This window comes from Ruegeria sp. A5 (assembly GCF_056543005.1).
Genome location: NZ_JBQGAV010000002.1, coordinates 227860 through 282829, shown reverse-complemented (window position 1 = coordinate 282829; position 54970 = coordinate 227860). Strand labels below are relative to the sequence as shown.

The 54970-nt window shown below is 58.9% G+C and carries 60 protein-coding genes and 1 tRNA gene (2 of these 61 running past the window's edge); 29 read left to right on the top strand and 32 right to left on the bottom strand.

Annotated features, from left to right (window positions below):
* The 4 genes from ACR0AY_RS07180 to ACR0AY_RS07165 all read right to left on the bottom strand — a co-directional run.
* Window positions 1-1301 carry the 5' portion of an autotransporter outer membrane beta-barrel domain-containing protein gene (locus ACR0AY_RS07180; RefSeq protein WP_170511253.1) on the bottom strand. The gene continues 64 nt to the left of window position 1, outside the view, so 1301 of the gene's 1365 nt are visible here — the first part of the coding sequence; its start codon is at window positions 1299-1301; the stop codon falls past the left edge of the window.
* Window positions 1302-1704: 403 nt separating this feature from the next.
* On the bottom strand, window positions 1705-2484 hold the full coding sequence (locus tag ACR0AY_RS07175) for a gamma-glutamyl-gamma-aminobutyrate hydrolase family protein (protein ID WP_170397133.1): 780 nt from the start codon (window positions 2482-2484) through the stop codon (window positions 1705-1707).
* A 134-nt stretch (window positions 2485-2618) separates the two neighbouring features.
* Window positions 2619-3044, bottom strand: a complete 426-nt coding sequence (locus tag ACR0AY_RS07170; protein WP_170424166.1) for a heme-binding protein — start codon at window positions 3042-3044, stop codon at window positions 2619-2621.
* Window positions 3045-3125: 81 nt separating this feature from the next.
* Complete coding sequence (locus tag ACR0AY_RS07165) at window positions 3126-5261, bottom strand: malate synthase G (RefSeq protein WP_170511255.1); 2136 nt, start codon at window positions 5259-5261, stop codon at window positions 3126-3128.
* A gap of 204 nt (window positions 5262-5465) precedes the next feature.
* Between ACR0AY_RS07165 and pepN the strand changes: the two genes are divergently transcribed.
* The 6 genes from pepN to ACR0AY_RS07135 all read left to right on the top strand — a co-directional run bounded on the left by pepN (window position 5466) and on the right by ACR0AY_RS07135 (window position 13355).
* Window positions 5466-8018, top strand: coding sequence for an aminopeptidase N (gene pepN, locus ACR0AY_RS07160; RefSeq protein WP_170511257.1), 2553 nt, complete (start codon window positions 5466-5468; stop codon window positions 8016-8018).
* Window positions 8015-8443: a hypothetical protein gene (locus tag ACR0AY_RS07155; protein WP_170397141.1), complete on the top strand. Its 429-nt coding sequence runs from the start codon at window positions 8015-8017 to the stop codon at window positions 8441-8443. Before pepN ends, ACR0AY_RS07155 begins: the two co-directional genes overlap by 4 nt.
* Before the next feature lie 126 nt (window positions 8444-8569).
* Window positions 8570-9829, top strand: a complete 1260-nt coding sequence (locus ACR0AY_RS07150) for a hypothetical protein (protein WP_170511259.1) — start codon at window positions 8570-8572, stop codon at window positions 9827-9829.
* Between the two features lie 77 nt (window positions 9830-9906).
* The gene (gene gatB / locus ACR0AY_RS07145) at window positions 9907-11418 is read left to right on the top strand and encodes an Asp-tRNA(Asn)/Glu-tRNA(Gln) amidotransferase subunit GatB (RefSeq protein WP_170511261.1); all 1512 of its coding nucleotides are present in this window, start codon (window positions 9907-9909) and stop codon (window positions 11416-11418) included.
* A 153-nt stretch (window positions 11419-11571) separates the two neighbouring features.
* Window positions 11572-12810: a peptidase T gene (pepT, locus tag ACR0AY_RS07140; RefSeq protein WP_170511263.1), complete on the top strand. Its 1239-nt coding sequence runs from the start codon at window positions 11572-11574 to the stop codon at window positions 12808-12810.
* Window positions 12811-12908: 98 nt separating this feature from the next.
* Complete coding sequence (locus tag ACR0AY_RS07135) at window positions 12909-13355, top strand: DUF4177 domain-containing protein (protein WP_170424178.1); 447 nt, start codon at window positions 12909-12911, stop codon at window positions 13353-13355.
* A 272-nt stretch (window positions 13356-13627) separates the two neighbouring features.
* On the opposite strand, the gene ACR0AY_RS07130 is transcribed toward ACR0AY_RS07135, so the two are convergent.
* On the bottom strand, window positions 13628-13870 hold the full coding sequence (locus ACR0AY_RS07130; RefSeq protein WP_170397150.1) for a glycine zipper 2TM domain-containing protein: 243 nt from the start codon (window positions 13868-13870) through the stop codon (window positions 13628-13630).
* A 364-nt stretch (window positions 13871-14234) separates the two neighbouring features.
* Window positions 14235-14310: transfer RNA gene (locus tag ACR0AY_RS07125), tRNA-Thr, on the bottom strand.
* A 179-nt stretch (window positions 14311-14489) separates the two neighbouring features.
* Here ACR0AY_RS07125 and ACR0AY_RS07120 point away from each other — a divergent pair.
* A complete protein-coding gene (locus ACR0AY_RS07120; protein ID WP_170424180.1) occupies window positions 14490-15365 on the top strand; it encodes a hypothetical protein in 876 nt (291 codons plus the stop codon).
* Window positions 15366-15375: 10 nt separating this feature from the next.
* On the opposite strand, the gene ACR0AY_RS07115 is transcribed toward ACR0AY_RS07120, so the two are convergent.
* On the bottom strand, window positions 15376-15642 hold the full coding sequence (locus ACR0AY_RS07115) for a DUF2312 domain-containing protein (RefSeq protein ID WP_170397751.1): 267 nt from the start codon (window positions 15640-15642) through the stop codon (window positions 15376-15378).
* Window positions 15643-15789: 147 nt separating this feature from the next.
* On the opposite strand from ACR0AY_RS07115, the gene ACR0AY_RS07110 reads away from it, so the two are divergent.
* On the top strand, window positions 15790-16008 hold the full coding sequence (locus ACR0AY_RS07110) for a hypothetical protein (protein ID WP_480453902.1): 219 nt from the start codon (window positions 15790-15792) through the stop codon (window positions 16006-16008).
* Window positions 16009-16017: 9 nt separating this feature from the next.
* Here ACR0AY_RS07110 and ACR0AY_RS07105 read toward each other — a convergent pair whose 3' ends face one another.
* On the bottom strand, window positions 16018-16233 hold the full coding sequence (locus tag ACR0AY_RS07105; RefSeq protein ID WP_170397156.1) for a hypothetical protein: 216 nt from the start codon (window positions 16231-16233) through the stop codon (window positions 16018-16020).
* Between the two features lie 242 nt (window positions 16234-16475).
* Between ACR0AY_RS07105 and ACR0AY_RS07100 the strand changes: the two genes are divergently transcribed.
* Genes ACR0AY_RS07100 through ACR0AY_RS07085 form a run of 4 tightly spaced genes read left to right on the top strand, consistent with a single transcriptional unit; the run spans window position 16476 to window position 18656 of the window.
* Window positions 16476-17339 carry an MBL fold metallo-hydrolase gene (locus tag ACR0AY_RS07100; protein WP_170397158.1) on the top strand — a complete coding sequence of 288 codons (864 nt, stop codon included), beginning with the start codon at window positions 16476-16478 and terminating at the stop codon, window positions 17337-17339.
* 19 nt (window positions 17340-17358) lie between these two features.
* Window positions 17359-17787, top strand: coding sequence for a YeeE/YedE family protein (locus ACR0AY_RS07095; RefSeq protein ID WP_170397160.1), 429 nt, complete (start codon window positions 17359-17361; stop codon window positions 17785-17787).
* A complete protein-coding gene (locus tag ACR0AY_RS07090) occupies window positions 17787-18218 on the top strand; it encodes a DUF6691 family protein (protein ID WP_170424184.1) in 432 nt (143 codons plus the stop codon). Before ACR0AY_RS07095 ends, ACR0AY_RS07090 begins: the two co-directional genes overlap by 1 nt.
* A gap of 9 nt (window positions 18219-18227) precedes the next feature.
* Window positions 18228-18656: a TIGR01244 family sulfur transferase gene (locus ACR0AY_RS07085; protein WP_170511291.1), complete on the top strand. Its 429-nt coding sequence runs from the start codon at window positions 18228-18230 to the stop codon at window positions 18654-18656.
* A 5-nt stretch (window positions 18657-18661) separates the two neighbouring features.
* Here ACR0AY_RS07085 and ACR0AY_RS07080 read toward each other — a convergent pair whose 3' ends face one another.
* The 5 genes from ACR0AY_RS07080 to ACR0AY_RS07060 form a co-directional block, all read right to left on the bottom strand.
* Window positions 18662-19756, bottom strand: coding sequence for a flagellar motor switch protein FliM (locus ACR0AY_RS07080; protein WP_170511293.1), 1095 nt, complete (start codon window positions 19754-19756; stop codon window positions 18662-18664).
* Window positions 19757-19833: 77 nt separating this feature from the next.
* Window positions 19834-22515 (bottom strand): ATP-binding protein, encoded by a 2682-nt coding sequence (locus ACR0AY_RS07075; protein WP_170397168.1) that lies wholly within the window; start codon window positions 22513-22515, stop codon window positions 19834-19836.
* Window positions 22503-22823 carry a hypothetical protein gene (locus tag ACR0AY_RS07070; RefSeq protein WP_170397170.1) on the bottom strand — a complete coding sequence of 107 codons (321 nt, stop codon included), beginning with the start codon at window positions 22821-22823 and terminating at the stop codon, window positions 22503-22505. The genes ACR0AY_RS07075 and ACR0AY_RS07070 overlap by 13 nt, the downstream gene beginning before the upstream one ends.
* The gene (locus ACR0AY_RS07065; protein ID WP_170511295.1) at window positions 22820-23200 is read right to left on the bottom strand and encodes a response regulator; all 381 of its coding nucleotides are present in this window, start codon (window positions 23198-23200) and stop codon (window positions 22820-22822) included. The genes ACR0AY_RS07070 and ACR0AY_RS07065 overlap by 4 nt, the downstream gene beginning before the upstream one ends.
* A gap of 78 nt (window positions 23201-23278) precedes the next feature.
* Window positions 23279-24574, bottom strand: coding sequence for a helix-turn-helix transcriptional regulator (locus tag ACR0AY_RS07060; RefSeq protein ID WP_170397174.1), 1296 nt, complete (start codon window positions 24572-24574; stop codon window positions 23279-23281).
* A 176-nt stretch (window positions 24575-24750) separates the two neighbouring features.
* Between ACR0AY_RS07060 and ACR0AY_RS07055 the strand changes: the two genes are divergently transcribed.
* The 4 genes from ACR0AY_RS07055 (at window position 24751) to aat (ending at window position 27971) form a co-directional block, all read left to right on the top strand.
* Window positions 24751-25287: a helix-turn-helix domain-containing protein gene (locus ACR0AY_RS07055; protein WP_170397176.1), complete on the top strand. Its 537-nt coding sequence runs from the start codon at window positions 24751-24753 to the stop codon at window positions 25285-25287.
* Between the two features lie 149 nt (window positions 25288-25436).
* Window positions 25437-25931 (top strand): acetyl-CoA carboxylase biotin carboxyl carrier protein, encoded by a 495-nt coding sequence (gene accB / locus ACR0AY_RS07050; protein WP_170397178.1) that lies wholly within the window; start codon window positions 25437-25439, stop codon window positions 25929-25931.
* Window positions 25932-25940: 9 nt separating this feature from the next.
* Window positions 25941-27287, top strand: coding sequence for an acetyl-CoA carboxylase biotin carboxylase subunit (gene accC, locus ACR0AY_RS07045; protein ID WP_170397180.1), 1347 nt, complete (start codon window positions 25941-25943; stop codon window positions 27285-27287).
* 51 nt (window positions 27288-27338) lie between these two features.
* Window positions 27339-27971, top strand: a complete 633-nt coding sequence (aat, locus tag ACR0AY_RS07040) for a leucyl/phenylalanyl-tRNA--protein transferase (protein ID WP_170511297.1) — start codon at window positions 27339-27341, stop codon at window positions 27969-27971.
* On the opposite strand, the gene ACR0AY_RS07035 is transcribed toward aat, so the two are convergent.
* The 6 genes from ACR0AY_RS07035 to ACR0AY_RS07010 all read right to left on the bottom strand — a co-directional run bounded on the left by ACR0AY_RS07035 (window position 27935) and on the right by ACR0AY_RS07010 (window position 31676).
* Window positions 27935-28294: a DUF2155 domain-containing protein gene (locus ACR0AY_RS07035; protein WP_170466088.1), complete on the bottom strand. Its 360-nt coding sequence runs from the start codon at window positions 28292-28294 to the stop codon at window positions 27935-27937. The genes aat and ACR0AY_RS07035 overlap by 37 nt on opposite strands.
* Window positions 28291-28743, bottom strand: coding sequence for an outer membrane lipid asymmetry maintenance protein MlaD (gene mlaD, locus ACR0AY_RS07030; RefSeq protein WP_170397186.1), 453 nt, complete (start codon window positions 28741-28743; stop codon window positions 28291-28293). The genes ACR0AY_RS07035 and mlaD overlap by 4 nt, the downstream gene beginning before the upstream one ends.
* 10 nt (window positions 28744-28753) lie before the next feature.
* Window positions 28754-29137, bottom strand: a complete 384-nt coding sequence (locus ACR0AY_RS07025) for an NADH:ubiquinone oxidoreductase subunit NDUFA12 (protein ID WP_010443266.1) — start codon at window positions 29135-29137, stop codon at window positions 28754-28756.
* 79 nt (window positions 29138-29216) lie between these two features.
* The gene (locus ACR0AY_RS07020) at window positions 29217-29579 is read right to left on the bottom strand and encodes a RidA family protein (RefSeq protein ID WP_170397754.1); all 363 of its coding nucleotides are present in this window, start codon (window positions 29577-29579) and stop codon (window positions 29217-29219) included.
* A 62-nt stretch (window positions 29580-29641) separates the two neighbouring features.
* Window positions 29642-30907, bottom strand: a complete 1266-nt coding sequence (clpX, locus tag ACR0AY_RS07015; protein WP_170397188.1) for an ATP-dependent Clp protease ATP-binding subunit ClpX — start codon at window positions 30905-30907, stop codon at window positions 29642-29644.
* Between the two features lie 136 nt (window positions 30908-31043).
* Window positions 31044-31676 (bottom strand): ATP-dependent Clp protease proteolytic subunit, encoded by a 633-nt coding sequence (locus ACR0AY_RS07010; protein WP_039970058.1) that lies wholly within the window; start codon window positions 31674-31676, stop codon window positions 31044-31046.
* Between the two features lie 309 nt (window positions 31677-31985).
* Between ACR0AY_RS07010 and ACR0AY_RS07005 the strand changes: the two genes are divergently transcribed.
* From ACR0AY_RS07005 to ACR0AY_RS06995, 3 genes are all read left to right on the top strand, one after another.
* Complete coding sequence (locus ACR0AY_RS07005) at window positions 31986-32327, top strand: ArsR/SmtB family transcription factor (protein ID WP_170397190.1); 342 nt, start codon at window positions 31986-31988, stop codon at window positions 32325-32327.
* A gap of 99 nt (window positions 32328-32426) precedes the next feature.
* Window positions 32427-32564: an entericidin A/B family lipoprotein gene (locus ACR0AY_RS07000; protein ID WP_010443271.1), complete on the top strand. Its 138-nt coding sequence runs from the start codon at window positions 32427-32429 to the stop codon at window positions 32562-32564.
* Between the two features lie 829 nt (window positions 32565-33393).
* A complete protein-coding gene (locus ACR0AY_RS06995) occupies window positions 33394-33822 on the top strand; it encodes a type II toxin-antitoxin system Phd/YefM family antitoxin (protein ID WP_170511299.1) in 429 nt (142 codons plus the stop codon).
* Between the two features lie 82 nt (window positions 33823-33904).
* On the opposite strand, the gene ACR0AY_RS06990 is transcribed toward ACR0AY_RS06995, so the two are convergent.
* Together ACR0AY_RS06990 and ACR0AY_RS06985 are read right to left on the bottom strand one after the other, a co-directional pair.
* The gene (locus tag ACR0AY_RS06990) at window positions 33905-34354 is read right to left on the bottom strand and encodes a hypothetical protein (RefSeq protein WP_170511300.1); all 450 of its coding nucleotides are present in this window, start codon (window positions 34352-34354) and stop codon (window positions 33905-33907) included.
* Between the two features lie 130 nt (window positions 34355-34484).
* Window positions 34485-34805 (bottom strand): hypothetical protein, encoded by a 321-nt coding sequence (locus ACR0AY_RS06985; protein WP_170424197.1) that lies wholly within the window; start codon window positions 34803-34805, stop codon window positions 34485-34487.
* A gap of 186 nt (window positions 34806-34991) precedes the next feature.
* Between ACR0AY_RS06985 and ACR0AY_RS06980 the strand changes: the two genes are divergently transcribed.
* Window positions 34992-35939, top strand: a complete 948-nt coding sequence (locus tag ACR0AY_RS06980; RefSeq protein ID WP_170397197.1) for an aldo/keto reductase — start codon at window positions 34992-34994, stop codon at window positions 35937-35939.
* 28 nt (window positions 35940-35967) lie between these two features.
* Here the strand turns inward: ACR0AY_RS06980 and lepA are convergent, their stop codons facing one another.
* Together lepA and ACR0AY_RS06970 are read right to left on the bottom strand one after the other, a co-directional pair.
* Entirely contained in the window at window positions 35968-37767 is a 1800-nt protein-coding gene (gene lepA, locus ACR0AY_RS06975) for a translation elongation factor 4 (RefSeq protein ID WP_170511302.1), read from the bottom strand.
* An 87-nt stretch (window positions 37768-37854) separates the two neighbouring features.
* Window positions 37855-38409: an RNA ligase family protein gene (locus ACR0AY_RS06970; protein ID WP_480453898.1), complete on the bottom strand. Its 555-nt coding sequence runs from the start codon at window positions 38407-38409 to the stop codon at window positions 37855-37857.
* A 244-nt stretch (window positions 38410-38653) separates the two neighbouring features.
* On the opposite strand from ACR0AY_RS06970, the gene ACR0AY_RS06965 reads away from it, so the two are divergent.
* Together ACR0AY_RS06965 and ACR0AY_RS06960 are read left to right on the top strand one after the other, a co-directional pair.
* Window positions 38654-38962, top strand: coding sequence for a hypothetical protein (locus tag ACR0AY_RS06965; protein ID WP_170404173.1), 309 nt, complete (start codon window positions 38654-38656; stop codon window positions 38960-38962).
* Between the two features lie 65 nt (window positions 38963-39027).
* Window positions 39028-39969 (top strand): LysR family transcriptional regulator, encoded by a 942-nt coding sequence (locus ACR0AY_RS06960; protein ID WP_170404783.1) that lies wholly within the window; start codon window positions 39028-39030, stop codon window positions 39967-39969.
* A 106-nt stretch (window positions 39970-40075) separates the two neighbouring features.
* On the opposite strand, the gene ACR0AY_RS06955 is transcribed toward ACR0AY_RS06960, so the two are convergent.
* A complete protein-coding gene (locus tag ACR0AY_RS06955) occupies window positions 40076-40942 on the bottom strand; it encodes an FkbM family methyltransferase (protein ID WP_170511304.1) in 867 nt (288 codons plus the stop codon).
* A 357-nt stretch (window positions 40943-41299) separates the two neighbouring features.
* The gene (locus ACR0AY_RS06950; RefSeq protein WP_170511306.1) at window positions 41300-41749 is read right to left on the bottom strand and encodes a low molecular weight protein-tyrosine-phosphatase; all 450 of its coding nucleotides are present in this window, start codon (window positions 41747-41749) and stop codon (window positions 41300-41302) included.
* Between the two features lie 27 nt (window positions 41750-41776).
* On the opposite strand from ACR0AY_RS06950, the gene ACR0AY_RS06945 reads away from it, so the two are divergent.
* Together ACR0AY_RS06945 and ACR0AY_RS06940 are read left to right on the top strand one after the other, a co-directional pair.
* The gene (locus ACR0AY_RS06945) at window positions 41777-42475 is read left to right on the top strand and encodes an NAD-dependent deacylase (RefSeq protein WP_170511307.1); all 699 of its coding nucleotides are present in this window, start codon (window positions 41777-41779) and stop codon (window positions 42473-42475) included.
* 61 nt (window positions 42476-42536) lie between these two features.
* Window positions 42537-43145 (top strand): HdeD family acid-resistance protein, encoded by a 609-nt coding sequence (locus ACR0AY_RS06940; RefSeq protein ID WP_170397206.1) that lies wholly within the window; start codon window positions 42537-42539, stop codon window positions 43143-43145.
* A 68-nt stretch (window positions 43146-43213) separates the two neighbouring features.
* Here ACR0AY_RS06940 and ACR0AY_RS06935 read toward each other — a convergent pair whose 3' ends face one another.
* The 5 genes from ACR0AY_RS06935 to meaB all read right to left on the bottom strand — a co-directional run bounded on the left by ACR0AY_RS06935 (window position 43214) and on the right by meaB (window position 47228).
* Complete coding sequence (locus tag ACR0AY_RS06935; protein WP_170511309.1) at window positions 43214-43678, bottom strand: copper chaperone PCu(A)C; 465 nt, start codon at window positions 43676-43678, stop codon at window positions 43214-43216.
* 45 nt (window positions 43679-43723) lie between these two features.
* Entirely contained in the window at window positions 43724-44074 is a 351-nt protein-coding gene (locus ACR0AY_RS06930) for a glycosyltransferase family protein (RefSeq protein ID WP_170511311.1), read from the bottom strand.
* A gap of 405 nt (window positions 44075-44479) precedes the next feature.
* Window positions 44480-44767 (bottom strand): 50S ribosomal protein L28, encoded by a 288-nt coding sequence (gene rpmB / locus ACR0AY_RS06925; RefSeq protein WP_008756960.1) that lies wholly within the window; start codon window positions 44765-44767, stop codon window positions 44480-44482.
* 119 nt (window positions 44768-44886) lie between these two features.
* Window positions 44887-46080, bottom strand: coding sequence for a Hint domain-containing protein (locus ACR0AY_RS06920; RefSeq protein WP_170511313.1), 1194 nt, complete (start codon window positions 46078-46080; stop codon window positions 44887-44889).
* Between the two features lie 170 nt (window positions 46081-46250).
* Window positions 46251-47228, bottom strand: a complete 978-nt coding sequence (gene meaB / locus ACR0AY_RS06915; protein WP_170511315.1) for a methylmalonyl Co-A mutase-associated GTPase MeaB — start codon at window positions 47226-47228, stop codon at window positions 46251-46253.
* A gap of 120 nt (window positions 47229-47348) precedes the next feature.
* On the opposite strand from meaB, the gene hrpB reads away from it, so the two are divergent.
* The 3 genes from hrpB (at window position 47349) to ACR0AY_RS06900 (ending at window position 52008) form a co-directional block, all read left to right on the top strand.
* The gene (gene hrpB, locus ACR0AY_RS06910; RefSeq protein WP_170511317.1) at window positions 47349-49787 is read left to right on the top strand and encodes an ATP-dependent helicase HrpB; all 2439 of its coding nucleotides are present in this window, start codon (window positions 47349-47351) and stop codon (window positions 49785-49787) included.
* A 194-nt stretch (window positions 49788-49981) separates the two neighbouring features.
* Window positions 49982-50440, top strand: coding sequence for an NUDIX hydrolase (locus tag ACR0AY_RS06905; RefSeq protein WP_170511319.1), 459 nt, complete (start codon window positions 49982-49984; stop codon window positions 50438-50440).
* Window positions 50441-50529: 89 nt separating this feature from the next.
* Window positions 50530-52008 carry an inorganic phosphate transporter gene (locus tag ACR0AY_RS06900; protein WP_480453895.1) on the top strand — a complete coding sequence of 493 codons (1479 nt, stop codon included), beginning with the start codon at window positions 50530-50532 and terminating at the stop codon, window positions 52006-52008.
* A gap of 61 nt (window positions 52009-52069) precedes the next feature.
* On the opposite strand, the gene ACR0AY_RS06895 is transcribed toward ACR0AY_RS06900, so the two are convergent.
* Window positions 52070-53044 (bottom strand): 2-dehydropantoate 2-reductase, encoded by a 975-nt coding sequence (locus tag ACR0AY_RS06895; RefSeq protein ID WP_170511321.1) that lies wholly within the window; start codon window positions 53042-53044, stop codon window positions 52070-52072.
* A 65-nt stretch (window positions 53045-53109) separates the two neighbouring features.
* Window positions 53110-54075 carry a pirin family protein gene (locus ACR0AY_RS06890; RefSeq protein ID WP_170511323.1) on the bottom strand — a complete coding sequence of 322 codons (966 nt, stop codon included), beginning with the start codon at window positions 54073-54075 and terminating at the stop codon, window positions 53110-53112.
* A 256-nt stretch (window positions 54076-54331) separates the two neighbouring features.
* Here ACR0AY_RS06890 and ACR0AY_RS06885 point away from each other — a divergent pair, with 256 nt between their 5' ends.
* Window positions 54332-54820: a peptidase associated/transthyretin-like domain-containing protein gene (locus ACR0AY_RS06885; protein ID WP_170511325.1), complete on the top strand. Its 489-nt coding sequence runs from the start codon at window positions 54332-54334 to the stop codon at window positions 54818-54820.
* A gap of 6 nt (window positions 54821-54826) precedes the next feature.
* Window positions 54827-54970: the beginning of a ferric reductase-like transmembrane domain-containing protein gene (locus tag ACR0AY_RS06880; RefSeq protein WP_480453994.1), read on the top strand. Its footprint extends 453 nt past the window's final position; 144 of the gene's 597 nt are visible here — the first part of the coding sequence; the start codon lies at window positions 54827-54829; its stop codon lies beyond the right edge, outside the window.

The window sequence follows — 54970 nt, the reverse complement described above, 5'->3', positions numbered from 1 at the left end:
AGATATCCGATTGAAGCCTCCAGAAACACCGTCTTGCTTGTGCGTCCTCTCACACCCAAACGGGTTGACCAAACAACATCATTGTCAGTGTTTGCAACTGTTCCACCCCCTAAGTTCTCGCGTTCAAACCAATAGGTCGCGCTGAGCGATGCATAAGGTGAAATGACAGAGTTGCCATTGAAGAACGGACGACTTACTTCGACCTCGGGCGTTAGGGCACTGTATTTTGCTTCTTGGATTTCACCAATAAACTCGGCTGGATTTCCCAGATACGTCCCGGTGAGATCGTAATCCTCGGCACTGTAATTATAGTAATCAAACGAGATCGACGGACGAATTAAGTAAGCTCCAGCCTCATATTGTCCGATTGCCTCGAGATTCGCGCGCCAACGGGTGCGATCAAAATCACCGCTCAGCTCCAGCACATCCACATCCGTGGAGAAGCGACCGACCGTGGCGAGACCGTTTAGAACCCACCTCTCAGACATCCGCCAGGCGAAATAGGGTCCGATCGCGAATCCCGAAGTATCCTGAGAAAACTGCCCCTGAAAGCCGTCCAGCTGGGTGTTTTCGTATTCAAGCTGCAAACCAAGCACGAGGTTTTCTTGGACAAGACGGTCGATTCCAATTTCGAAAAAGCTGTCGTTCACATCCAGTTCGCTGTTTCCACGGGTGTCTTCAATGTCTGTGTAGGTGAAATTGGTCCATACATTCCAAACAGATTCTGGCCCAAACTCGCGCCCCTCCGTCAGCGGAGGGCCGACAACCGGATCGCACAAGGCAGGGTCAAGCTTACCCGTCGCATCCGCCACGCAGGCTTGATCATCGCCCGAAGGTCGCCCACTTACGTAGAGCGGATTAACGGGTCGACCTGTCTCGCCTATGTTGCCAATTCCACCGCCCGACCCTCCGGAACCGCCACCAGAGCCACCACCAGAACCGCCACCAGAGCCACCACCGGATCCGCCACCAGAGCCACCACCGGATCCGCCCGAGCCGCCGCCACCGCCGAAGCCACCCCCGGAACCGCCGCCTCCAAAGCCGCCCCCGCCTCCGAATCCGCCACCTGATCCACCCGAGCCGCCGCCACCGCCGAAGCCACCACCGGAACCGCCGCCGGATCCACCCGAGCCGCCTCCGTTTCCTCCCCCGCCGCCACCATTGCCACCACCCCAACCCGGCAGCGTCCAATCTCTTTTTTGGTTTTGCGTATCGATCAGACAGTCGCGCCCATTTGGTGCCCCTCCGCGTTTGAACAGACGATGAACGCCCCCTGATCCATTAGATACGAAGGGAGACAAGCTTAGATGAACTCCGGGCCGAGATCGGCTCCAGGTATCAACGGTCGTGTTGCCCTGTGCAGCTTCCAGACGAAAAGCACCGCTTTCCGTCTGCGATAACCACAATGAGGATGAAGAGTCAGGTGTTCGCCCGATGTAAAGCAGGTCTCCGGCCGAGCTGCATTGTTGCGCATGCCCAGCAGTTCCCAGGACCGCCAAAAAAAGTGCCGCAGGAACGAATTCTCTTAAACCGCGAGGGTACTTTCCTGAAAAGCTGTGCATGAACTGCTCCGAACCCAGTCAGATTTGAATATGGCCAAGGGTATCTCGGCGCAAATTCGCGGTTCAGGGAAGATATCCAATTATCTTTTTATTCGAATGTTGCCGGCAAACCTTAGAACGATCCATCGACAGATTAGCGTGACTAAGCAGACTGCCGGATCGCCCCGACCGTTTTCGCGTTTTTCCAATCGTATACGGCGCGACCAAATTCCTTGAACAATGGCCGCGAAACCGGGTCATTCGCCGCGTCCCATTCAGGGTGCCATTGGACCGAAAGGGTAAAGCCGGGGGCATCCTCGACATAGATCGCCTCGGGCGTGCCATCAGGCGCGTGGCCATCGATCACCACATTCTCGCCCAGCGTCTTGATCCCTTGTCCGTGTAACGTATTGGTCATCACTTCGGCCGCGCCCAGCAGGCGGTGGAACACACCACCTTCGGTTAGCGACACGACATGGCGCAGAGCAAACTTCTCCTCCAAAGTGCCGTCGGGTGGCATCCGGTGGTTCTGACGCCCCGGGAGGTCACGAATCTCAGGGTAGAGCGTACCACCCAAGGCGACGTTTACTTCTTGAAACCCGCGACAAATCCCAAAGAACGGCTGACCCCGCTCAGCACAAGCCCGGATTAAAGGCAGCGTGATTGCATCCCGCGCGCGGTCAAACTCACCATGCGCCTCGGTCGCGGGCTCGCCATATTCTTCGGGGTGAACGTTCGGACGGCCGCCGGTCAACAGGAAGCCGTCGCAAACCTCGAGCAACTCATCAACCGCAACATAGCGCGGGTCGGCGGGGATCAGTAGCGGCAGACAGTCAGACACGTTCGAGACCGCCTCGGAATTCATCGTTCCGCCCGCATGGGTCGGATACTGATCATTCATCAGATAAGAGTTGCCGATTATTCCAACGACGGGGCGCGCCATTCCAAGTCCCTTGTATAGCTCATTTCCTGCAAAACCTATCGGCAGGTTTGGCCGCGCGCAACGGCACAGACCCTGCATGGTAGCGCAAGCGCGTGTTCAGCGACGCACATCCCCGATGAAGTTCGGCGTAGGGGTCAGATCTCGCCCGTCAACCCAGCGGCTTCGATACCTGCCAACGCGGCCGCTGCGTCATTATCCGAAGTGTCGCCGGTTACACCCACGGCACCGATCACCGCGCCCTTGCGGTCACGCAGCAGCACACCGCCAGGAACCGGAACAACCTGACCGCCATAAACCCCGTTCACGGCCGCCATGAAATAGGCCTGCCCTTCGGCCCGCTGCATCTGCGCGGTCCCCGCCATACCCAGCATTACCGATCCGTAGGCCTTACCATGTGCGATAGCAAAACGCCCCGGCGCAGCACCGTCTTCGCGTTCGAACGCGATCACGTGACCGCCGGCGTCCAGGACAACAACCGAGAGCGGTTTCAGCTCCATCTCGCGCCCTTTTTCCAGAGCTTTCCGAATGATGGTCCGCGCTTTGCGCAATGAAATGTTCATGCCCGATCCTTTTCATCTGGCCAAAAATACCTTCGGGGGAGCACGAGGGGGCAGACAGCCCCCTCGTACCTGCCGTTGCCCCTAGCTCAAACTTGCCTTCAGTTCCAGGCGACGGGCGTGCAGCACAGGCTCGGTATAACCCGAGGGCTGCACCCGCCCCCGGAACACCAGATCACAAGCCGCCTGAAACGCCACCCCGTCAAAACCCGGTGCCATGGGCCTGTAGGCCGGGTCTCCTTCGTTCTGACGGTCCACTACCGCGGCCATTTTCTGCATCGCCGCCATCACCTGTTCCTGACTGACCACATCGTGATGCAACCAGTTGGCCAGCGCCTGCGAAGAAATCCGACAGGTCGCGCGGTCCTCCATCAGTCCTATGTCGTTGATATCCGGAACTTTCGAGCAGCCAACACCCTGATCAATCCAGCGCACAACATAACCCAAGATTCCTTGTGCGTTGTTTTCGATCTCACGGGTGATCTCACCAGCGCTGAGATTACGACCGCCCAGCAGAGGTATGGTCAGCAGATCATTCAACGTACCCCGAGCCCCGCCAGCAGCCAATTCATCCTGGCGCGCCAACACATCGATCTTGTGATAGTGGGTTGCATGAAGCGTTGCCGCAGTAGGTGACGGCACCCAGGCGCAGGTTGCACCGGATTGCGGGTGGCCGATCTTGGTCGCCAGCATGTCCGCCATCCGATCGGGCATGGCCCACATACCCTTGCCAATTTGCGCTCTGCCTTTCAGGCCGCAGACCAGTCCGATATCCACATTGCGATCCTCGTAAGACGCAATCCATGGCGTATCCTTGATATCGCCCTTCGGCAGCATCGGGCCTGCTTCCATAGAAGTATGAATCTCATCCCCCGTCCGATCCAGGAATCCGGTATTGATAAAGGCCACGCGCGATTTTGCGGCCCGGATGCATTCCTTGAGGTTGGCCGATGTGCGCCGCTCTTCATCCATAATGCCCAGCTTCACCGTATTGCGCGGCAGGCCCAGGATATCCTCGACCATGTCGAAAATCTCGACCGAAAACGCCACCTCCTCGGGCCCGTGCATCTTGGGTTTGACCACATAGACAGACCCCTTGACCGAGTTCCCGCCCTCGCGCTTCAGGTCATGCATGGCGATCAGCGTTGTGCAGAGCGCGTCCATCAAACCTTCACCAATCTCGCGCCCTTCGGCATCCAGCACTGCGGGGTTCGTCATTAGATGGCCCACATTTCGCACCAGCATCAGCGACCGACCTTTCAGAGTGGCTGGCGTGCCATTCGGAGCCATGTAGGCCAAATCCCCGGCAAGCTTGCGCGTGAAGGTTGTGCCGCCTTTCGTAACCTCTTCGGTCAGGTTGCCGGCCATCAAGCCAAGCCAGTTTCCATAGGCCAACACCTTGTCGGTCGCGTCGACACAAGCAACAGAATCCTCGCAATCCATGATGGTCGAAAGCGCGGATTCCAAACGGACATCAGAAATACCTGCAGGATCGGTGGCGCCAATTGTGCTATGCGCATCAATCCTGACTTGAATGTGCAACCCGTTGTTGCTTAGCAATACAAACTCCGGTGCTTCAGCTGCGCCAGCGTAGCCTGCGAACTGAGACGGGTCGGCGAGCTTCGGCATCAGCGCACCGTCCTTAACGCTTAACCCGGAGACCTCCGCCCAGGACCCTTCGGATAGCGGCACAGCCTCATCCAGGAACGCCTTCGCCCAGGCGATGACCCGCGCACCGCGCCCGGCGTCATAAGCCTTGCCTGTCGGCAGATCGCCTAACGCATCTGTTCCATAAAGCGCATCATATAAACTGCCCCAGCGCGCATTTGCGGCATTCAACGCAAAGCGCGCGTTGGTGATCGGCACAACCAATTGCGGTCCGGGGATTAGCGCGATTTCAGGGTCGACACTGGCTGTCTCGATCTCGAAATCGTCGCCTTCCTCTACCAGATACCCAATCTCACGCAGAAAAGACTGATATTCAGCCGCGTCAATGGGCAACCCCCGCCGCGCCGCGTGCCAGCCATCGATCCGGCCCTGAATGTCAGCCCGCTTGTCCAGCAGCGCCCGGTTTTTCGGCCCAAGTTCATTGGCCAAGCGCGCCAGACCCGCCCAGAAATCAATTGCCGAAACTTCCGTGCCCGGCAGCGCCTTCTGTTCGATGAAATCCACCAGAACCGGGTCAATCTGCAGCCCGTTGCGGGTCTCTCTGCTGCTCATATTCCGAATCCCCTACGATTGTGTGCCATTGTATGCGCTCCTCAATTAGGGCGTTCGTTTCCGATAGGCAACTTCTGTCCCGACATGAGGGGCATTTGACCCAGCGCGAACCGTCTCAAATGAACAGCGGCAATGGCACATCGGTTGCAGCGTCCGCGCGAAGCCCATAACGTCTCGCCAGATTCCCAGTCGATGAGGCCCCCGATGCGCGACGCCGCCCCCACAACGATTTATCTGAAAGAATACACTCCGTTCGGGTTTCTAGTGGACAGTGTGCATCTGACCTTCGATCTGGCCGCACACGCCACTCGCGTCACTTCCCGCATCGCCTTCCGCCCGAACCCCGAAGCGACCGACCGCACGTTTTTTCTGCATGGCGAAGAGCTAAAGCTGATCCGTGCTGCAATTGATGGCGACGTGATCACGCCTGAGGTGACCACCGAAGGCCTCACCGCACCGGTTCCAGACGCGCCTTTCGTGTGGGAGGCCGTGGTCGAGATCGATCCCGGCAATAACACCGCGCTTGAGGGGCTGTATATGTCGAACGGCATGTATTGCACCCAATGCGAGGCCGAAGGGTTTCGCAAGATCACCTATTACCCCGACCGCCCGGATGTGATGTCTACCTTCACGGTGCGCATCAATGGCGACCTTCCCGTGCTGCTATCGAACGGCAACCCTTCGGGCAAAGGCGAGGGCTGGGCTGAATGGGTCGATCCATGGCCAAAACCCGCCTATCTGTTCGCGCTGGTCGCCGGAGAGCTGATCGCCCATCCCGGCCAGTTCACCACCAAATCCGGTCGCGACGTCGAACTAAATCTCTGGGTCCGCCCCGGCGATGAAGACAAATGCGCCTTTGGCATGGAGGCCCTTAAAAAGTCGTTGAAATGGGATGAGGACGTCTATGGCCGCGAATACGATCTGGACGTGTTCAACATTGTGGCCGTGGACGATTTCAACATGGGCGCGATGGAGAACAAGGGGCTGAACATCTTCAACTCCTCCGCCGTTCTAGCCAGCCCTGAAACCTCGACCGATATGAATTTCGAACGGATCGAGGCGATCATCGCACATGAGTATTTCCACAACTGGACCGGCAACCGCATCACCTGCCGCGACTGGTTCCAACTGTGCCTGAAGGAGGGGCTGACCGTGTTCCGCGATGCGCAGTTCACCTCGGATATGCGCTCGGCTCCTGTGAAACGTATCCATGATACCATCGACCTGCGCGTGCGGCAATTCCCCGAAGATAACGGGCCACTTTCACACCCGGTCCGGCCCGAGAGTTTTCAGGAAATCAACAACTTCTACACCTCAACCGTCTATGAAAAAGGCGCCGAGGTGATCGGGATGCTGAAACGGCTGGTCGGAGATGAGGCCTACAGCAAAGCACTGGACCTTTACTTCGATCGCCATGACGGGCAGGCCTGCACGATCGAAGATTGGTTGAAAGTATTCGAAGACACCACGGGCCGCGACCTGACCCAGTTCAAACGTTGGTACAGCCAATCCGGTACCCCCCGTGTCTCAGTTGCCGAAGACTGGACTGATGGCACCTATACCCTGACGCTGCGCCAACGGACCGAGCCGACGCCGGGACAAGAGGACAAGCAACCTCAGGTCATCCCTATCGCTGTGGGTCTGCTTGGCCCGAACGGGGACGAGATACGTGCGACCGAAGTGCTGGAACTGACCGAAGCCGAGCAGAGTTTTACCTTTACCGGTCTCGCGGCCAAACCTGTGCCCTCGATCCTGCGTGATTTCTCGGCCCCTGTGATCCTTGAACATGAGATCAGCAATGCCGAACGCGCCTTCCTTCTGGCTCATGACACCGACCCGTTCAACCGCTGGCAGGCAGGGCGGTCGCTAGCCGAGGACACCCTGCTGCGCATGATCACCGATGAGGCAACGCCTGATACCGACTATCTTGACGGCTTGCTGGCAGTGCTACGGAATGAAGCGCTGGACCCGGCCTACCGGGCACTGATGCTGGGTCTGCCGACGCAATCGGAACTGGCCGCAACACTATTTGACAAGGGCATCACCCCCGACCCGATGGCGATCTGGCGAGCGGTTGAGACTTTGCGTCAAGCCACGGCGCAACACGTTCAAGACCTGCTCCCCCGTCTGAACAGTGAAACGCTGGTGGACGCGCCTTATCAGCCGGACGCTGAACAATCAGGCAAACGCGCCTTGGGCAGCGCGGCGCTTGCGCTGACCTCGAGACTGGATGGAGGTGCCAAGGCCGCAGAGCAATATGCACGTGCTGACAACATGACCCTGCAGTTGGCCGCGTTGTCTTGTCTGCTACGCGCGGGCAAAGGCGAACGTGAGCTGGCCGCCTTCTATGATCAATGGCAGCATGACCGGCTGGTCATGGACAAGTGGTTCGCCATGCAGGTCTTGATGACCGGACCGGAAAAATCGGTTGAGACCGCGCGCAGGTTGACCGAGCATGCTGATTTTAATTGGAAGAACCCAAATCGTTTCCGCGCCTTAATGGGATCCCTGGCAGGCAACCACGCAGGCTTCCACCAAGCGAACGGAGCAGGTTACGCGCTGCTGGCAGACTGGTTGATCCGACTTGATCCCGTAAACCCGCAGACCACCGCCAGGATGTGCAGCGTGTTCCAAACTTGGAAACGCTATGACGCCGACCGTCAGGCCGTAATACTTGCACAACTGAATCGCATTGGCGACACGCCGAACCTGTCCCGGGACACGACCGAAATGGTCACGCGCATCTTGGGCGCATGACCGCGTTTACGTTCACTCGACAGAACCGAAATCAGCGAACGGTTCTGATCCTGATCGGCGTTTACGCGATGTTGATCGCTTTGATGATCCTGCTGAACGCGGTCTGGTGGCTGATGGCGCTTCTGGCCCTGACTACCCTGCCCGCGCTGTGGGATGTTATCAAGGACACCAGCGCAGGTATGGAGCTGACCGATGAAACCCTGCGTTGGCACACCGGCCAACGTCAGGGACAACTCAAGCTGTCCGAGGTGGATCGATTCCGGTTTGACACGCGGTGGGATTTCTCAGTGCGCGTCTCAGCGGTTCTGAAATCCGACAAACGCGTGCGTTTACCCGATGAATCACTGCCGCCACACAAGCAATTCGAAATGGTCCTGAATCAGGCGGGATTCGCGGTCGAACGACATCATTTTAGAGTTTTCTGAAACGATTCATGGAGTCTGGGCCACATTGGCACCTGAATCACGGGTTCTCCGCGACGCAGTCTTGATTTGAGCAGATTTTTTGGCAAACTGGACGGGTTACAAGTTTGTTCCAGTTCGAGTTTTGCCATGTTTTGGTCTTTGAAGGCTTTTGCCGCCCGTATTGTCGGTTCTTCTGATCCCACCCCTACACCTCTGCCTGCGTCCGTCGCCGATGCTACTGCATGGCTTGTCGCCTCGGGGCAGTTGAACATCCCAATCGCAGAATCAGATGAAAATGATGCGATCGGGCATCAGGTGATCGAACGTGGCCGCCATCTGGCGCGGCAGGATATGTGGGCAGAACTGTCGCTGGAGATGCGCACTGCAGATGAGGGGCGCAAGGCTACCCCTTGCGGGCAGCCGATCTCCGAGCTGTTGGCCTTTGGGGCCCGGTCCGATGTGGTTTTGGCGGCCGAGCACGCGCTGTCGGACGGCAAAGCACTGTCAGACTATGATCTGCTGGGCGGGATCTCGGAATTGGAAGGCGAGATTCAGAACCATCCCGATGATCCGATGATCACGCTTGTGGTTGCTTTGGCCCATATCGATTTGGCGTGGGCCTGGCGCGGGACGGCGCACCCGGACACGCTGCCGGCGCTGCACCAATCCCGTTGTGCCGCGCATTTCGACCGGGCTGCTGCGCTGCTTCCGAAATGCCGCGCTGCGCTGCCCGACAGTCCGGCGATTGCTGCAGCGGATTGCGCCTTGCTGGCAGGACACATTGATCCGCGCACCCGCGTTGCTGATAAATACGAAGCCCTGATCACGCTGGATCCCCAGAACCATCGCCACATGCGCGCGATGGGCAGCCACCTTCTGCCACGCTGGTTCGGCAGCTATGAACAACTTGAAGTGCAAGCCTTGCGCAACGCCGCACGGACCCAGAAAAATTGGGGTGCGGGTGGATATACCTGGGTGCAATTCGACGCCATCGCGCTGGATGACGAGGCCTGCGCGCGGGTGGATGTCGAATACTTCATTGAAGGTTTGCGCGATATCGTTGCACGTCGTCCGGATCAGCAGACAATCAACCTGCTGGCGGCCTATTGCTCGGTCACATTGCAGAACAGAATGGGCCAGAACCCGCGCGCCGATATCGCCCGCAAACAGATTTGCGAGGCCGCAAACTGGCTGATCCGCGATCACATGACCGAACTGCATCCGCTGATCTGGGCCCATGCGGCTAACGGGTTCAATAACAGCCTTCGCGTCAACTCGGCCGAGCGTTTTGCCGCCCGTGGTCGCCGCGATGCGCTGAAGGCGATCGCCAATCTGTTGCGGGATGAGTTGCGCAGTGGGCAGAGTGTGACCTTTACACCGTCGGGGCTGCAGTTCTCGGGGAACTAAAGCGCCATTGCCCCTTGCCCCTTTGGCGCGCCGGGCCTAATACGCAGGCTTAGACTTCTGCGGAAATGAGGCGCGCCATGCTCGACCTGACATACGAAATGCCCAAACCCAAAACCATTGCCGGGGCCAAGCACGATTGGGAACTGGTGATCGGGATGGAGGTGCACGCTCAGGTCTCATCCAATGCCAAGCTGTTCTCGGGTGCATCAACCCAATTCGGGGCCGAGCCGAATTCGAACGTGGCCTTCGTGGACGCTGCGATGCCCGGCATGCTGCCAGTGATCAACGAGTATTGCGTTGAACAGGCCGTGCGCACCGGGCTGGGTCTGAAAGCGGATATCAACCTGAAATCGGCCTTTGACCGCAAGAACTACTTCTATCCCGACCTGCCGCAAGGATACCAGATTTCCCAGCTTTATCAGCCTATTGTAGGTGAAGGAGAAGTTCTGGTCGAGATGGGCGACGGTACCGCGCGCATGGTCCGCATCGAACGCATCCACATGGAGCAAGACGCGGGCAAATCGATCCACGACATGGATCCGCATATGTCCTTTGTCGACCTGAACCGGACCGGCGTCTGCCTGATGGAGATCGTTTCGCGCCCCGATATTCGCGGGCCGGAAGAGGCCGCGGCATATATCGCCAAGCTGCGTCAGATCATGCGTTACTTAGGCACCTGCGACGGCAACATGCAGAACGGCAACCTGCGGGCGGACGTAAACGTTTCGATCTGTTTGCCGGGTGCTTACGAGAAGTATCAGGAAACACAGGACTTTTCGCATCTGGGCACGCGCTGCGAGATCAAGAACATGAACTCAATGCGCTTTATCCAGCAAGCGATCGAGGTCGAAGCCCGCCGTCAGATTGCCATCGTTGAAGGCGGCGGCACGGTTGATCAGGAAACCCGTCTGTACGACCCGGACAAGGGCGAGACACGCTCGATGCGGTCCAAGGAAGAGGCGCATGATTATCGCTACTTCCCCGACCCTGACCTGCTGCCGCTGGAGATCGAACAGGCATGGGTGGATGACATCGCCGCCAATCTGCCCGAGCTGCCAGACGATAAAAAAGCTCGTTTTATCAGTGCGTTCGGCCTGACCGACTATGACGCATCGGTGCTGACCGCCGAGGTGGAATCGGCTGCTTATTTCGAAGAGGTCGCCAAGGGGCGCAGCGGCAAGCTGGCCGCGAACTGGGTCATCAACGAACTGTTTGGTCGCCTGAAAAAAGAAGACCACGACATCACCGAGTCTCCGGTGTCTCCGGCTCAGTTGGCGGGTATCATTGATCTGATTTCGTCGGATGCCATCTCGGGCAAGATCGCCAAGGATCTGTTTGAAATCGTCTATACCGAAGGCGGTGACCCGGCGCAGATCGTTGAAGACCGCGGCATGAAACAGGTGACAGATACCGGCGCGATCGAGGCCGCTTTGGACGAGATCATCTCGGCCAATCCGGCACAGGTTGAGAAGGCCAAGGTGAACCCAAAACTGGCCGGATGGTTCGTCGGACAGGTGATGAAGGCCACCGGCGGCAAGGCCAACCCGAAGGCCGTTAACGAACTGGTCAGCAAAAAGCTGGGTTCGTAAATCTTCCGAGTTGTACAAACCCCGGACAGGGGTTTGTTCGACTTGTACATAACGAAAACTTAATTTCAGAGCGCTTAAATCGGGCAAGCCATCGGCTTGACTCCCTGCCCGAATGCGCATTCTCATCTCGCCAAGTCAGAGAGGTGAGCATCAATGAAAAATCGTTTCGATCAGGAACTGGAAACCCGGCTGGTGCGCTATGCCGCCATCGACAGCCAGAGCGATGAGACCTCGCCATCGACCCCCAGCACCGAAATCCAGTTCGACATGCTGAACCTGCTGAAGCAAGAGCTTACCGAAATCGGTGCGCAGGATGTTGAGATGACTGGTGACAGCGTCGTGGTGGCAACCATCCCCGGTACGGCCGAAGGACCGACCATCGGGTTTCTGGCGCATGTAGACACCGCGCCTCAGTTCAACGCAACCGGGGTCAAGCCGCGGGTGATCAAGGGGTATAATGGCGGCGAGATTACATTCCCCGATGATCCCGATCTGGTGCTTTCGCCCGAAGAACACCCCTATCTGGCCGAGAAGATCGGGCATGACCTGATCACCGCCTCAGGCACCACGCTACTGGGGGCTGATGACAAGGCGGGCGTTTCGATCCTGATGACGATGGCGCGACACCTGCTTGAGAACAAGGACGTGCACCACGGTCCGATTCGCATCGCTTTTACCCCGGATGAAGAGATCGGGCGCGGTGTTACCGAACAGCTGCCCAAAGATCTGGGCGCGGATTTCGCCTATACGCTGGACGGGCAGGAACTGGGTGAGATCGAATACGAAAGCTTCTCGGCCGACCGAGCGGTGATTAAGATCACCGGCGTGTCGATCCACCCGGGACTGGCCAAAGACAAAATGGTAAACGCGGCGCATCTGGCTGCAAAGATCGTGCAGACCCTACCTCAGGCAACGATGACGCCCGAGGTGACGGATGGGCGCCAGGGGTTCATCCATGTCACCGATATGAACGGCGGCTCGTCCGAGATGGAGATAAAACTGATCCTGCGCGATTTCGAGATGGATGCGCTGGAAGCCCAGCGCGAGATCGTCCGGCAAGTCTGCGCCGCCGTACAGGCCACCGAGCCACGTGCGACCATCACCTGCGACATCTCCCATCAGTATCGCAACATGCGCTATTGGCTGGAAAATGACATGACGCCGGTTGATCTGGCCCGCGAGGCCTGCCGTGAACAAGGGATCGAGCCGGTCTCGGTGCCGATCCGGGGTGGCACCGACGGCTCGCGCCTGACCGAATTTGGCACACCGACACCTAATATCTTCACAGGCATGCAATGCATACACGGCCCGTTGGAATGGATTTCGGTGCAGGACATGGCGGTCGCGACAGAAACCTGCTTGTCACTCGTAGGCAAAGCAGCGCGGAGCTAAGGCCACAGTGCGGGCCGAAATTCGCCAATGCGCGATCTTGGCTTTCGCCCGCCTGTCAAAATGTTAATTTGCCCCGACACGGCAATCAGGACCAGTTGATGCAGCGCTACGAATACAAAGTTGTCCCCGCTCCGCAAAAGGGCACCAAGGCGAAGGGCGTGAAAACGCCCGAGGGCCGGTTTGCCACCTCGATCGAGCAACTGCTGAACCAGATGGGACAGGACGGCTGGGAGTATCAGCGCGCCGAATTGCTGCCCAGCGAAGAACGTTCGGGGCTGACCGGGTCAACCACCAACTGGCGCAACGTGTTGGTTTTCCGCCGGGCTCTGGCGTTGGAAAAACCTGAGCAGTCCGAACCCGTCGAAGAGGACACCGCCCCAACCGCGCGCGCAGTCCCGGGACCCGAAGAGGTTTTGGCCAAAACTCCTGCCGCCCCTGCCCCAATCTCGGAAGAGCCCGAAGACCCGCCCTTGTCTTTGAAACCTTCGGACGAAGTGGCGGATGACGAAGTGCGCCCCGAGCAAGCACGCCCAGCCGAGCCGTGATTGGATAACAATCAATCGAAGGATACCGCGTGAAGGGGCAAGGCCCTTATATCCTGCCCCATAACGGTTATGCTTTGTCAGTTCCGACCCGCGAACCCCATCGGCGAGAAACGACGCAGAAAGGGGATTGCTGCTGAGCCAGCTGAGCTTGAATTTGGCACATCCAGAAAGCTAGGCGCGCAACCGCCAGACAGGGCAACTGCATGACCTGCGAAACCAATATTTGCGGAGCCAAAAACGAGCGTGGGGTAAGAGGGTTTATTGCAAGGTTGTCAATTGCAAGCTGATTGCCCTGCATACATCCCAGCGCCTGCACCTGCTGCAGTCGCGAGTGTCTTGCCTGTACCGCCTCCGAACCGATTTCCAACCACTCCCCCAAGGGCAGCGCCACCAAGGATTCCCGCAGCGCAGCGAGCGTCTTGCTGTACCTGCGCCTGAGTTGGCGTCGTCGGAGCCCCGCAAGCAGCCAAGAGCAGTGAGGTCGCAAGCGCACAGGTTGTCAGTGCTTTGTTCATCTCGATTGCCTCTCAAATACCAAATAGTTATCTGAGTAAGTGGCTCTGGCGCGTCTAGCGTACAAGAGATCAACGTCTGTTTGATTCGAGATTAATCAAAACTTAATAAAGAAGACTAAGGGTCGAGCGCTTAAAGCGATATTTGCTGGTTTCCGATGGTTGCGGGTGCCGGGTTCCTGGTAAACCCCGACATTGGACGGCCGTGTTTTAATTGTAGAAAACGGGCGATGAGCGCGGAGCATCACAGTAAGATTTGACGCACAATAAAGCGCGACTACTGAATCTTCTGTTCCCCTATATTTGCCCCCAAGATCACATAGGTCGCGAGCCAGATCGAGCAAATATACATAGATATCTGAAGAGATGGTGCCCCCACACGGACTCGAACCGCGGACCTACTGATTACAAATCAGTTGCTCTACCAGCTGAGCTATAGGGGCACTGGGTGTCGATTAATATTTCGGAACAGGGACTGCAAGCCCGAAATTTCGGGTCATCTTAACTTTGTGCTGGTTTGCCTTAGGATAACAGTAATATCAGGCCTCATCCGAATTTGACTGCACCGGGGACAGGTTGTAACCCAAGCGGCGATCCCGACCGAGGTGAGGACAATTCCGATATGCAGATGGTCATCCAAGCCGGAGCGCACTTTACCGACCATGATCACCTGCTCAATCTGCTGCAGGCGAATGCGGATCTGGTTGCGGGAAATCATACTGCCTTCTGGGGGCTTCGTCCGTTCAGAAAGATCTTTCGACCTGCGCTGAAACCCTCTGCCGACCGGCCATCACATCAGGATACACTGGCGCGATTTCATAAACTGTTCCCCAATGGGCAGCAGGTTGACCGGGCGATCTTGTCGAGCGCGCTTTACCTGGGGGAACGGCCTTCCATCATCATGGATGGGCAATTTTACGCGAATGCCGGTCAAAGGTTGGCCTATCTGGATAATCTGTTCAGCGATTCGACGGTTGAGCTATTCGTGGGGCTACGTAATCCCGGCAGCTTTATTCCCAAGGTGCTGATGCTGCTGTCGGCGCCTGAGCGCGAGCATATCATTGCCACCACCGATCTGAGTTGCCTGAGTTGGCTCGCCATGATCGAAGACATTCGCGACCTAGCGCCAGATGTCAAAATCACTTTGTGGAGCAACGAGGATTCGCCGCTGATCTGCGGCGACATCGCGCGCGCGCTAGTGGGGCTACCCGAGGACACGCCGCTGGAACAGGAATACGCGCTGCTGTCCTCACTTGTCTCAGACATGGGCAAACAGGAGATTCAGAGCTTGTTAGAGCATCAAGCGGCCCCCAATGATCCCGTGCTCAGGGGCAGGCTGGCGCAGGTGTTTCAGCAGCATGCGCTGACGGATGAAATCGAAGAAGAGGTGGAGCTGCCTGGCTGGAACGAAGATATCGTTACCGCCTTTACCGAGCTTTATGAGCAGGATCTGGCACGGCTGCAGACCATGCCAGATATACGTTTTCTGAACCCGTAACCGGCTGGCGCTACATGCCCAGCGCTTCCTTGTACATTTCCAGCACCGCCTCTTCCTCGGCGATGTCGTCCTTGTCGCGCTTGCGCAGGGCGACGACCTTGCGCATGACCTTGGTGTCGTAGCCGCGGGCCTTGGCCTCGGCCATGACCTCTTTCTGCTGGTCGGCGATGTCTTTCTTTTCGGCCTCAAGACGCTCGAACCGTTCGACGAACTGGCGCAGCTCGCCTGCGGTCACTCGGTAGTTGGCTGCGGCCTGATCTTCGGTGATGTCTTCCATCTGCGTCTCTCCCAAGGGCTGAAAATAAGGTGCCGGATACATCGGCACCGACCCGACCGCAAGCGTGCATTCTGCACGGCGGGCTTGTCTGACCTGCGCCGATCCGATAAGCGCGGTCACGGATACAAAGGGTGAGCGTAAACAACCATGTTCGACATTATCGTCTGGGGCGGGGCCGCCCTGTCTGTGGCCGGGCTGGTCGGTCTGGTCTGGTGCATCCTGCAAGTGATGAAAGCGCGCAAAGCCAACCCGACGGATGACGAGTTGCGCGCTGCAGTTCAGGGTGTTCTGCCTTGGAATCTGGCGTCGCTTTTCCTGTCGGTACTTGGGCTGATGATGGTTATCCTGGGCATTTCGCTGGGATAACCAGATCGATCAGATCGGCATATTGTCGAACCGCGCTTCAAGCACGTCTTCGCATAGCGCAGCATCCAGCCGACGCAAGCGCGATGGGATATGAACCCCCTGCGCGCGCATTTTATCCAGAACCATGCTGACATGTGGCTGAAGCTCTAGCCGGGTCTCAAGACACGCACCATTCAGCTTTTGTTCAAGCCGTTCCGCTTCGGTAAAAAGATCCTGAGCAGTCATTTCCTTCCTCCCATATGGTGCCAATGTGCCTGATATAGGTAACGAGTTTAAGACGAGCACGAGACCGGAACAAAACATCGCGAATTCTTGCCTAGTCAGGCAAAAAACCGTCAATATGTCCGTGGTCGCCTAAAGCATACGCTCAAATTGCGGAGATTGCTTTGACAGACATCAACTCGTGATTAGGGGCTTTAAACATATTCCACTATTGTTATATGTATACAAGCTGAACGGAGGAACCCATGACGCCCAGTGTGAAAGCTTTTTTCGACCCGCAGACCTTCACCGTCTCTTACGTTGTGCAGGAACCTCAGGGGCAGGCCTGCGCCATCATCGACAGTGTATTGGATTTCGATCACGCCTCGGGGCGGACCGACACCAGCTCGGCCGACCAGATTGTCGACTATGTGACGGCACAGGGACTGAAGGTGGAATGGATTCTGGAAAGCCATGTCCATGCCGACCACCTGTCAGCAGCCCCTTACCTACAGGAAAAGCTGGGTGGTCAGATCGGGATTGGCGAGAATATCGTGGTCGTTCAGGACACGTTCGGCAAGGTCTTCAACGAAGGCACCGAGTTTCAGCGTGATGGCAGCCAGTTCGATGCACTGTTTGCCGAAGGGTCCAGCTTTCACATCGGCCAGATGCGCGGGGACGTTTTGCACACGCCAGGCCATACGCCCGCCTGCATGACCTATGTGATCGGCGATGCGGCCTTTGTGGGCGATACGCTGTTCATGCCGGATTTCGGAACTGCCCGATGCGATTTTCCCGGCGGGTCATCGGCGGACCTGTATGCCTCGATCCAGAAAATCCTGTCTCTGCCTGACGAGACGCGGATTTTTGTAGGCCATGATTACAAAGCGCCTGGTCGCGATGAATACGCGTGGGAGACCACGGTTGGCGAACAGAAGGCGCTGAACGTTCATATCGGTCAGGGCCGCAGCGTCGAAGAATTTGTCGAGATGCGCGATGCGCGGGATGCGACCCTGGCGATGCCGCGCCTGATTTTGCCCTCGCTGCAGGTCAATATGCGGGCTGGTCAGATGCCACCAGCGGATGAGCAGGGCGACGTTTTCATGAAAATCCCAGTCAATAAGCTTTGATACGAGGGCAGATGAGACAATGAATATCGAATGGATTTCGGGTCTGGCTGGTGGTCTGCTGATCGGGCTGGGCGCCAGCGTTTATCTGCTGTGTAATGGGCGGATCATGGGGGCGAGCGGCATATTGGGCGGGCTGCTGGAACGCAGCGACCGGAGCGTAATGACTGAACGCCTGGCTTTCGTCGCGGGCTTGATCGGGATGCCCTTATTGCTGCGCCCATTGATTGCGCCGCAGGCCGAGACCCATTTGACCCCGGATCTGGCGATCGTGATCCTTGCTGGGCTGCTGGTGGGGGCTGGAACACGGATCGCCAATGGCTGCACGTCGGGTCACGGCGTTTGTGGGATTTCTCGCTTCTCGTTGCGCGGGATCGTCGCAACGGTGTTCTACATTCTTGCAGGTGGTCTGACGGTTGCGCTGTTTCGCCATGCCTTGGGGGTGATCTAATGCGCGCAGTGTTTGCTTTTCTCGCCGGATCGCTGTTCGGCATCGGGCTTTTGATCTCAGGCATGACCGACACCACCAAGGTGCAGGGGTGGCTGGATGTGTTCGGCAATTGGGACCCGACGCTCGCCTTTGTCATGGGCGGGGCGATCCTGCCGATGCTGGTGGCGTGGCGATTGACACGGAACAGGGTCCCTGTTGTGGGCGGACAGTTCCCCGCCCCGCCCCGTGTTGAACTGGATCGCCGTCTGATCGTCGGGTCGGTCCTGTTCGGCGTCGGTTGGGGATTGGCGGGTTTGTGCCCGGGCCCGGCGATGGCCTCGCTTGGATATGGGGGCGTTGGCGGGATTGTGTTCCTGATTGCGATGATCGCGGGCATGTTTGCGGCACCAAAGCTGGGTGCGCAACTGGACAGGATCGCCGACGCAGCCTAAGCAATTGCTATGGAGATTCGACCGATAACCCCCCGCTACGCCGTCTCACCTCAGATCTCGGTGGAGGACGTGCCAGCCATTGCCGAGGCCGGTTTCGTCAAGGTGATCTGCAACCGTCCCAATACCGAAGTTCCGCCGGATCAGCAGTCAGACGCCATCGGTCAAGCCGTTCGCGAGGCCGGGATGGAATATGAGGTTCTGGAGTTGACACACCAGACGATGACACCGGAAAACGTGGCGCTGCAACGCGATCTGGCCGAAAGCTGCAGCGGGCCGGTTCTGGCCTATTGCGCCTCTGGCACACGATGCTCGGTGATCTGGGCGCTGGGACAGTGCGATCGGCTAAGCACGGATGAAATCCTCGATGCGACCGGAAAAGCGGGCTATGCGCTCGACGGGTTACGCCCGGCATTGGAACAGCTGCAAGGGCGCGGATAAGCCTCTTAATCGCGGCCATTGCCTTCGGGCGCTGGCAGACCGGCGAGGTGCGAGATTTCCGTGACACGCTGTTCGGAACTGGCAGGCAACAAGTCGTCGGGTTCCAGGAAGGAATCCTCGGTCGTCAGATCATGCGCTACAATATCGTCATCAAGCGGGGACGACATCTCGTCATCCGGGGCCGAGGGCGTCAAGCTTGATTTGCTGGCCAGAAATCCGGCGCAGTCCTTGGCGGGCAACGCAGTAGGAGGGCCTTGTTCGTTGATCCGTACCGCACGCATTCCGCCGCACTGACCCAGACGTCCGATGGCGGTTCGGGCACGATCGATTGACAGAACTTCAACCCGATCCACCCGCGCGCCCTGCAGCGGCAGGACATCCCCGACGGACAATTCCGAAAGCGCTGTCAACGGCAAAGACAGGCGGCAGATCACGGTGTTCAGCTCAGCCCGAATTACCCCGGATGCCTGATCCAGATTCACCCCCGATTGGGTGATATCCGCAACCTGTTCCTGATCCGAGAGCGGGCGCTCGGGCAGCAGGATACTGACCTCGCCCTGACGCGGACCACCGGCAAGTTCGACCGTCAGATCAAACATGCGATAGACCTCATCCTCCAGCGCCAGGTTCAGTGCGCGCCGACCTTCGGCGCGTGAGGTGAACTCATACCCGGACAGGCTGGCCATGTCTGCCGGGGACTCAACCAGTTTCAGAGCCCGGATCAGCATATCCTCGATCAGAGGGGCGACCATGGCAGCGTCGGTGTCGGTAAACGCACGCTCGGGTGGTGGGTCAGAGGTGACCATGGCAATCGTTTGCTGCTGGACGATAGCAGAGACGCAACCCGGGTCCAGACAGGCCGCGGCCAGGCCGCCCTGATCCGAGGTAAACAGCAGCATCAACCACCCCTCATTCAGCCGGTCGGCTATATCTTCCTGCGCACGTACGGCCTGCTTTGCCCCGATGACCGACAGCGCCAGCCCCATGCTTTCGCCGGAGGCGCGTGCCAACCCCAGCCGCAAGGCGCGCAGGACCGAGCGGGGCGAGTCGGCACCGCATTGCCCCGCTGAAAGCTTTCGTGCCAGTGCTGATGTGGTCATGGCCCCGTTCCGCCGTTTGTCGATGCGATGACGATTTGTCTAACCCGGCGGAGGTTACGAATGTCTTTATGACGCCCTCATTGCGCGGCCTGACGAAAAGCCAGCGGAAGGCTGACGCGGAAGGCCGCCCCTCCCTGCCCCGGCAGATAGGCAACTTCGCCGCCCAAGCGCTGCATAATCTCTCGGCAGATCGCCAGCCCCAACCCTGCCCCGCCTGCCTTGTCCGAGCCGACGCGGGCAAATTTTTCGAATACCATCGATTGCGCCTCGGCCGGGATACCACCACCGTTGTCGATGAAATCGATTACCACTTGCCCGCCGACATCATGGGCCGAGATGGTCAGCACCGGTTCAATGGCGTCGCAATATTTCTGGGCGTTGGAAATCAGGTTGATGAACACCTGCCCCAGCCGATCGAGATCCGTGTGCAGCGGGATACGTTCACTTGCGCGCACCCGCCGTACGCCAATCTTTCGATCACTGCCCGCCAGCGCGCTTGAAACGGCGCGGTCCAGAACTTCGCTTAGGGTGGCTTCGCCCATGTTCAGGCTAACCTGGCCGCTTTCCAGCACGCTAAGGTCGAGCAGATCATCCAGTAGCCGGGTCAGACGCAGCGATTCATCATGTATGATCGCAGCATAACGGATTTGTTCCTCGGCGCTGAGGCCATCGGTGTCGCGCATAATTTCAGAAAACGCCCGAATCGAGGTCATGGGCGTGCGCAATTCGTGGCTGACCTGGCTAAGAAACGCGTCTTTCTGTTTCGAGACTTGCGTAAGCTTGGCATTCGCCTCGCGCAATTGCCGCGCTGTGCGGCTGAGCTCAGTCGATTTCGCCTCAAGCTGGCTGGAATATTCCAACATCTGCGCGGACTCGTCGGCAACGGCCAACAGGTCTTCGACAGACACAGACGCCCCGCCAACGATCTGACCGATCATCGCATGCGCGGTTGCGGCCCCGACCGAGCCGCTGAGTTCGCGTTCCAGCCGTTCCAGAAACTGCGGCGTGGGCTCGGGCAGTCGTCCGGGGCGACCATTCTGGCGCTCGGCTTCGGCTTGAAAGAACTCTTGCGCGGGAATAGTGCCCAGAATCCGCTGGGTCATGATCATCAGGTCTTCGCTTTGCGCCACCGAACCGGTCCAGCCACGGGCTGAAACCGAATGGTCAAATACATTTACGAATTGCGCACCCTGAAGGCGTTCCAGCGGGCTGGGGAAGCTGAGCATCGAGGCGACGCAGAAGGCGATTGTATTCAGCGACAGCGACCACATGACCGTATGCACCATCGGGTCGATCCCTTCGATCCCGAACAACGCCTGCGGGCGCAGCCAGCCCCAGCCGAAGGGTCCGTTTTCAATCACCGATGCCGGGACAATGCCGCCACCCATGCCAGGCAGCAGCAGTGTGTAAATCCAGAGAAAGAACCCGACGCTGAGCCCGACCAACGCCCCAGTTCGGGTCGCGCCGCGCCAGAACAGGCCACCCACCAGTGCGGGCAGAATCTGGGAAATCCCGGCAAAGGCCACCAGCCCGATCGAGGTCAGGGCAGCCCCGCCCCCCGAAAGCTGGAAGTAGAAATAGCCCAACGCCATGATCGCCGCGATCGAGACGCGCCGCGCCATCAGCACGACTGTTCGCACATCACCAGAGACCGACGCGGTGCCTTCCTGCGTATTCAGCCAGATCGGCATGACCACATGGTTCGAGACCATGGTTGACAGCGCCATCGCGGTAACGATCACCATTGATGTGGCCGAGGAAAACCCGCCGATGAACGACAGCATCGCCAACCAGTCATTGCCCTGCGACAGCGGCACGGTCAGCACAAACAGGTCGGGGTTCGAGCCTTCGGGCATCAGGTCCAACCCAACGACGGCGATGGGCACGACAAACAAGCTCATCAGCAGCAGGTAGAGCGGAAAGGCCCAGGCGGCGGTGCGCAGGTGGCTTTCATCGTCATTCTCGACCACCATGACCTGAAACATCCGCGGCAAGCAGACAAAGGCCGCCGCCGAAAGGAAAATGAAAGTGGTCCAGCGCCCGGCATCCACATGCCATTGGCCAATTTCCGAGGCATCGATCTGATCCATCATCGGCCCCAAGCCGCCAGCGACGCCCCAGACAACAAAGATGCCAACGGCCAGAAGGGCGAAGAGTTTCACCACAGATTCCAACGCAATAGCGGTAACAACGCCGTGGTGGCGCTCATTGGCATCCAGATTGCGCGTCCCGAAGAGGATCGCGAAGACGGCCAAGCCCGCCGCGACCCAGAACACACTGGAGCCTTCGCGATAGAGACCTGAGGGATCGGCCTCGGCAAAGATCGAAAAGGACAGTGTGATCGACTGCAATTGCAGCGCGATATAAGGCGTGCCGCCCAACACCGCCAGAATGGTCACGCAGACCGCCAGTGTGTTGGACTTGCCGTATCGTGACGAGATCAGGTCAGCGATCGACGTCACGCGCTGGCTGCGTCCGATGCGCACGAGTTTGCGCAGGCCCCACCACCAGCTGATCATCACCAGTGTAGGACCCAGATAGATGGTTACGAATTCAAGCCCAGAACGCGCGGCGTTGCCAACCGCGCCATAAAACGTCCATGCAGTGCAATAGATCGACAGTGACAGGGTGTAGATCAGCGGGGAACGCAACCATTTCCCGCCGCCACGCGCAGCCAGCCTGTCCGCTGCGAAGGCGACGCCGAACAGAAGAACCACATAGCCCAGACAGACCAGAATCAGGACATTCAGGGTTGCCATGTCTCGGCCTCGGGCTCGGCAGTCTCGCGCGCGGTCATGCGTTTGGCGACGAAGCCGAAGATCACGCTGATCAGGATCAGAACACCCCAGCACGCAAAGATGTAGAACATGGCCGTCGACAGCGACAGAGCCTCGGCGCCTGCGCTGTCATCCGGCCATAGAAGCGGCAGCGCGAGCATTGCGGCACCCAGAAAAGGCAGCAGCCGCGCTGCATCCGCCAGCCTGCGCCGACGATAGCTTTGCCGTTCCAGAAACAGGGACGGACGAACTGGCGAGGGCCGATCTTTGCCGTCGCCCGCGGAGCTCATAACTGAGACGCCTGCGCATGCAGGTCGCGCACCGCTGTCAGGACTTCGGTATTCGAAAACGGCTTGGTCATGAATCGGCTGACCCCTGCCTGCTCGGCCATTTCACGATCGCGGGATTGCCCGCGCGCGGTCAGCATCAAAACCGGCAACGCCTTCATTTCATCATGTTCGCGCAGATCGCGCAGTACATCCATCCCGCTTTTTCCCGGCAACATCACATCCAGAATCACCAGATTGGGCCGCGCGGACAGAATCACCTGCACCGCATCCGTTCCCTCGGCATGGGTTTCAACCTGCCACCCCTCGCGTGTCAGCAGAAACCGGATCGCCTCGGTGATGTTGGGCTCATCCTCGATCAACAGAACCTTGCGGCTCATATTTGCATATCCTCCCCATGACGGATTGCACGTCCGGCCACCCGTCCAGCCCAGATTAAGCGCTGCGTCACGAAACTGTCAAAACCCTTCGCTCAGGATCGATGGCTCGCGCCGCGCGCTGCATTCGCGTTTCGGGCATATCCGACAACTGGCTCCGGCTTGCGCCGCGTTTTCCGCAGGCTGCACCGTGTCTTCGACCGGCAGCACCAGCATGACCGAACGATAGACCGGCTCGGCCCCGAATTCCTTAGCTGGCTGAGGGGTTGCGATTGCAAAACACTCAAACTCAGCAGCGGTTCGACCAAGCTGAACGACCCGTTTCCGGATCGGGACCAAGGGCCGATTCAAGGCGGTGAACAAGGGCCAGAGCGGACAGGCCTCGCCATGGCGCGGCAGGGCAAACCCCGGCGCGGGTTTAAAAAACAGAACGCTGCCGGAGGCGTCGCAAATCACCAAGCCAGCCGGACGCGCCAGCGTGCCTTCAGGCAGAAAGGCCAACCGTCGCAGCACCGTAGCAAGGTCCACTGAAAACACCGTCGCCAACGCCAGAGGATCGGGGTTTGCTGCATCCAGCGCGGCACACACCTGATCCAGCGGCATAGCGCGCGCGTCGGCGGCATAAAGGTCCAGCAACCCCGAGGCCACAGTGTTGGCTGCAGCGGAATCGAGCCCATCCAGCGGCACTTCGGTCAATTGCCCGCCGGCTTCGAGTTCCGGGAAATGATATCCTTGCTCGGCAAAAAACGCCTCGACCGCGTCCAGTGGGATACCGCGCAGATCGCGCTGCCCGTCACTGTCATCCAGATAGGTCACCAGCGCTTTGGAGCTTTCGGCCAGTCGTTCGGCATCCTGATGCAAGTTGCGATGGAACCGGTCGCGCCATTCCGGTTCGATCTCTCCCGGTTCAGCCAAGATTGCAGCTGTTGAGCGGATGGCGGCGGCGGTCGACAGCACCTCGTGCATTGAGGCCGCCAGATGCGGGTCATGGGTCAGTCGGTCGGAAAGAACTTCGACAGTGCGCTCCAGCGACACTACGCGGCGATGCATCTGCGCCAGAACACCCGACCAACCGGGAAAGCGGCCGGCGAATTCTTCCAACCCGTCCACCTCGGCCTTTTGGCCGACTGCATCCGCCGCGGCCTCGCGCAGAGCGGCGATGAGCGTCTCTTCGATCCCTTGAGTCAGCAGCGACGGCTCGACGGACAAAGCCGCCGCGATATCGACAAGCAGTTTGCCCCCAATGCGGCGGCGGTTGTGCTCGATCAGGTTCAGATACGATGCCGAAATCCCCACCTGCCGCGCCAGTTCCGCCTGTCGCAGCCCAGAGATTTGCCGTCTTTCGCGTATCCGGCTGCCGGTCAGCGTGTCGCGCATGGCGTTTATGTCCTTGGCTACTGCGGCTGCATTTTCAGATTAACTAAGTAATTATTATCTGTTGCCGACTAATTTTCAAAGAAGATTTACAACTTTGACAACGGCCAGAGAAAGAAACCCACCCTTTCCTGCCGCCCACCCTTCTCTTTCGACGCAATACCCGTCACCATAAGAACATGAGCGATCCCGCCTTTGAATACGCCCCCATCGGCCTTGTTGAGCTTGAGAACCGGATCATCCGACGGTGCAATCTGCAATTTGCGCGGACCTTTGGCGGGGATGAGGTTGACTATCGCAACATGCCCCTGCTGCATCTTTATCCTTCGGTCGCCGATTGGGAACGGATCGGCGCGCGTAGTCTGCAGGTGATGCGCGATACAGGCTATTACACAGACGAACGGGTGATGCGGCGACGCGACGGTGACCTGTTCTGGTGCCGCGCGCGGGGGCGTTCGCTGACGCCAGACGATCCGTTCCGGCACGGGATATGGAGCTTTTCGGACATCTCGGAAGAGCGCCCCTTGGTGCAATTGACAACCCGCGAACGCGAAGTGGCCATCCTGTCATGCCGGGGTTTATCCGCGAAGGAAATTGGCGTTGAACTTGGGCTAAGTTACCGCACGATCGAGGCCTATCGCGCCCGCCTTTTGGAAAAATACGGAGCCCGCAAGCTACCAGAACTGGTCGCAAAATTGTCTGGAACGCCGCTGTAATCGCGACAGCCCTCGTAATTCGCGCAAAAACCCCCATTTGGCAGGCTTAGACGGCGCTTTTCATGGCCGTCTGCATGGCTTATAACCCTGCGTAATCAAACCAAGCCCGCAGCAAACAGACGGGCATAGGGGAACCTTCGAGGACACTCATGACAGATACCAAACACGAAGCGGATGTCGCGTTTATCAAGGCACTGGCCGAACTGCTGCGCGAGAATGACCTGACCGAATTGCAGGTCAAGCGCGAATATGGCGAGGAAGACAGCCTGAATGTCCGTGTCAGCCGCATGTCGCAGACCGTGGCCGCTCCGGTTCAGGTTGCGGTTCCTGCGGCTGCACCGGTTGCCGCACCTGCTGCCGCGCCGGCCGCTGCCGAAGCGCCCGCTGCCGTGGATGATCCCGCCAGCCATCCAGGCGCTGTGACCTCGCCCATGGTAGGCACGGTTTACATGCAACCGGAACCGGGCGCGCCTGCGTTTATCTCGGTCGGTGCATCGGTCTCGGAAGGTGACACGCTATTGATTGTCGAAGCCATGAAGACAATGAACCACATCCACGCACCCAAGTCGGGCACCATCAAACGCATTCTAGTCGGCGATGGTGATGCTGTGGAATTCGGCACGCCTCTGGTCATCGTTGAGTAAGGCGGGCCCATGTTCGACAAAATCCTGATTGCCAACCGAGGCGAGATCGCCCTGCGTGTGATCCGTGCTGCGCGCGAGATGGGGATCAAGACGGTTGCCGTGCACTCCACCGCCGACAGCGATGCGATGCATGTGCGCATGGCGGACGAATCGGTCTGCATCGGCCCCCCGCCCAGCCCGCAAAGCTATCTGTCCGTGCCCGCGATCATCTCGGCCTGTGAAATCACCGGCGCGCAGGCGATACATCCCGGCTATGGCTTCCTGTCCGAGAATGCCGAGTTCGTGCAGATCGTCGAAGATCACGGCATTACCTTCATCGGACCCACCGCCGAACATATTCGTGTCATGGGTGACAAGATCACCGCCAAGGACACGATGAAGGAACTGGGTGTACCTTGCGTTCCGGGTTCTGACGGCGGTGTGCCAACGCTGGCCGACGCCAAGCGCATTGGTGAAGAGTTCGGCTATCCCGTCATCATCAAGGCAACCGCCGGTGGCGGCGGTCGCGGCATGAAGGTGGCACAAAACGCCGATGAGATGGAAAGCGCCTTCATGACCGCACGCGCCGAGGGCAAGGCCGCCTTTGGCAATGACGAGGTCTATATCGAGAAATATCTGACAACCCCGCGCCATATCGAGATTCAGGTCTTCGGCGATGGCAAGGGAAAGGCAGTGCATTTGGGCGAACGCGACTGTTCGCTGCAGCGCCGCCACCAGAAGGTGTTCGAAGAAGCCCCCGGCCCCAGTATCACGCCGGAAGAACGCGCCAAGATCGGTAAGATCTGTGCCGATGCGGTCGCCAAGATCAACTATATCGGCGCAGGCACCATCGAGTTCCTCTATGAAAATGGCGAGTTCTACTTCATCGAGATGAACACGCGTCTACAGGTGGAACACCCCGTGACCGAAGGCATCTTCGGCGTCGATCTGGTGCGCGAACAAATCCGCGTCGCCGCTGGTGAGGACATGTCGTTCGGTCAGGACGATCTTGAGATCAATGGCCACGCCATCGAGGTTCGCATCAACGCGGAAAAACTGCCGAACTTCTCGCCCTGCCCGGGCAAGATTACGGCCTATCACGCGCCAGGTGGTCTGGGCGTGCGGATGGATTCCGCGCTCTATGACGGCTATTCGATCCCGCCATATTACGACTCGTTGATCGCCAAACTGATCGTTCAGGGCCGTGACCGGGCTGAAGCTTTGGCCCGTCTGGAACGTGCTTTGGGCGAGTTGATCGTCGACGGTATCGACACCACCGTGCCGCTGTTCCACGCGCTGCTGCAGGAACCTGACCTGCACAGCGGCGAGTACAACATCCACTGGCTGGAGCACTGGCTTGCGGAGAACATGGCCTAATCTGACCAAAGGGCCGAAGGACAACCCCCCTTCGGCCCCGAGGCACCCGGCATGAGCCTTTCCCCTGAACTTCTGCTCCATGGCTATTCCATCGGCATTTTTCCGATGGCTGAGCATCGCGACGACCCCGAGTTGTTCTGGGTCGACCCGAAGTTTCGCGGCGTGTTCCCTCTGGATGGGTTCCACATCTCCCGCAGCCTAGCGCGGCGTATCCGGACCTGTGGGTTTTCGGTAAGCATCAATCGCGATTTTGCGGGCGTCGTGGATGGCTGCGCCGACCGATCGGATACCTGGATCAATCCCGAACTGCGCCATCTGTATCAGGAACTACACCGGACCGGCCGCGCGCATTCCCTCGAAGTCTGGGACGGCGCTTCACTGATTGGCGGCGTTTACGGCGTAGTCCTCGGCGCGGCCTTTTTTGGCGAAAGCATGTTCTCGCGTCGCACGGACGCATCGAAGATTGCACTTGCCTATCTGGTGGATCGACTGCGCCAAACCGGGTTCACGCTGTTCGATACGCAGTTTCTGACGGCGCATCTGGCCTCGTTGGGCGCGATCGAGATCCCGCGTGCGGTTTATCATAGCGAATTGAAACAAGCGCTTGACCTGAAAGCAGATTTCACCGCTGATCTGCAACAGGCCCCTCAGGGTGTGATACAACGTATCACCCAGACATCGTAGCGGGCGTGATCCAACGCGTTCAGCGCGGGTGAGGTCGCAATCATCCAGCCATCAAACAGCTGCTGCGCCTTACCCTGTTCCCAGATGGTCAGATAGGCAAAGGCGTCACCTGTCGGGTTTTCGGCTGGATAGCGACAATCACCCAGCGCGACATCCAGACCAAAGACCGACGTGGTCTCGCCGTTCTGCATTTCGATGTCCACCGTCTGCCCGCTGACCTTGTCCAACCCGCGCAACATGGCGCCGGGGCCGGATTCGACCTTTTGCTGCGCAGCAGCTCCGGTTGCGGTGACCATCAGAGCCACCAGTGCAGCGCGGATCATTCGCTTCCGTCCCCGGCCACGAATTTGACCAGCAACGAGATCAGGCTGACCGCGCCTTGCGTATCGGTAATCTCATCACCCGCCTCAAAATAGAACGGGGAACCGCCCGGCATAACCTCAACAAAGTTGCCACCCAGCAAGCCTTCGGAAGAAATCACAGCGGCGCTATCGTCTGGAATAAGAATACCATCTGCCACAGAAAATCGGGTATCTGCGCGGTACGTATCAGAGTTTAGCGTAACGCCAGTCACTGTCCCGATCTTGACCCCGGCAAGGCGTACATCCGTGCCAACGCCCACACCTTCGAGCGAGCGGAAAGACGCGCCCAGCTCGTATCCTGCGCCGGATTGAGACAGGCCTGTGGATTGGCTGGCGTAAACACCGAACGCAATGGCGCAGGCCAGCACGGCACCGCCGACGATAACTTCGGTCTTCGTATGAGTAGACATCTGGCCTCGCTTATTCCGGGCTCCACGCCTCGTAATCGCTACGTTCAACCGGATCGGCACGACGCAGAGAACCGGCAGGTGCATAGGCCAGCGCGGTGCCGGTCAGATTCTCCTGATGCGGTTTTTCCCAGGACTTGTGCGCCAGAGGTTTATCGGTTGGCGGTTCATCCCATGTGCGGTGTAGCCAGCCATGCCAATCGGGATCGATCCGGCTGGCCTCGGCTTCGCCATTGAAAATCACCCAGCGCTTGCTGTCGTCGGCATTGCGATAGAACACGTTGCCCTCGTCGTCCTCACCGACCTTGATCCCCTTGCGCGCAGTGTAGAACTGCGTGTTCAGGGTGGCCCCGTTCCACCAGGTCACGGCCCGCAAAAGACTGTTCAGGATTCCCATCGGCTGCCTCCGGCATTTCTGTCCCAGAAGATATGGACCAAAGGCACGCTAAGGTCCAGTACTGCCAGCGCTACCTGCGTCATTCCGGCAGGATAGCGGTGACTTCAATTTCAATCCGGTATTTCGGATCGATCAATCCGCATTCGATCATCGTCGCTGCAGGAGGGTTCGCACCAAAGGTTTCGGCCAGAATGGGCCAGCAAGGTTCAAATTCGGTTCGATCCGGCAGCATATAAGTGATGCGCACGACATCAGAGAATGAAGCACCCGCCTCGGCCAGCGCGTTTTCGATGATAGACAGCGCCGAGCGGCATTGCTCCACGACCGTTTCACCTTGCCCAACAGTTCCCGCAACATGAACCCAACCACCCGCGACAACCGCGCGGCAATAGCCAACCTTGGCTTCAAACTCACCACCCGAAGAGATACGTCTTACTGTCATCGTGTCCTCAAACGAAAACGGCGCGGACATTGCCGCGCCGTGTGTGCATTATTCTATGCGGTTCAACCCGCCGAAGCCGATTCCGCTGCGTCTGCGTAGATGATCAAAGGCTGAGAGTCCGACGTCACAGCCTCTTCGTTGACCACAACTTCGGTCACGTTCTTCATGCCCGGCAGTTCGAACATTGTATCCAGCAGGATGTCTTCCAGGATAGAACGCAGACCACGTGCACCGGTTTTACGCTCGATCGCTTTCTTGGCGATCGCCTTCAGCGCATCATCGGTAAAGGCCAGTTCCGCATCTTCCAACTCAAACAACCGCTGGTATTGCTTGACCAGAGCGTTCTTCGGGCTGGTCAGGATAGTGACCAAAGCGTCTTCGTCCAGATCTTCCAGCGTCGCCAGAACCGGCAGTCGGCCGACGAATTCGGGGATCAGGCCAAATTTCAGCAGGTCTTCAGGTTCCAGATCCTTGAAGATCTCGCCCACGCCGCGCTCGTCATTGTCACGCACGTCAGCACCAAAGCCCATGGCCGAGCCTTTGCCACGCTGTGCAATGATCTTGTCTAGTCCGGCGAATGCGCCACCACAGATGAACAGGATGTTGGTGGTATCCACCTGCAGGAATTCCTGCTGCGGATGTTTGCGCCCACCCTGCGGAGGAACGCTGGCCACGGTGCCTTCCATCAGTTTCAGCAGGGCCTGCTGAACGCCCTCGCCCGATACATCGCGGGTGATCGAAGGGTTTTCAGACTTGCGGGTGATCTTGTCGACCTCGTCAATATAGACGATGCCGCGCTGTGCGCGTTCGACATTGTATTCGCTGGCCTGCAGCAGTTTGAGGATGATGTTTTCAACATCTTCACCCACATAACCGGCTTCGGTAAGCGTGGTCGCGTCCGCCATCGTAAACGGCACGTCAAGAATCCGCGCCAGCGTTTGCGCCAGCAGGGTTTTGCCGCAGCCGGTGGGGCCAATCAGCAAGATGTTGGATTTTGCCAGTTCTATATCGCTGCCCGCTTTCTGGGCATGATTGAGACGCTTATAGTGGTTATGTACCGCAACCGACAGCACCCGCTTGGCGGTGGCCTGACCGATCACATAGTCATCCAGCACTTCGCAGATATCCTTGGGTGTTGGCACACCGTCCGAAGATTTCAGACCGCTGGCCTTGGTTTCCTCGCGAATGATATCCATGCACAGCTCGACACACTCATCGCAGATGAACACGGTCGGGCCTGCGATCAGCTTACGCACCTCATGCTGGCTTTTGCCGCAAAAGCTGCAATAGAGCGTGTTCTTGCCGTCACCGCCTGAATTCGTCGCCATGCTTTACCCCTCGGGCTCCGTCTCAGCGGCCCCTCTCAAGGGCCGCGCTTGCCGTATATGCCTGCAGCTTAGGCCAGCGTTCTGGCAGCTACAATCTCAAAATCATCCCTCACGCCGGACGCGCGCGGATTTGAACCTAGGCCTCGTCACCATCCATCTTGGCGCGGTTCTCGACGATCTCGTCGATATGGCCCCAATCCTTGGCCTCTTCCGGGCTCATGAAATTGTCACGATCCAGCGCCTTTTCAACCGCCTTTTTGGTCTGCCCGGTATGGCGCACATAGATGTCATACAGGCGATCTTTCAGCTTTTGCGTCTCGGCCGCGTGGATCATGATGTCGCTCGCCTGGCCCTGATAACCGCCGCTGGGCTGGTGCACCATGATCCGGCTGTTAGGCAGCGAAAAGCGCATTCCCTTCTCGCCCCCGGCCAGCAGAACCGAACCCATCGACGCCGCCTGACCGATCACCAATGTGGAACATTTCGGCTTGATATACTGCATTGTGTCGTAAATCGACAAACCACTGGTGACCACGCCACCGGGAGAGTTGATGTAGATCGAGATTTCCTTGTTCGGATTTTCCGCCTCAAGGTGCAGCAGCTGAGCGACCACCAAATGGCTCATACCGTCATGGATGGGGCCGTTGATGAAAATGATCCGCTCTTTCAGAAGGCGCGAGAAGATGTCGTATGCGCGCTCGCCCCGGCTGGTCTGCTCGACGACCATGGGGACGAGTGTGTTCATATATGTATCAACTGGATCGAACATTCGGAACCTGCCTGTTTTGCGATGGATCGGGACATTACCCGAAGAGTAGTTACCCGAGTCTTAGTGCCGCCACAGGGGGGCTGCAAGGGGGGCCGAACGTTCCCACGAATTCCGTCTACCTGCACGACCCGAATGCACACGCCGCTACAGGTCGGTTGACGGATTGCGCGGAAACGTGCTGGTTACATCACGCTATTTTGATCCATGCATATGGAAATACATGCCTGGAAATTGTACCAAGAGTTCTCGCTGCGGATGCGGCGCCGGTCAGGCGTCGGGATTCGGCGGCACTAACGAGGGAATACGATCATGGCTTTTCCGCAAATGACCGAGGATATGTCACCCGGCGACCTTGACCGGATGGTTGAAAACGCAACGCGCGCGTCGAACTTTCTGAAAGCCATAAGCCACGAAGGGCGTTTGATGATCCTGTGTCACCTCGTCTCGGGCGAGAAATCCGTTACTGAACTGGAACAATTGCTATCGGCCCGCCAAGCCGCCGTTTCTCAGCAACTGTCGCGGCTCAGACTTGAGGGGCTGGTTGTTCCTCGTCGCGAAGGCAAGGCGATATATTACCGGCTGGCAGATGATCGACCAGCCCGAATACTGGAAGTGGTGTACGAACTGTTTTGCGCTCAGGATGCGACCTGAGCCTAGTATTTAGCCCTTCGAAATCGGCCATGCAAAACCTGTAGCTATGGCCCGGGAAAGCTGCTAGTCAATTCGAAACAAGCACTTATGGAGCAACCGATGATCCGCGCAATTCTGATTGGCCTGGCCCTGTTCACCTTGACCGCATGCGAAACCGCAAAGGGCGCTGGCAAAGATATCGAAAACGCCGGAGATGCCATCCAGAACGCGGCCGAGGACGTTCAGGAAAACATCTGATCGTGACGGGATGTTGCGTTCAGGCAACGCCTACACGCAATATGTAGTTGCCACACCGACCCAACCCGAGTAGTGTGCCGGTACAGGTGCATAGACGCGGCATTGCATTTCTGACACTTTGACGGGGTTCTTTTGCGCAAGCGAAAGAACCCCGTTCTGGTCCGGAGGGTGGTGCGTGGTAGCCTGTATGAACCTTGGGTTCTCAAAAAGGAAAAGGCGTCAGGTGCTCAGACGCGGTCTTTGCATGCATCCTTGCGGACACTCCTGACGCCTTGCCGGTCCGTTCCGCCCGAGGGGCTTCCCAGTCCAGTTGCCTCGGCCCCCGAAGGGACTTTGGCCACTGCCACACGCGCTGTGTCGCGTCGCAGACCGCGCGGACCTTCTGAGAGGCTGAGCATTTAACCCGAACCGAAGCCCAGACCACTTGCTCCACCACCGGTAAGCCATTGCAACTAAAAACAAATCCTAAAATCCGCCTTCGTTGCTGTGGCCCCCTTGGCCCTTGCGTCCCGCCCCTGTTCCGAAGATCAGAAGCAGTAACCAGACTGTTACATCAGCGTCATGATCCGGCAAGAAAATAGCACTGCAGCATAAAAATTAGACGGGGATAAGCTGTTGATATCCGCCGGGAGAGCCATGTGGATAACCCGAGAATTCGCGTCATCGCGCAGGCTTGGGGATGGAAAAAGTCAAATATGGATCCCGGGCCAGAATTCGCTTGGTTTCTGCACCTGCGAAGGTCCCGCGCGCTGAATTAAGGGGGGTATTGTCCGAGTTGTACAACACTCAAGCCCCCAATCTTTCGAATCGTACAACCGGAGATTCGCCTATGCGCCTGACCATTTCTCAAGCCCGCGCCCGTTTGGGCGAACTGGCCACCTTGTCGCAAGACCCCCGGCAAGTGATCGTGCTGACCCGTTATGGCAAACCGATCGCCGCACTGGTGTCGATGAACGAAGCGCAGCGGATTTGGGAGTTAATGGATGATGACACCATCGGACGCAAACACCCGCTCAGCGGGCTGCGCGGGTGGTGGTCGAAGGGGCGTGGTATTCCGGGGATGGAACCTGGGCCGGACGGTTCTTACCTCACCGCGCGCGACGCCGCGCTGAAGGTCCGCGAGATCCAGATGACCCGAGCCGAGGAACGCCGCATTCTCAAACGCGGGGGTCTGGACCCTGTCGCGGGCGGCGAGATCGCCGCCCGGCCCGTCGCCTCCCTGTGGAGACTGTTGTTTATGAGAAGCGCTCCGACCTGAACGGGGTACCTACTACTCCTGCCGCAGTCACAAATCTCAGCGGCATTAACCCCCTTTAACATCCGATCGGGCCGGAAACGCTTCAGTTCACCTGACGTTCCAGAACTGTGCTGTAGGTCGTTCCGTTCCGCAGGCTACGGAAATCGGCAAAGATCTTGCCGTCCTCGTACCGCGCATCGATCAACGCATTGGCGCCAATCACCAGCGGGGATGTTTCAACGATGCCGATCGCGCCAGATCCATCGAGGCTGATGGTTCCGGTGGCTTCGTATTCGTTCCATTCAGTATCACCCTCGCGGCGCCACTTGCTGGGGCCCCAGAAGACATTGTCTTCCTGCATCTGGACGTCGAGCATCCATTCGGCCTGATTAAAGCGGGGCTGATCCCCCTTGTAATAATGGCTGGGCTGCACGGTCGTATAACTTCCCAACCACGTGCCGCGCAGATCCGGTGTGGTATCGGCCAGTGCTGCGGTTCCGAGGGCGAGGGACGTGGCCAGAGCGGCGGCTCCGGCGGTCATGTATCTGGTCATGGGGATCTCCTCCTGAAAGCGACCCTTTGGAGTTCAAAAGCGAACATCCTTGCTGTGGCATACAGATTGGGCGGAGGTGCGCCGGTTACAACTTACCTAAGGGAAACTTCATGAACCGGTAATGTTTGCGTCAGGCCCAGGCCAGCGCGGTGCCGAGGATGACCAGACCGATACCTGCCGCCTCGCGATACGAGAAGTTCTCGCCGAACAGAAAGAATGAGGCGATGGCGATCAGAACAACCTCGGCCCCAAGAATGCCGGTATAGATGATGCCCAGCCGTTCCTCGCGCAGGGCGGCGAGTTCGAGCGTGGCCCCGGCCAGCAGGGTTGCGACGATCAGCAGGCTGAGGCCGATACCGGGGATTTTCCACCAGAACTTCATCGCGATCATGGCAACGGAATAAAGGCCTGCTGATCCAAAAGCGATAAGGGGAACAAGCGATGTAGACATAAGGGCCTCCTGCAAAGGTTGCCGTTAGGTCAACTGTAGCAGATGGGCTGATTTAGGGCTGTGAGGTGGGTCACAGTTTCAGGTTCCATTCTCGCTTTTCTTCTTGTGTTTTTTGCCCCCGAACTTGCAGTGATGGGTCGACCTGTTCAAAATTCAATTATTCATATGCGACTGGGGAGGGGTGCAATGACAACACTTTGCGAAATAGGTCAAACCGGAGTGCGAATCCCACGAATTGGCTTTGGATCAACCGGTATAGGCAACATTCCACAGATTTACGGTTACGAAGTTGATGAGAATAGGGCGCGCGAGACCATACGTGCCATACTTGCCCGGCCCGACGGGTTTATCGACACCGCCCGAGGCTATGCGTTGGGGCGTAGCGAGGAGCGCATCGGGAGTGTCATCCGTGAACTCGGTGGCTGGCCGAAAGGCCGCGTTCTGTCCACAAAAGTAGACCGTGACATGGAAACGAATGTTTTCGACGCCGCCCAAGCGCGGCGGTCCTTTGAACAAAGCCTCAAGGCTCTTGAGGTAGATCGCGTGGACATCCTTCATCTGCACGACCCGGAATACGCTGGTGACGTAACTGAGATTACCCGCAGCGGAGGTGCGCTGGACGAATTATTCAAAATTAAAGAGGAAGGATTGGCAACTGCAGTTGGTCTGGCGGGCGGGCAGTTGGATGTGTTGATGCCAATGCTGCGCGAACGGGATTTCGACGTGGTGATGACTCACAACCGGCACACGCTTGTAAACATGAATGCGGCGCCGCTGATCGAACTGGCCAACTCGAAGGACGTTACGGTATTGAACGCAGCGCCTTACGCCGGCGGAATCTTGGCCAGAGGCAGCGCAATCCATCATTTCTACGTCTATCGGCCAGCAACAGAAGAAACGCTCGCACCTGTGCGCGCGGTTGAGGAAATCTGTGCCCGCTATGACGTGCCCTTAGGCGCCTTAGCGCTGCAATTCTCGATGCGGGACGCAAAAATTGCGTCAACGGTGTGTGGAGTGACTTGGCCACAGCATGTGAGACAAACACTCGAATGGGCGGATTGGGATATCCCAAGAGCGGTTTGGAGTGAACTCGCGGAACTTGGTCAGAGTGACGCTGATCCTGAGGCCGTATAGAACCGATCAACGGAGAGGAAGGACAGCCTTAGCTGTCCATCTTCAACGCTGAAATAAACGCCTCCTGCGGGATATCCACCTTCCCGAACTGACGCATCTTTTTCTTACCCGCCTTCTGCTTGTCCAGCAGTTTGCGTTTCCGCGTGGCGTCGCCTCCGTAGCATTTGGCGGTCACATCCTTGCGCAGGGCCGAGAGGGTCTCGCGGGCGATGACCTTGCCTCCGATGGCGGCCTGGATCGGGATTTTGAACATGTGGCGCGGGATCAGGTCCTTGAGCTTTTCGCACATCGCCCGGCCCCGCATCTCGGCCCGGTCGCGGTGAACCATGGTCGACAGCGCGTCGACCGGTTCGTCATTCACCAGCACCGACATCTTGACCAGATTGTCCTCGGTATAGCCGGTCATCTGGTAGTCGAACGAGGCATAACCCTTGGTCACCGATTTCAGGCGGTCGTAGAAGTCAAAGACGACCTCGTTCAGCGGCAGGTCATAGACGACCATGGCGCGGGTGCCCGCATAGGTCAGGTCCAGCTGGATGCCGCGGCGGTCCTGGCAGAGTTTCAGCACGTCGCCGAGGTATTCGTCGGGCACCAGAATGGTCGCCTTGATGCGCGGTTCCTCGATATGGTCGACCTTGGAGGGGTCGGGCATGTCGGCGGGGTTGTGTAGCTCGATCATCTCGCCGTCTTTCATGTAGACGTGATAGATCACCGACGGCGCGGTGGTGATGAGCTCGATATCATATTCGCGTTCGATGCGGTCGCGGATGACCTCTAGGTGCAGAAGGCCGAGGAAGCCGCAGCGGAAGCCAAAGCCAAGCGCGGCCGAGGTCTCCATTTCAAAGCTGAAGCTGGCGTCGTTCAGCGCAAGCTTGTCGATTGCATCGCGCAGGTCTTCGAATTCGGAACTGTCGACGGGGAAGAGGCCGCAGAACACCACCGGCTGCGCGGGTTTGAAGCCGTCCAGCGCGTCCTCGGTGCCGTTGCGGTCATTGGTGATGGTGTCACCAACGCGGGTGTCGCGGACCTGTTTGATCGAGGCGGTGAGAAAGCCGATCTCACCGGGGCCCAGCGAATCCACCATCTCCATCTCGGGCCGGAAGACACCAACGCGGTCGACATGGTGCAGGGTGTTGTTCGACATGAACTTGACCCGCATGCCCTTTTTCAGCGTGCCGTCCATGATGCGGACCAGAACGATGACGCCGAGATAGGCGTCGTACCATGAATCCACCAGCATCGCCTTGAGCGGCGCATCCAGATTGCCCTGCGGCGCGGGCAGTTGCTGCACGATGGCCTCGAGCGTTTCGTGGATGCCCTGCCCCGTCTTGGCACTGACCTGAATGGCGTCGGTCGCGTCGATGCCGATCACATCCTCGATCTGTTCGGCCACGCGGTCACAGTCGGACGCGGGCAGGTCGATCTTGTTCAGCACCGGCACGATTTCGTGGTCGGCGTCGATGGCCTGATACACATTCGCCAGCGTCTGCGCCTCGACCCCTTGGGTCGAGTCCACAACAAGCAGAGAGCCCTCGACCGCACGCATGGACCGGCTGACCTCATAGGCAAAGTCCACGTGGCCGGGTGTGTCGATCAGGTTCAGCACGTATGCTTCGCCATTGTCGGCGGTATAGTCGATGCGAACCGTGTTGGCCTTGATGGTGATGCCGCGTTCCCGCTCGATATCCATGCTGTCGAGCAGCTGTTCCTTCATGTCGCGATCCTTAACCGTTCCGGTCTCTTGGATGAGCCGGTCGGCAAGGGTGGATTTGCCATGGTCGATATGCGCGACGATGGAGAAATTGCGGATATGAGCGAGGTCTGTCATGGGTTGGGGATATGCGTCGGAAATGGGCTGTGGTCAAGGTGGGACGAAGCCCCAGCGAAACCCTTTGATTGCGAGGCCTCTGACCGTTCAGAGCAACCTGTTTTTGACCAACTCCGCGTTCATCCAATGCGTATCACTCTGCACGTGACCCTCGCGCACGTATTTCGCGTGGTGAGTGGGCATGTCTTCTTCGTTAAACGCTGCAGTTGTGCGAACGACAAAACCCTCCTGAGTATCCAGATCCAGGCCCGCGATCACATCTGCCAGAACCTTAACAGAGAACCGTCCGCGATAGAGTTCGGGAACGGCAGCAATCCCCAGCTCGAGAAAGCGTGAAAGCGTCGCGTCCCACGATTGCACGCGCTTTGCCTTGATCCAGGCGAAGCCCAGGAAATAAGTCGGCAACGCCGAGTACGCTATCGAGTGGCGCGCAAACAGATATTCACCGACTATGCGCTCATCTTCGTCAAGCTGTGGCGAAATTCCGGTAGCGAAGGCCTTCATCCAATCTCGGGACGGGTGGTAACGCGCGTCAATACTGCGGGGGTGGCAGCCCTGACTATGAATCGTTGTATTCTCACCGTCCAGTTTTTCGGTGAAGACGACCTCATCAGCCGAAGCCAGTTTATCAACGCTGGACATGATCTTATCATCGCTGGTCGCCCCGGGAGACTCCGGCAGATGGAAGTGCGCCCGTATTTCTTAAGCATAGTGGTCTCATGAAAGAGATTTAAACAATGTCTGGCCAGAAAACGCGACATCCCAGCCGCGTGCAATCACTTTTTCGAACCACCCAATTGATCCCGAATCCACTTTGATTCATACTCCGCCGCAGACCGAGAGGGGCATAAGACCCGTCCGGGCAGGCAAAAAACGAGGCTCGAGTATGAAACAGTTCCTCTTAATCGCATTTTGTGCGGCATCGCTGACGTCGGTGGCCCACACAGTGGACGCGGCGCAGATCAAGCGGGCGTGTCTGGCATCAGACCGTGAAGCGGCGACGCGGGCGCGGTGCCGGTGTATTCAGCGCGTGGCGGATCAGGCGCTGACGCGTAGTGATCAGAAGACCGTCGCCAAGTGGTTCACCAACCCGCATCAGGCGCAGGAGTTGAAGATGTCGCAGACCGCGCGCGATGATGCGCTGTGGGATCGGTATCAGAACTTTGGCCAGATGGCGCAAGCGATCTGCAACTGAGCCCTGTCAATCCTTGACCTGATGCCCGCTGCGCCTCAGAAATGGCGCAGCGAAAGGTATGTGCGATGGTGATGAAAGGGCTGACCCTGCGGGGCCTTGAAGTGTTCGAGGCGCTGGCGCGGACCGGATCGGTGGCGCAGGCGGCCGAGATCACGGGGCTCAGCCAGCCCTCGGTTTCCCAGCAGTTGCGCAATCTGGAAAAGGCTTTGGGCACCGATCTGGTGGATCACGGGCGGCGACCGATGCGACTGACGCAGGCCGGCCGCAGTTTCCTGGCGCGGGCCGAGGCAGTGCTGGCCGAGTTGCAGATGGCGCAAGGCGAACTGGCAGTGATGGATCTGGGGCATCTGACCACCCTGTCCATCGGCTTGATCGACGATTTCGACAACGACCTGACGCCGCGATTGGCGACGTTGCTGGCCGACAGTCTGACCCGGTCGAAATTCAAGCTGATCACGCTGCCCAGCCTGGACCTGTTTGCCGAGCTGGAAGCGCAGCGCCTGCACATGGCGGTCTCGGCCCATTCTGGCGAGGTGCTGGAGGGCGTGGTCGAATATCCGCTGGTGCAGGATCCGTTCATTCTGGTCGCGCCTAAGGGCGTTGCGCAACCAGTGCAGGATCTGCCCTTTCTGCGCTATGCCCGCGAGCAGTTGATCAGCCGTCAGATCGAAAGCCATCTGGCCCGGCAGCAGCTGGAGTTCGAGGAACGGTTCGAAATCGGCTCACACCTCGCGCTGATGGCGATGGTTGCGCGCGGCCTCGGCTGGGCGATTACCACGCCGCTGGGCTATATGCGCGCCGCCCGCTTCCACGACGGGATGGAGGCGCACCCTGCCCCGTTCGGTGAATTCGCGCGCACCATTTCCTTGTTTACACGGACCGACTGGTCCGATCAGGTACCGCAGGAGGTGGCCGACATGATCCGACGCCTGATGCGCAGCCAGATCGTTGATCCAGCGATTGCGCAATTGCCGTGGTTAGCTGGTCAGTTGAAGGTGGTGGGGTGAACCGGAAAGTGAGCATCCAGGCTCTTTTGTTTGAGCCATGCGTCATCCGTCCTGCAAACCAAAAGACGTTTACTGAGCGTTAGTATGTCCGGAATAAAGGCTGTTCTCACCTGCTGAATTCAGCTTCTACTAACGCCTCGTAGGCGTCCAGTTCAGCCTCTTTGACAACGTCGCGATCAGCCAACACTTCCAGAGCCATAAGTGCGACATCGGGGCTTTGAAACACTGCGTCCGCCAGGATCGCAAGATGTTTCAAGCTTTCTGTCGGTGAGTCCTCCAGTGCGAAGAACCTTTTCAGGAACACGGCGTCGCCATCAATGGCCTGATTGCGCATAGCGCGCATCTTCAGGCGGGACGAGGCACGGGTCTTGACCGCCATCGATTTTAGAAAAAGAAACTTGTGGAAATGAAATCCCTGCGCAGACAACTCGCTCATTTGTGAGTCAAGCAGAGGCTGACCTTTGTAAAGCGGCACCATGGCGATTTCGGATATCACAGCAACCGCATTCTTGAGTTTTTCGCGCGCATTCCTGAATACGTCCAATTCTCCGCCCTGCACGTCAATCTTCAGCAGATCGAACTCTGGCAGCTCTTTCAGGTCGTCCAGCCGATGGGTGGTTATTGGTACAACTTCTTCGACTCGCATTTGCCTGGGCCACCTTCCCATAACTCTGATGAAGTCGGGGTTGGGCTCGAATAGCGAAGTGAAGCCACTTCCCTTGCAAACATGAAGGCGCTCACTTCCTCCTCTGCCGATCGCATAAGGAAGATAGGTTTCATTTTCTCCTCCCTCTTCAGAGAGCCGTGCAAATGCATCTTGCTGTGGTTCGAAACCCCAGACATCGCATATGCGGTTCTTCAGGAGGGTTGAATATGGGGTAGCGCCAAGAGGATTGGCACCCACATCCACCACCCGCGTCAGTCTTTCCGGTGACAGAACTTCGTGCAGGAACAGTGCGCGCTCGTCATTCATTTTTTGTCACTAACCTTTGGGGTATTCAGCTGGTTAATCGTGCCTGTGATCATATGTCTAACTCAGTTGGATTAACGGGCTGCAGTCGCTCTTGGAGCTTGGAGATTTATGTGTGCTGATGACAGCCTCGTGTGTGCATCAGGAATTTGTATCATTCCATCAAATGACCATTGGGGATCGGATTACTATTCCATGCACTTAATGCGACTATCTGCATAGGCACAAGGGTATGCGCTTAGAAGGCGGATGGTTTGACCCCTGTCGCTGATTGCGATGCAGCCTGCGGAGGCCGAATAAACGTTGGTTTTGGGCTCAAACATGCTGTCGCTCTGGATTGATTGAATACGCAAGGCAAAACTACCACTGAGCCCGTACATGCGCATCCAGCCCCGCCACGGCCTGTTCGATCAGGTCCAGAACGCCGTCGAAATCCCGGGTGTAGTACGGGTCAGGCACATGGTCGGCACCGGTATGGGGGGCGAAATCGGTCAACAGGCGGACCGGGGTGTCGTTGCCGTCCGGGCGCAAATCTTCGATGTTCGCGATGTTTTCTGCGTCCATTCCGATGATCAGGTCGAAGTGGTTGAAATCCTCGGCCACGAACTGGCGCGCGCGTAGGTCGCTGAGGTCGATATCACGCGCGCGGGCGGCCTTTTGCATTGGGCCGTAAGGCGGGTCTCCGATATGCCAGCCCGAGGTTCCGGCGCTGTCGGTCTGGTGATGCGGGGCGCGGGCGCGAAAAGCACCCTCGGCGGCGGGGGACCGGCAGATATTGCCCAGGCAGACGAAAAGGATACGGTGTGACATAAGAGAGGTTTAGCGCGTGGGACAGGTATGGAAAAGATCGTCATTCTGACCGGGGCCGGGATTTCCGCCGAAAGCGGGTTGGGTACGTTCCGCGATGAAGGGGGCCTGTGGACGCAGCACCGAATCGAGGATGTGGCCACGCCCGAGGGCTTTGCCCGCAATCCGTCGCTGGTGCATCAGTTTTACAATGCCCGCCGAGTACAGGCCGCCAAGGCGCAACCCAACGCGGCGCATCAGGCGCTGGCCCGGTTGCAGCAGGGCTGGCCTGGAGAGGTGATCCTTGTAACCCAGAATGTCGACAGCCTGCACGAGGCAGGTGGGGCCGCGCATGTGATCCATATGCATGGCACCTTGGCTGGGGCTTTGTGTGCGGCGTGCGGATATCGTTGGGCTTCGCCACCCGAAATGGATGTGGGTGAGCCCTGCCCGTCCTGTCACCAGCCCTCGGCCCGGCCCGACGTGGTATGGTTCGGCGAGATGCCATATTTCATGGATGAGATCTACGACCATCTGATGGAAGCATCGCTGTTCGCCTCGATCGGCACCTCGGGGCAGGTTTATCCGGCGGCAGGGTTTGTACAAGAGGCGCGGGCCGTGGGCGCGCGGACGATCGAATTGAACCTTGAGCCATCAGCCGGAATATTTGATGAAACCCGGCTGGGGCCAGCCTCGGAGGCAGTACCGCGCTGGGTCGATGAGCTGTTGGCGCGAGGCAGCACGCGATAGGGGCAGACAGCGGCGCGTCTTCCCGTCTATGGTGCAGAAAACGCAAACCCGAGTGAGTGACATGACCGATCTACCGCCCAAAGACGGAGAAATCCTTGACGACAGCAGTATCGACGCGCGCGATACGTTAAGTACCAATCTGGCCAGCCTGTGGTGGACCTTTCTGCTGCGTGGAATTCTCGCGGGTCTGATCGGGATTGCAGCGCTGTTCTGGCCGACCAGCAGCATCTCATTATTGCTGCGATTGGTAGGGGCGCTGCTGATTCTGGATGGCGCGCTGACCTGGCTGGGTTTTGGGCGGCGCGGGCTGATCGGAGGCGTCGGTATCGGTGCCGCGCTGATCGGTTTGGTGTTGCTGATCTGGCCACAGGGCGTGGCCTGGCTGGCCTTCACCCTCATGGGGGCGATGGCGCTGTTCGTTGCGATCGGCTCCTTCATGGCGCTGCCGCAAATGCATCCACAAGACCCCGAGCGCGCAACGGTGCGTAATTCAGGTATCTTCGCACTCATCGTCGGGCTGGTGCTGATCTTCTGGCCCGGCAGCGGCATGGTGGCGTTGGGCTGGGCAATTGCCTTCTTCGCGCTGACCTCGGCGGTGGTGATGTTCTTTCTGGCGGCACGGTTCAAAAAAGCGGGCGATCGATTGGAGATGAAAACCGTCAACAGATGACGCAACAGGCCGGGCATTGCCCGGCCTGACGTATGGATGATGGCTGTACCACAGCCTGAAGACAGGCGTTAGTTCGAATGGCCGCCTTTGTCCTGGCGCTCAAGATCGACCGGGATCTCGACCGCGACCTCTCCGGCGTTTTCGAAGATCAGTGTGACGGGAACGCTCCCTCCCTGTTCGAAGGGCGCTGTCAGGCCCATGAACATGACGTGATCACCGCCGCGTTTCAGCATGTGGGTTTCGCCCGCCGGAATGGCGAAGCCTTCCTTCACATGCACCATCTTGGCGACACCGTTTTCGTCAACCTTATGAGTGTGCAGTTCCACTCGGGCAGCCGCATCCGAGGTCACGCCGATCAGGCGGTCATCGGTATCGCCTTGATTCTGGATCATCATGAAGGCGGCACCCGCCTTCGCGGTTTTGCCCGATGACCGTGCATAAGGGTCTACGACCGAGATGGTATCGGCAGCCAGCGCCGCACCGGTCAGCGAAAAGGTAGTCAGGACTGCAAGCAGGCTGGATTTGAGGGTCATTATGCCTCTCCTTGGTAACTGTCTGATAGAGTTTGGAAACTGGAATCAGGCAGAATCCGGCGGGGCACGAGCTGGGTGTCGCGGCAACGGCGCGGCAATCAGATGCTGGGAAAGGAGCGACGGCGCGGGGAGCGCGCGCGACGGGGCCGGAGGTACGGCAACCGAGGCTTCATGGATCGCGCCCAGAAGGTTGAGCGCATAGTCAGGGCAGTATTGCGGTGCGCGGGTCGGTTGGCCGTCTTCGTCCATATAGACGACGACCGGCCCGCTGCCGGTGCACAAAACCATCTGCCCGACCGCGCGCTCCATACCCCGCGACACGGCCAGTCCCTGCCCGGTGAGGATCACCATCAAGGACAGCGCATAAGGCAGAAATGTGCGGAAAAAGCCTGTCATGTCAGCTTGGTATATACGCCGCCCACTGAACCGGCTTCAAGCGCAAAGCAGTGGCTGAGACAGTATGGCCTAGCTCAGCTTTTCGGCGGCCTGAACGCCTCGGCATTCATCCCCGTATGCAGTCGGTTTACCCGGCGCTGCATCCGGGTGCAGCGGATCACGGCTTTTGCAATTGATCGTGGCAGTAAAAACAGAAAATTCTTTGCTTTGAGTGACATGGTAACCCCCTCAACATGAATATGCATAAACATATGCGATATTCAGCAGGCGTTCTGTGAACAACGTCACGAAGCGGGGCGTTTTATTACCATTTCAGAGACAATCATTCGCACAGGGGCAGCGAATGCAAAAAAGAAAAGCCCCACACCGCAGGGTGCAGGGCTGAATTCTTGCGTGAGAAAGCGCTTAGGCCGAGGCTTGTGCCTTGGCGATTTCTTTCTTCACTTTCAGGGCGTTCGCCGACAGCTCGTCATCCTTGGCTTTGGCCAGGAACGCGTCCAGACCACCGCGGTGGTCGACCGAGCGCAGGGCAGCTGCCGAGATGCGCAGCTTGACGCCACGACCCAGAGTTTCCGACTGCAGGGTAACGTCGTTCAGGTTGGGCAGAAAACGGCGACGAGTTCTGTTTTTGGCGTGGCTGACATTGTTGCCAGTCATCGGGCCTTTTCCGGTCAGTTCGCAACGGCGCGACATGGTTTCTTCCTTTGTTTCTGGAGGCCGGGTACAAGACCCGCGGCCAAATCACAAGGGGCGCAACCCGAAGTCGCGCCCGAAAACTGGTTGGATGCGTTTAGTGGGAATCGCGCGAAGGGTCAAGACGGCTGCGGCGAAATCTTTGCACCCGAGTTGAATTCATTTGAGGTCAAGATCGGGGACATCCGCAACAGCGGCTTGTTATTCTTCAAATGCCGCGTGATCAACTGCGCTTGCAGCCGCCCGCCGGGGATCATGCGGGCCGGGTCGGCGCGGTAGGCAAGGTCTGTCAGTTCGGGAAAAATCTCGAATATCTCGCGACGCGACGCGGCGCTCAGCATTTTCAGCGCTTCGGGGCCGGTATAGAGGCTTTCGGTTGGCGCGTCCTCGGCAAAGATCACCTGATGGCGGTCGAACAGCAGGTGGTAATACTCGACGCTTTCCACGCTTTCATCAACGTAGATATCCGGCATTGCGGTGAGTTTGATGGCCGGAATCAGAACCTCGGTCGTGCCGAACATTCGTTGGGCGATCTTTGAGTGCACCAGCATCCGATGCTGGCGCGAGACCAGCAGATCGCGATGCGGCAGCCCCTCGCCCAATGCCCCTGCAAGGATACGCACAGGCCAGAGTCTGGGGTTGGCTTCAAGCTGGAAGCGATCAAATTCGCGCCGCCCGATCCAACGGATCGGGTGTAGGCCCTGCCCAAGTGTGTGGACCAGATCACCAGTGCGCAACGACTGGATCAGGGATCGCCCATCCTGTGTCGTGATCAATGTATCGCGCGTGAAACAGGGCATACCCGACCCGTTCTCGAACGCTGAATACGTGACGGTGATGCCTGAAGGCAGGGTAAATGTGCCGCTAGAGACTGAATAACCAACCCCGTCTTCGACCGTAATCACCCCGAAAGTATCGTCCGTGATAACAGTGCCCTCAGGGAGGTTCAGCGTGTCGGTTCCGCTGCCGCCGCGAATGTCACCCGACACCGTGGTGCTGGTGAAATTCAGCGTGTCATTACCGGCACCAAGCCGGATATCGCCGACGGTTGACCCCCTGATATCAACCGTATCCGCATCGGACCCGCTAGCGATGCGCCCGCCAACCGTGCTGTTGGTGACAATGATCGTGTCGGTGCCTGCATTGCCCAGGACATTGTTGGCAATGGTGCTATTGGTGATGGTGATATCGTCATCGCCGCCACGGCCACGGATACCGGTCACCGGAGGCGTCGCCGGGTTTCCGTTCAGAGTACCGTTGTCATTTGTGACATCGATATCGTCGTCGCCGTTGGTACCATTGATATTGGGCATTCTGACGTGTCCCGTTCTTCGGAGAATCCGGGCACGATCCGAGCTGACCAAGCCCTTTCTCAACCCGGTTCAAACGCAGTGACTTACACTCAAACACAACAATATATGTAGCTTTAATACACGATTAGCGGTCAGCGCACCAGCCGCGCACGCATCATACCGCCAGAGTGTTACGCGTCGGACAGCCCGGAGAGGATTTGTTCGGCCGCCGCCGATGGGCTGAGGTGGCCCGCACTGACCTGAGCGCCAAGATCGCTCATCCGACTGCGCATCTGTGGCGTTTCGAGACGCGCAAGCAATGCGTGGCGTACCTCTTGCTCGAACCAGTATTTTGCCTGTGTGGCGCGGTTCAATACCCAATGCCCGGCTTCGCGCCGCCAGGTTGTCAGGGCCTGCATCTCGTCCCAGGCCTGTTCCAGCCCATGCTCTTCAACCGCTGAAACGGTCATGGCCTTGGGAAACCCTTCGGGGTCCTGCGGGCGTTTGCGCAGCAGACGCAGCGCGCCCGCGTAATCGGCGCAGGTGCGGGTGGCAGTCGCTTTCAGGTCGCCATCGGCCTTGTTGATCAGGATCATGTCGGCCATCTCCATGATGCCGCGCTTGACGCCCTGCAACTCATCTCCGCCCGCCGGGGCCAGCAGCAGCAGGAACAGGTCAGACATCTCGGCCACAACGGTTTCCGATTGGCCCACACCCACGGTTTCAATCAGCACGACGTCAAAACCAGCCGCCTCACAAAGTGCAATCGCTTCGCGTGTGCGGCGCGCCACGCCACCAAGATGGCTCTGGCTGGGGGACGGGCGGATAAAGGCGTCTTTCTCGCGGCTCAGCCTTTCCATGCGGGTCTTATCGCCCAGGATCGAGCCCCCCGAACGGGCCGAGCTGGGGTCAACTGCAAGAACCGCAACACGCAGCCCCTGCCCCGTCAGCATCATGCCGAAGCTTTCGATAAAGGTCGATTTGCCCACACCCGGCGTGCCCGACAGGCCGATCCGCAAAGCCTGGCGTCCGGCGCCGCTCAATTGATCCAGCAGCGCGGTTGCCTGCGCTCGATGATCTTCACGCCCGCTTTCGACCAGTGTGATCGCACGGGCCAATGCCCTGCGCTCTCCGTTCAAGATCCTGTCGCCAAGCTCGGCAATGTTCATCGGTAAGTCCCCGGCTGGAATTTGCCCTAGATGAGGGGGGATGACCCGGTTTGTCCAGCCCCAACCGGAGCCGAGTTTGGCGACGCTGGACCTTGGCCGAGGCTTTGGCGATAAGGCGATATGACCCGGTTGCCCATTGATGACGCCATTCCCGATCTTCTGAACGCCTTGCGAACGCATGGGCGCGCGGTGCTGCAGGCGCCGCCGGGTGCGGGCAAGACAACCCGCGTGCCGCTTGAGATGCTACAGGCCGGTCTGTGCGAGGGCCGGATCGTCATGCTGGAGCCCCGGCGGCTGGCCGCCCGCGCCGCCGCCGAACGCATGGCCGAGACGCTGGGTGAACCCGTGGGCCAGACCGTGGGCTATCGTGTCCGTGGAGACGTGAAAGTTTCAAAGGCGACGCGCATCGAGGTTGTGACCGAAGGTATCCTGACACGGATGCTGCAATCCGAACCTGACCTGCCCGGCGTAGGTGCTGTGATATTCGATGAATTCCACGAACGGTCCCTGAACGCCGATCTTGGGCTTGCACTGTGCCTTGAGGTGACTGGAGCTTTGCGCGATGACCTGATCTTGCTGGCGATGTCCGCGACGCTGGATGCTGAACCGGTGGGCCATCTGATGAACGCGCCTCTGGTGACATCCGAAGGGCGCAGCTATCCGGTCGAGACCCGCTGGTTGGACCGGCCTTTGGCGCCGCAGGCGCGGCGACTGGACGCGCTGATCGATCTGGTGGTGCGAGCCGAACGGGAAACCAAAGGGGGCATGCTGGTGTTCCTGCCCGGTGAAGGTGAAATTCGGCGGGCCGAGGCGGCTTTGGCCAGCCGTCTACCCGACTCCTGTTTAGTGCGGCCTTTGTTCGGAGCACTGCCCTTTGCCGCCCAGCGTGCGGCGATTGCGCCGGTTAAGCAAGGTCGCAAGGTGGTTCTGGCGACGTCGATTGCCGAAACCTCGCTGACTATTCCCGATATCCGCGTGGTGGTCGATATGGGGCAAGCCCGGCGGGCACGGTTCGATCCCGGATCAGGCATGTCGCAGCTGGTGACCGAGCGGGTGACGCGGGCCGAAGCGACGCAGCGCGCAGGCCGTGCGGGGCGTGTGGCCGAAGGTGTCTGCTATCGGTTGTGGTCCAAGGGCGAAGAAGGTGCACTAGCCGCCTACCCGCCTGCCGAGATCGAGGCAGCCGATCTGACCGGGCTGGCGTTGGAATTGTCGCTCTGGGGCGCAGAACCGGGTGATCTTGCGTTTCTGACCGCGCCGCCCGAAGGCACGCTGGCTGAGGCGCGCGCGTTGCTCGCGATGCTGGGTGCCCTGGATGGCAAAGGCCGGATCACCGAACATGGGCGGGCGCTGGCGGCGCTGCCGCTGCATCCTCGGCTGGGGCATATGTTGCTGCACGCAGGACCTGAGGCTGCGGCACTGGCGGCGCTGATGGCGGAACGCGATCCGCTAAGGGGCGCTCCGGTCGATCTGTCTTTGAGGCTTGAGGTGCTGCGGGACGTGCGCGCGTTTCAGCGCAATCGGGTCTGGCAGGTCAACATGGGCGCGCTGGATCGGATCAAGGGCGAAGCAAAGCGGTTGCGCGCGCAATCTAAGGATGCGGGCGGTCTGAGCCCGGCAGCGATGGCGGCGCTGGCCTATCCCGATCGCATCGGACAGCGACGCAAGGGAGATGTCCCGCGTTATGTCCTGTCGGGTGGCAAAGGCGTCGTGCTGGAAGCCGGTGATACGCTGGCAGGTGCGCCATATCTCGTGGTGACGGATACGGATGGGAACCCGCGTGAGGCGCGTGTGCGCATGGCAGCGCAGATTTCCGAGGGGGAAATTCGCGATCTATTCGGCGATCAGATCGCGTGGGTCGACAGCTGCGACTGGTCGAAACGCGAACGCCGTGTGGTGGCGCGCAGGCAAGAGCGGTTCGGAGCGATCACGCTGGACGACCGCATCTGGAAAGATGTCCCCGGGGATGCATTGGCGCAGGCGATGTTGGACGGGGTGCGCGATCTGGGTGTGCGGCTGACCGGGGCCGCAGCGCGATTGGCCGCTCGGGTCGAGTTGATCCGCGCGGAAGGCGCTGATCTGCCGGACTTTTCGGAAACCGGGCTGATGGAAACGCTGGAAGACTGGCTGCTGCCGATGCTCTCGGGCGTGCGCAATGCCGATGACTGGAAGCGGTTCGACCTGCTGCCCGCGCTGCGCGCCCGGCTGGACTGGGACCAGATGCAGGAACTGGATCGGCGGGCGCCGGGCTCGTTTGTGACTCCGTTGGGCCGCAAGCTGCCAATTGACTATGGCGGTACTGTGCCCGAAATCTCGGTTAGGCTGCAAGAGGTATTCGGCGTTACGCAACATCCGGTGGTTGGGGGCGAGCCTTTGAAGATCACGCTGCTGTCACCGGCCCAGCGACCGATCCAGATCACCCGTGATCTGCCCGGATTCTGGGCCGGGTCATATGCCGATGTGCGCAAGGACATGCGGGCGCAGTACCCAAAACATCCCTGGCCCGAAGATCCAACTCAGGCGGATCCAACGCTGCGCGCGAAGCGGCGCAAAGGCTAAGTTGATCAGGTGGGCGTTGATAAGCCTCATTGGCGGAAACGGCGGAAAGCGCACAAATTGCTGCAAAAATACACGAAACACTGAAAGTTCAGGCCATATTTTGCGGTTATCCGAGGGCGGTATTGTTAACTCAGTAATACATGATTATGTAACTTCTTCGAATTACAAAAAGAATACGCCCGAGCAGGCCTGACATGACGACATGGATACGCAACATCTGGGAAGAGGTCGCGCGACCGCTGATCCAGCGCCCAAGCCGGGTGCAGGTTGCTGCGTTGTGTACCCGCAAGGCAGGTCCCGGTGACGACGTTCTGTTGATCACCAGTCGGGGCACCGGACGCTGGATTATCCCCAAAGGCTGGCCCATTGATGGGCTCAACGGGCCGGAAACCGCATTGCGGGAAGCCTGGGAAGAGGCTGGAGTGCGCGCGACTGAGGTGCAGAAAGATCCCGTTGGTCATTACTCTTACGACAAAAGGTTGGATGACGGCACGGCGTTGCCGGTTATCACCAGCGTTTATCGGATCGAGGTGACCGGACTGGCGGATGTATTCCCGGAATCCGATCAGCGTAAGCGCTGCTGGGTGTCCCCGAAGGTGGCCGCCGAACGCGTGCAAGAGCCGGAATTGCGCGACTTGCTACTGCAATTGTAACAATATTGTAAAAAACTGATGACAAAGGTTGCCGCGCCCATTGGAACCGTTTAGCGGCGGGCATCATTCAAAACAGCCGTTGTGAACCGATGTCAGACCACCCCACTAAAGCCCGTTGGCACGCACTGGACCGTGACCTACAGCGTATCTCGCGCGTTGAGCACGCCAATGCCCAAGTATCGCGTCCTCTGTTGGCCCCCGGAATTGCACTGGCCTTTATCGCGCTGGCAGGTTTGGCTGCAGCGCTTCTGTTCGGACGGGCCGATGGTGGCGTGATCGTTGTCGCAGCTGCGGCATTCGGCGCTTACATGGCGATCAATATCGGTGCCAACGACGTGGCCAACAATATGGGCCCGGCCGTGGGGGCCAATGCTCTGACCATGGGCGGAGCCATCCTAATTGCCGCCATCGCAGAAAGCGCCGGCGCGTTGCTGGCAGGGGGGGATGTGGTTTCGACCATCTCCAAGGGCATCATCGATCCGATGTCGGTGCAGAACAGCAATGTGTTCATCTGGGCGATGATGGCGGCTCTGATATCGTCGGCACTGTGGGTCAATCTGGCTACCTGGGTCGGGGCACCGGTTTCGACCACGCATTCGGTGGTCGGCGGCGTGATGGGTGCCGGCATTGCTGCGGCAGGCCTAAGTGCGGTGAGCTGGGGCACGATGAGCGCGATTGCCGCCAGCTGGGTGATCTCACCCGTTTTGGGCGGGATGATTGCAGCCGCCTTTCTGGCATTGATCAAACACAAGATCCAGTATCAGGACGACAAGATCGCGGCAGCGCGGCGCTGGGTGCCCATTCTGGTTGCCGTGATGGCAGGGGCGTTTGCCACCTACTTGTCGGTCAAAGGCCTGAAGCGGATCGTCAAAATTGATCTTCAATTTGCCCTTTTGATCGGTCTGACCTTTGGCGGCCTGGTCTGGGCTGCGACGGTACCGTGGGTCAAGCGCAAGTCTGAAGGGTTGGAGAACCGGACCCGGTCGTTGAAGACATTGTTTGGTCTGCCTCTGGTGATTTCGGCCACATTTCTGAGCTTTGCGCATGGGGCCAATGATGTGGCCAATGCGGTGGGTCCATTGGCGGCGATCGTGCATGCGGCCGAGTTCGGAGATTTTGCCACGAAAGTCTCGATCCCGACATGGGTCATGGTGATCGGTGCGTTTGGCATCTCGTTCGGCCTATTCCTGTTCGGTCCCAAGCTGATCCGTATGGTCGGCAGCCAGATCACCAAGCTGAACCCGATGCGGGCGTTCTGTGTCGCGCTATCGGCGGCGATCACGGTCATCGTCGCCAGTTGGCTGGGTCTGCCGGTCAGTTCGACTCATATCGCGGTTGGGGCCGTCTTTGGTGTTGGCTTCTATCGGGAGTGGCATGCAGAACGGCGGTGGAAATACTCGAACCGCCAGCGGCCGGCGGAGCTGCGACTGGCGCGCGAGGAACGGCGGTGGCGCAAGCTGGTGCGGCGGTCGCATTTCATGACCATCGTGGCGGCCTGGGTGATCACGGTACCGGCAGCGGCAGTGATGTCGGCGCTAATTTTCTGGGTTTTGACTGCGTTCGCTTGATCGGAATTTGCGAGGCTCTGCCTCGCGCTCCGAGGTATTTTAGGCCAGATGAAGAGACGGATCAGGTTATGATCTGGTCGACTGTGAGCGGCGTGTCCGGTGATTGGTGGATGAGTTGAGAGACTCGGCTATTGATCGGGGTTGGGATCGCGTACTGTTGGCCGAGTTTGATGATTTCGCCCTGTAGACTGTCGATTTCGGTCGGGCGACCCGCCGTCAGATCATAAGCCATCGAGGTGCGCGCGTTTGGGTCGATGGTCAGCATTTTTGCCGCAATTCGTGTAAAAATTGGCGTTGGCAGACGTAGAATGTGCGGTGTCATCCATGCGGGTAGTGGCGTTGTGGAGGTGGCCTCGATCTCGGCGACTTTCAAAACACGCTGCGCCTCGGCCATCTGATCAGCCATCAGGCGACGCCAGTTTCGGTCGAGCAGTTGGTTTTGCAAGGTCAGGCCGGACAATGCGTTCAATGCATTGTTGAGGTTGATCACCAGCTTACCCCATTGCACCGCCTCGATCTGGTCGCTTTCGCTGACGGGTAGATATGGGGCGCTTAGGCGTTCAGCCAGAGACCGGGAGCCACGCTCGATGACGATCTCACCCGATGTGGCACGGTGATAGGTTGCCGGGCCCGTCGGCACCACGTTGAAGGGCACCATTCCAGCCCGAACGTCGCGTCCGGGAAGAGCGGTGCGCAGGATGAGGGCGTTCTCGAGCCCATTCTGCCAAGACAGAACCGGGGCCGTTTCCGTGGCGTGTGCGGCGATCAGCGCTGCCATCTCGGCGGTCGCGCCTGTTTTTACCGTGACGATGACCAACTCGGCATCCCCGAGACAGGCAGGGTCTTCGCTGAGCGTGAGTTGTACGGCGGCGACGTGACGATGCAGGTTCGAGAAATCTGTCACCGTCAGCCCTTGTCCCCGGATGGCGTTCAGCACCCGCGCGCGACCCAGCAGCGTCACGCTGTGTCCCGCTGCGGCCAGCAATGCGCCGCAAAAGCAGCCAATGCTGCCTGCACCGGCGATGACAATATTCATGGCTAACCTCCGCTGTCCCTGCAAGGATCGCCGGGATCGTTCAACGGAGCCAGCGTGACGTGAGGTCAGACGCGGGCGCGTCTGGGTCGGGTGCGTTCGAGGTCTTCCGAGATCGGAATGAACTCCTGATCATCACCGGGCGGCAGGTGGAAGGCGCCGTTCGCCCAGTCGGCAGTTTTCCATTCGCGTGTGGCGGTTTCTATCTTCTCCTTCGAGGAGGAGACGAAGTTCCACCAGATGTAGCGATCTTCGTTCAAGGTCGCGCCGCCCAGCAGCAACAGCCGCGCACCCAGCGGTCCGGCCTTCACGGACAGGTGATCGCCGGGGCGGAAGACCATCATGCGACCCGCCTCAAAGCTGTCGCCTGCGATCTCGACCGAGCCTGTGGTGACATAGACACCGCGATCCTCGTGATTGTCGGGCAGCGGGAAGGAGGCACCCGGTTCGAGCTGGACGTCGAGATAAAAGGTCTCGGACAGCATGGTGACCGGGCTGGTTTCGCCATAGGCCGAGCCCAGGATGAGGCGGGCACTGACGCCTGCATCCTGAATATGGGGCAACGCGCCCTGTTTGTGGTGTTCGAAATCGGGGGCCATATCTTCGTGCGTTTCGGGCAGGGCGATCCAAGTCTGGATGCCAAACAGGCTGTGTTTCTTGCCGCGTGTTTGGTCACTGGTACGTTCGGAATGGGTCACACCACGCCCAGCGACCATCCAGTTGACCTCGCCGGGATAGATCATCTGATGCGTGCCGAGACTGTCGCGGTGTTCAAACTCGCCCTGATATAAATAGGTCACGGTACCCAGTCCGATATGGGGATGCGGCCGTACGTCAATACCGCCTTCGGTGATGAATTCGGCCGGACCCATTTGGTCGAAGAAGATGAAGGGGCCGACCAGTTGCCGTTTGACCGAGGGTAGCGCGCGGCGCACCTCGAACCCGCCCAGATCACGGACACGGGGGATGATCAGGCTGTCCAGCGACGGGTTCTCGGACCGGCAGTCGGGTGTATGGGTCGGATTCCAGCTCATTCTCGCTCTCCCTTGGGTCAGGATCTGGCTTGGGTTTCAATATGTTTGATTATGTGGAATATAGTATGATTTATTGTCGGGCATAGCGCATGAGTGCACATATACAGTGCACGATGGGCGGAAACGGCGGCAACGCTCACGTGACGGTGATGAAATGACCCGATCTTCAGACCAGCTTAACTCGGCTTTCGCAACAAACGTGCTAGATTGAGTGTCAGGCCAGACACCATGCCCGTTATCGAAAGGAGCCCTCTCGATGTCGCACGTTCTTCTTACCCGCCGCAGCGCGTTGGTTACGGCGGGCTGTTTTGCAGCGCTAGGCACGGCCGGGCTGACCACGCCCGCGCGGGCGCAGGGCATTGCACCGACCCCGTCCATGCGGGGCGGATCGAACAACTATCGCCCCGGCGCCCCTATTGTGCAGCGCATCGGCGGCGGAGGTTTCTGGATGACCGGCACCGTGCGCCGCGAAGGCGACGGAGCCCCCTTGCCCGGCCAGCGTATCCAGATCTGGGCGCATACGACCGAGGGGCACGAGCGCGACCAGCGCAGCCATGGGGCGACGCTGACGGATGCGAACGGTGAATTTCGGCTTGAGATGCCACAAATCGTGCCCGCCTTTGGCCAACCGCACGGGCATCTGGCCTATGACAGCGGCGAATTCGAAACGGTTTTCCTACGCCCGGTGATGTCGAGCGCGAAGGATAAAACGCTTGCCGCGCATTTCGTCTTACAGCCTGCCTGATACGTGTTGAGGCGCATACTGATTTGGGCAGCGTTGATTGTCGCCCTTCTGGTGCCGGTTATCGCGGCAGCATTCAGCCCTTATCTGGCGTGGCGCGAGCCGATCTACATCCTAGCCGGGTTTGCGGGCATCGTCGGGATGTGCCTTCTG

Coding starts and splice junctions, on each gene's coding strand:
- ACR0AY_RS07175 (WP_170397133.1), bottom strand. CDS start 2,484: ATGGCGCGCCCCGTCGTTGGAATAATCGGCAACTCTTATCTGATGAAT.
- ACR0AY_RS07170 (WP_170424166.1), bottom strand. CDS start 3,044: ATGAACATTTCATTGCGCAAAGCGCGGACCATCATTCGGAAAGCTCTG.
- ACR0AY_RS07165 (WP_170511255.1), bottom strand. CDS start 5,261: ATGAGCAGCAGAGAGACCCGCAACGGGCTGCAGATTGACCCGGTTCTG.
- pepN (WP_170511257.1), top strand. CDS start 5,466: ATGCGCGACGCCGCCCCCACAACGATTTATCTGAAAGAATACACTCCG.
- ACR0AY_RS07155 (WP_170397141.1), top strand. CDS start 8,015: ATGACCGCGTTTACGTTCACTCGACAGAACCGAAATCAGCGAACGGTT.
- ACR0AY_RS07150 (WP_170511259.1), top strand. CDS start 8,570: ATGTTTTGGTCTTTGAAGGCTTTTGCCGCCCGTATTGTCGGTTCTTCT.
- gatB (WP_170511261.1), top strand. CDS start 9,907: ATGCTCGACCTGACATACGAAATGCCCAAACCCAAAACCATTGCCGGG.
- pepT (WP_170511263.1), top strand. CDS start 11,572: ATGAAAAATCGTTTCGATCAGGAACTGGAAACCCGGCTGGTGCGCTAT.
- ACR0AY_RS07135 (WP_170424178.1), top strand. CDS start 12,909: ATGCAGCGCTACGAATACAAAGTTGTCCCCGCTCCGCAAAAGGGCACC.
- ACR0AY_RS07130 (WP_170397150.1), bottom strand. CDS start 13,870: ATGAACAAAGCACTGACAACCTGTGCGCTTGCGACCTCACTGCTCTTG.
- ACR0AY_RS07120 (WP_170424180.1), top strand. CDS start 14,490: ATGCAGATGGTCATCCAAGCCGGAGCGCACTTTACCGACCATGATCAC.
- ACR0AY_RS07115 (WP_170397751.1), bottom strand. CDS start 15,642: ATGGAAGACATCACCGAAGATCAGGCCGCAGCCAACTACCGAGTGACC.
- ACR0AY_RS07110 (WP_480453902.1), top strand. CDS start 15,790: ATGTTCGACATTATCGTCTGGGGCGGGGCCGCCCTGTCTGTGGCCGGG.
- ACR0AY_RS07105 (WP_170397156.1), bottom strand. CDS start 16,233: ATGACTGCTCAGGATCTTTTTACCGAAGCGGAACGGCTTGAACAAAAG.
- ACR0AY_RS07100 (WP_170397158.1), top strand. CDS start 16,476: ATGACGCCCAGTGTGAAAGCTTTTTTCGACCCGCAGACCTTCACCGTC.
- ACR0AY_RS07095 (WP_170397160.1), top strand. CDS start 17,359: ATGAATATCGAATGGATTTCGGGTCTGGCTGGTGGTCTGCTGATCGGG.
- ACR0AY_RS07090 (WP_170424184.1), top strand. CDS start 17,787: ATGCGCGCAGTGTTTGCTTTTCTCGCCGGATCGCTGTTCGGCATCGGG.
- ACR0AY_RS07085 (WP_170511291.1), top strand. CDS start 18,228: ATGGAGATTCGACCGATAACCCCCCGCTACGCCGTCTCACCTCAGATC.
- ACR0AY_RS07080 (WP_170511293.1), bottom strand. CDS start 19,756: ATGACCACATCAGCACTGGCACGAAAGCTTTCAGCGGGGCAATGCGGT.
- ACR0AY_RS07075 (WP_170397168.1), bottom strand. CDS start 22,515: ATGGCAACCCTGAATGTCCTGATTCTGGTCTGTCTGGGCTATGTGGTT.
- ACR0AY_RS07070 (WP_170397170.1), bottom strand. CDS start 22,823: ATGAGCTCCGCGGGCGACGGCAAAGATCGGCCCTCGCCAGTTCGTCCG.
- ACR0AY_RS07065 (WP_170511295.1), bottom strand. CDS start 23,200: ATGAGCCGCAAGGTTCTGTTGATCGAGGATGAGCCCAACATCACCGAG.
- ACR0AY_RS07060 (WP_170397174.1), bottom strand. CDS start 24,574: ATGCGCGACACGCTGACCGGCAGCCGGATACGCGAAAGACGGCAAATC.
- ACR0AY_RS07055 (WP_170397176.1), top strand. CDS start 24,751: ATGAGCGATCCCGCCTTTGAATACGCCCCCATCGGCCTTGTTGAGCTT.
- accB (WP_170397178.1), top strand. CDS start 25,437: ATGACAGATACCAAACACGAAGCGGATGTCGCGTTTATCAAGGCACTG.
- accC (WP_170397180.1), top strand. CDS start 25,941: ATGTTCGACAAAATCCTGATTGCCAACCGAGGCGAGATCGCCCTGCGT.
- aat (WP_170511297.1), top strand. CDS start 27,339: ATGAGCCTTTCCCCTGAACTTCTGCTCCATGGCTATTCCATCGGCATT.
- ACR0AY_RS07035 (WP_170466088.1), bottom strand. CDS start 28,294: ATGATCCGCGCTGCACTGGTGGCTCTGATGGTCACCGCAACCGGAGCT.
- mlaD (WP_170397186.1), bottom strand. CDS start 28,743: ATGTCTACTCATACGAAGACCGAAGTTATCGTCGGCGGTGCCGTGCTG.
- ACR0AY_RS07025 (WP_010443266.1), bottom strand. CDS start 29,137: ATGGGAATCCTGAACAGTCTTTTGCGGGCCGTGACCTGGTGGAACGGG.
- ACR0AY_RS07020 (WP_170397754.1), bottom strand. CDS start 29,579: ATGACAGTAAGACGTATCTCTTCGGGTGGTGAGTTTGAAGCCAAGGTT.
- clpX (WP_170397188.1), bottom strand. CDS start 30,907: ATGGCGACGAATTCAGGCGGTGACGGCAAGAACACGCTCTATTGCAGC.
- ACR0AY_RS07010 (WP_039970058.1), bottom strand. CDS start 31,676: ATGTTCGATCCAGTTGATACATATATGAACACACTCGTCCCCATGGTC.
- ACR0AY_RS07005 (WP_170397190.1), top strand. CDS start 31,986: ATGGCTTTTCCGCAAATGACCGAGGATATGTCACCCGGCGACCTTGAC.
- ACR0AY_RS07000 (WP_010443271.1), top strand. CDS start 32,427: ATGATCCGCGCAATTCTGATTGGCCTGGCCCTGTTCACCTTGACCGCA.
- ACR0AY_RS06995 (WP_170511299.1), top strand. CDS start 33,394: ATGCGCCTGACCATTTCTCAAGCCCGCGCCCGTTTGGGCGAACTGGCC.
- ACR0AY_RS06990 (WP_170511300.1), bottom strand. CDS start 34,354: ATGACCAGATACATGACCGCCGGAGCCGCCGCTCTGGCCACGTCCCTC.
- ACR0AY_RS06985 (WP_170424197.1), bottom strand. CDS start 34,805: ATGTCTACATCGCTTGTTCCCCTTATCGCTTTTGGATCAGCAGGCCTT.
- ACR0AY_RS06980 (WP_170397197.1), top strand. CDS start 34,992: ATGACAACACTTTGCGAAATAGGTCAAACCGGAGTGCGAATCCCACGA.
- lepA (WP_170511302.1), bottom strand. CDS start 37,767: ATGACAGACCTCGCTCATATCCGCAATTTCTCCATCGTCGCGCATATC.
- ACR0AY_RS06970 (WP_480453898.1), bottom strand. CDS start 38,409: ATGTCCAGCGTTGATAAACTGGCTTCGGCTGATGAGGTCGTCTTCACC.
- ACR0AY_RS06965 (WP_170404173.1), top strand. CDS start 38,654: ATGAAACAGTTCCTCTTAATCGCATTTTGTGCGGCATCGCTGACGTCG.
- ACR0AY_RS06960 (WP_170404783.1), top strand. CDS start 39,028: ATGGTGATGAAAGGGCTGACCCTGCGGGGCCTTGAAGTGTTCGAGGCG.
- ACR0AY_RS06955 (WP_170511304.1), bottom strand. CDS start 40,942: ATGAATGACGAGCGCGCACTGTTCCTGCACGAAGTTCTGTCACCGGAA.
- ACR0AY_RS06950 (WP_170511306.1), bottom strand. CDS start 41,749: ATGTCACACCGTATCCTTTTCGTCTGCCTGGGCAATATCTGCCGGTCC.
- ACR0AY_RS06945 (WP_170511307.1), top strand. CDS start 41,777: ATGGAAAAGATCGTCATTCTGACCGGGGCCGGGATTTCCGCCGAAAGC.
- ACR0AY_RS06940 (WP_170397206.1), top strand. CDS start 42,537: ATGACCGATCTACCGCCCAAAGACGGAGAAATCCTTGACGACAGCAGT.
- ACR0AY_RS06935 (WP_170511309.1), bottom strand. CDS start 43,678: ATGACCCTCAAATCCAGCCTGCTTGCAGTCCTGACTACCTTTTCGCTG.
- ACR0AY_RS06930 (WP_170511311.1), bottom strand. CDS start 44,074: ATGACAGGCTTTTTCCGCACATTTCTGCCTTATGCGCTGTCCTTGATG.
- rpmB (WP_008756960.1), bottom strand. CDS start 44,767: ATGTCGCGCCGTTGCGAACTGACCGGAAAAGGCCCGATGACTGGCAAC.
- ACR0AY_RS06920 (WP_170511313.1), bottom strand. CDS start 46,080: ATGCCCAATATCAATGGTACCAACGGCGACGACGATATCGATGTCACA.
- meaB (WP_170511315.1), bottom strand. CDS start 47,228: ATGAACATTGCCGAGCTTGGCGACAGGATCTTGAACGGAGAGCGCAGG.
- hrpB (WP_170511317.1), top strand. CDS start 47,349: ATGACCCGGTTGCCCATTGATGACGCCATTCCCGATCTTCTGAACGCC.
- ACR0AY_RS06905 (WP_170511319.1), top strand. CDS start 49,982: ATGACGACATGGATACGCAACATCTGGGAAGAGGTCGCGCGACCGCTG.
- ACR0AY_RS06900 (WP_480453895.1), top strand. CDS start 50,530: ATGTCAGACCACCCCACTAAAGCCCGTTGGCACGCACTGGACCGTGAC.
- ACR0AY_RS06895 (WP_170511321.1), bottom strand. CDS start 53,044: ATGAATATTGTCATCGCCGGTGCAGGCAGCATTGGCTGCTTTTGCGGC.
- ACR0AY_RS06890 (WP_170511323.1), bottom strand. CDS start 54,075: ATGAGCTGGAATCCGACCCATACACCCGACTGCCGGTCCGAGAACCCG.
- ACR0AY_RS06885 (WP_170511325.1), top strand. CDS start 54,332: ATGTCGCACGTTCTTCTTACCCGCCGCAGCGCGTTGGTTACGGCGGGC.